At 66.2% G+C, this 55,774-nt stretch carries 53 protein-coding genes and 2 pseudogenes (2 of these 55 only partly in view); 32 read left to right on the forward strand and 23 right to left on the reverse strand.

Features of this window, described 5'->3' with window-relative positions; translation table 11 throughout:
- Together E3O25_RS13890 and E3O25_RS13895 are read left to right on the forward strand one after the other, a co-directional pair.
- Window positions 1-939: the end of a fumarate reductase/succinate dehydrogenase flavoprotein subunit gene (locus E3O25_RS13890; RefSeq protein ID WP_134361422.1), read on the forward strand. It extends 1,101 nt beyond the left edge of the window; the window shows 939 of its 2,040 coding nt (coding positions 1,102-2,040); the start codon falls outside the window, past its left edge; the stop codon is at window positions 937-939.
- Entirely contained in the window at window positions 936-1,685 is a 750-nt protein-coding gene (locus tag E3O25_RS13895) for a succinate dehydrogenase/fumarate reductase iron-sulfur subunit (protein WP_092111319.1), read from the forward strand. The genes E3O25_RS13890 and E3O25_RS13895 overlap by 4 nt, the downstream gene beginning before the upstream one ends.
- Window positions 1,686-1,690: 5 nt before the next feature.
- On the opposite strand, the gene E3O25_RS13900 is transcribed toward E3O25_RS13895, so the two are convergent.
- Window positions 1,691-3,148, reverse strand: a complete 1,458-nt coding sequence (locus tag E3O25_RS13900) for a DASS family sodium-coupled anion symporter (RefSeq protein WP_134361423.1) — start codon at window positions 3,146-3,148, stop codon at window positions 1,691-1,693.
- A gap of 145 nt (window positions 3,149-3,293) precedes the next feature.
- Between E3O25_RS13900 and E3O25_RS13905 the strand changes: the two genes are divergently transcribed.
- On the forward strand, window positions 3,294-3,770 hold the full coding sequence (locus E3O25_RS13905) for a DoxX family membrane protein (protein ID WP_092111328.1): 477 nt from the start codon (window positions 3,294-3,296) through the stop codon (window positions 3,768-3,770).
- Here the strand turns inward: E3O25_RS13905 and E3O25_RS13910 are convergent.
- From E3O25_RS13910 to E3O25_RS13930, 5 genes are all read right to left on the reverse strand, one after another.
- Window positions 3,757-4,374, reverse strand: coding sequence for a hypothetical protein (locus E3O25_RS13910; RefSeq protein WP_092111330.1), 618 nt, complete (start codon window positions 4,372-4,374; stop codon window positions 3,757-3,759). The two genes, E3O25_RS13905 and E3O25_RS13910, sit on opposite strands and share 14 nt — an antisense overlap.
- A gap of 155 nt (window positions 4,375-4,529) precedes the next feature.
- Window positions 4,530-5,006: a DUF2231 domain-containing protein gene (locus E3O25_RS13915; protein ID WP_198410991.1), complete on the reverse strand. Its 477-nt coding sequence runs from the start codon at window positions 5,004-5,006 to the stop codon at window positions 4,530-4,532.
- A gap of 174 nt (window positions 5,007-5,180) precedes the next feature.
- The gene (locus tag E3O25_RS13920) at window positions 5,181-8,591 is read right to left on the reverse strand and encodes an ATP-binding protein (RefSeq protein ID WP_134361424.1); all 3,411 of its coding nucleotides are present in this window, start codon (window positions 8,589-8,591) and stop codon (window positions 5,181-5,183) included.
- Window positions 8,588-9,298: a DUF4194 domain-containing protein gene (locus E3O25_RS13925; RefSeq protein WP_092111336.1), complete on the reverse strand. Its 711-nt coding sequence runs from the start codon at window positions 9,296-9,298 to the stop codon at window positions 8,588-8,590. Before E3O25_RS13925 ends, E3O25_RS13920 begins: the two co-directional genes overlap by 4 nt.
- Entirely contained in the window at window positions 9,291-10,826 is a 1,536-nt protein-coding gene (locus E3O25_RS13930; protein WP_166787687.1) for a DUF3375 family protein, read from the reverse strand. Before E3O25_RS13930 ends, E3O25_RS13925 begins: the two co-directional genes overlap by 8 nt.
- Before the next feature lie 176 nt (window positions 10,827-11,002).
- Between E3O25_RS13930 and E3O25_RS13935 the strand changes: the two genes are divergently transcribed.
- From E3O25_RS13935 to E3O25_RS13975, 9 genes and pseudogenes are all read left to right on the forward strand, one after another.
- Entirely contained in the window at window positions 11,003-12,394 is a 1,392-nt protein-coding gene (locus E3O25_RS13935) for an LLM class flavin-dependent oxidoreductase (protein ID WP_134361425.1), read from the forward strand.
- 21 nt (window positions 12,395-12,415) lie between these two features.
- Window positions 12,416-13,441: an ABC transporter substrate-binding protein gene (locus E3O25_RS13940; RefSeq protein WP_134361426.1), complete on the forward strand. Its 1,026-nt coding sequence runs from the start codon at window positions 12,416-12,418 to the stop codon at window positions 13,439-13,441.
- 3 nt (window positions 13,442-13,444) lie between these two features.
- A complete protein-coding gene (locus tag E3O25_RS13945) occupies window positions 13,445-14,332 on the forward strand; it encodes an ABC transporter ATP-binding protein (RefSeq protein WP_092111343.1) in 888 nt (295 codons plus the stop codon).
- Window positions 14,329-15,210: an ABC transporter permease gene (locus E3O25_RS13950; protein ID WP_134361427.1), complete on the forward strand. Its 882-nt coding sequence runs from the start codon at window positions 14,329-14,331 to the stop codon at window positions 15,208-15,210. The genes E3O25_RS13945 and E3O25_RS13950 overlap by 4 nt, the downstream gene beginning before the upstream one ends.
- 54 nt (window positions 15,211-15,264) lie before the next feature.
- Window positions 15,265-15,507, forward strand: a pseudogene (locus E3O25_RS13955) (TauD/TfdA dioxygenase family protein); the annotation flags it as partial.
- A gap of 187 nt (window positions 15,508-15,694) precedes the next feature.
- A complete protein-coding gene (locus E3O25_RS13960; RefSeq protein WP_134361428.1) occupies window positions 15,695-17,128 on the forward strand; it encodes an NtaA/DmoA family FMN-dependent monooxygenase in 1,434 nt (477 codons plus the stop codon).
- 8 nt (window positions 17,129-17,136) lie between these two features.
- Entirely contained in the window at window positions 17,137-17,667 is a 531-nt protein-coding gene (locus E3O25_RS13965) for a flavin reductase family protein (protein WP_092111349.1), read from the forward strand.
- An 88-nt stretch (window positions 17,668-17,755) separates the two neighbouring features.
- A complete protein-coding gene (locus E3O25_RS13970; protein WP_166787686.1) occupies window positions 17,756-18,454 on the forward strand; it encodes a TetR/AcrR family transcriptional regulator in 699 nt (232 codons plus the stop codon).
- A 59-nt stretch (window positions 18,455-18,513) separates the two neighbouring features.
- On the forward strand, window positions 18,514-19,371 hold the full coding sequence (locus tag E3O25_RS13975; protein WP_134361429.1) for a 3-hydroxyacyl-CoA dehydrogenase: 858 nt from the start codon (window positions 18,514-18,516) through the stop codon (window positions 19,369-19,371).
- A 130-nt stretch (window positions 19,372-19,501) separates the two neighbouring features.
- Here E3O25_RS13975 and E3O25_RS13980 read toward each other — a convergent pair whose 3' ends face one another.
- The 3 genes from E3O25_RS13980 to E3O25_RS13990 all read right to left on the reverse strand — a co-directional run bounded on the left by E3O25_RS13980 (window position 19,502) and on the right by E3O25_RS13990 (window position 23,908).
- On the reverse strand, window positions 19,502-21,730 hold the full coding sequence (locus tag E3O25_RS13980; protein ID WP_134361430.1) for a UvrD-helicase domain-containing protein: 2,229 nt from the start codon (window positions 21,728-21,730) through the stop codon (window positions 19,502-19,504).
- 388 nt (window positions 21,731-22,118) lie between these two features.
- Window positions 22,119-23,111 (reverse strand): DMT family transporter, encoded by a 993-nt coding sequence (locus E3O25_RS13985; protein WP_134361431.1) that lies wholly within the window; start codon window positions 23,109-23,111, stop codon window positions 22,119-22,121.
- Window positions 23,112-23,311: 200 nt separating this feature from the next.
- On the reverse strand, window positions 23,312-23,908 hold the full coding sequence (locus E3O25_RS13990; RefSeq protein ID WP_134361432.1) for a hypothetical protein: 597 nt from the start codon (window positions 23,906-23,908) through the stop codon (window positions 23,312-23,314).
- A 177-nt stretch (window positions 23,909-24,085) separates the two neighbouring features.
- Here E3O25_RS13990 and E3O25_RS13995 point away from each other — a divergent pair, with 177 nt between their 5' ends.
- From E3O25_RS13995 to E3O25_RS14015, 5 genes are all read left to right on the forward strand, one after another.
- Window positions 24,086-25,264 (forward strand): MalY/PatB family protein, encoded by a 1,179-nt coding sequence (locus tag E3O25_RS13995; protein ID WP_092111362.1) that lies wholly within the window; start codon window positions 24,086-24,088, stop codon window positions 25,262-25,264.
- A 62-nt stretch (window positions 25,265-25,326) separates the two neighbouring features.
- On the forward strand, window positions 25,327-26,694 hold the full coding sequence (locus E3O25_RS14000; protein WP_134361433.1) for an O-acetylhomoserine aminocarboxypropyltransferase/cysteine synthase family protein: 1,368 nt from the start codon (window positions 25,327-25,329) through the stop codon (window positions 26,692-26,694).
- Between the two features lie 20 nt (window positions 26,695-26,714).
- A complete protein-coding gene (locus E3O25_RS14005) occupies window positions 26,715-27,272 on the forward strand; it encodes a hypothetical protein (protein WP_092111367.1) in 558 nt (185 codons plus the stop codon).
- Complete coding sequence (locus tag E3O25_RS14010) at window positions 27,272-29,215, forward strand: ATP-binding cassette domain-containing protein (protein WP_134361434.1); 1,944 nt, start codon at window positions 27,272-27,274, stop codon at window positions 29,213-29,215. The genes E3O25_RS14005 and E3O25_RS14010 overlap by 1 nt, the downstream gene beginning before the upstream one ends.
- Window positions 29,212-30,009 (forward strand): ECF transporter S component, encoded by a 798-nt coding sequence (locus tag E3O25_RS14015; RefSeq protein WP_134361435.1) that lies wholly within the window; start codon window positions 29,212-29,214, stop codon window positions 30,007-30,009. The genes E3O25_RS14010 and E3O25_RS14015 overlap by 4 nt, the downstream gene beginning before the upstream one ends.
- Window positions 30,010-30,163: 154 nt before the next feature.
- On the opposite strand, the gene metH is transcribed toward E3O25_RS14015, so the two are convergent.
- On the reverse strand, window positions 30,164-33,793 hold the full coding sequence (gene metH, locus E3O25_RS14020; protein ID WP_134361436.1) for a methionine synthase: 3,630 nt from the start codon (window positions 33,791-33,793) through the stop codon (window positions 30,164-30,166).
- Window positions 33,794-34,157: 364 nt separating this feature from the next.
- Between metH and E3O25_RS14025 the strand changes: the two genes are divergently transcribed.
- Genes E3O25_RS14025 through E3O25_RS14035 form a run of 3 tightly spaced genes read left to right on the forward strand, consistent with a single transcriptional unit; the run spans window position 34,158 to window position 36,111 of the window.
- Entirely contained in the window at window positions 34,158-34,652 is a 495-nt protein-coding gene (locus E3O25_RS14025; RefSeq protein WP_134361437.1) for a hypothetical protein, read from the forward strand.
- On the forward strand, window positions 34,652-35,656 hold the full coding sequence (locus E3O25_RS14030; RefSeq protein WP_134361438.1) for an MAB_1171c family putative transporter: 1,005 nt from the start codon (window positions 34,652-34,654) through the stop codon (window positions 35,654-35,656). The genes E3O25_RS14025 and E3O25_RS14030 overlap by 1 nt, the downstream gene beginning before the upstream one ends.
- Complete coding sequence (locus tag E3O25_RS14035; RefSeq protein ID WP_092111379.1) at window positions 35,653-36,111, forward strand: hypothetical protein; 459 nt, start codon at window positions 35,653-35,655, stop codon at window positions 36,109-36,111. The genes E3O25_RS14030 and E3O25_RS14035 overlap by 4 nt, the downstream gene beginning before the upstream one ends.
- A 53-nt stretch (window positions 36,112-36,164) precedes the next feature.
- Here the strand turns inward: E3O25_RS14035 and E3O25_RS14040 are convergent, their stop codons facing one another.
- Window positions 36,165-36,491: an antibiotic biosynthesis monooxygenase gene (locus E3O25_RS14040; protein WP_092111381.1), complete on the reverse strand. Its 327-nt coding sequence runs from the start codon at window positions 36,489-36,491 to the stop codon at window positions 36,165-36,167.
- Between the two features lie 143 nt (window positions 36,492-36,634).
- On the opposite strand from E3O25_RS14040, the gene E3O25_RS14045 reads away from it, so the two are divergent.
- On the forward strand, window positions 36,635-37,297 hold the full coding sequence (locus tag E3O25_RS14045; RefSeq protein WP_134361439.1) for a histidine phosphatase family protein: 663 nt from the start codon (window positions 36,635-36,637) through the stop codon (window positions 37,295-37,297).
- 62 nt (window positions 37,298-37,359) lie between these two features.
- On the opposite strand, the gene E3O25_RS14050 is transcribed toward E3O25_RS14045, so the two are convergent.
- From E3O25_RS14050 to E3O25_RS14060, 3 genes are all read right to left on the reverse strand, one after another.
- Entirely contained in the window at window positions 37,360-37,710 is a 351-nt protein-coding gene (locus E3O25_RS14050; RefSeq protein WP_092111385.1) for an MmcQ/YjbR family DNA-binding protein, read from the reverse strand.
- 9 nt (window positions 37,711-37,719) lie between these two features.
- Window positions 37,720-38,718 (reverse strand): LLM class flavin-dependent oxidoreductase, encoded by a 999-nt coding sequence (locus E3O25_RS14055; RefSeq protein WP_134361440.1) that lies wholly within the window; start codon window positions 38,716-38,718, stop codon window positions 37,720-37,722.
- Between the two features lie 67 nt (window positions 38,719-38,785).
- The gene (locus E3O25_RS14060; RefSeq protein ID WP_166806029.1) at window positions 38,786-39,256 is read right to left on the reverse strand and encodes an isoprenylcysteine carboxylmethyltransferase family protein; all 471 of its coding nucleotides are present in this window, start codon (window positions 39,254-39,256) and stop codon (window positions 38,786-38,788) included.
- A gap of 288 nt (window positions 39,257-39,544) precedes the next feature.
- Here E3O25_RS14060 and E3O25_RS14065 point away from each other — a divergent pair, with 288 nt between their 5' ends.
- The 5 genes from E3O25_RS14065 to E3O25_RS14085 all read left to right on the forward strand — a co-directional run bounded on the left by E3O25_RS14065 (window position 39,545) and on the right by E3O25_RS14085 (window position 42,605).
- On the forward strand, window positions 39,545-39,739 hold the full coding sequence (locus tag E3O25_RS14065) for a hypothetical protein (RefSeq protein WP_092111391.1): 195 nt from the start codon (window positions 39,545-39,547) through the stop codon (window positions 39,737-39,739).
- Window positions 39,740-39,931: 192 nt separating this feature from the next.
- Window positions 39,932-40,618 carry a hypothetical protein gene (locus E3O25_RS14070; RefSeq protein ID WP_134361442.1) on the forward strand — a complete coding sequence of 229 codons (687 nt, stop codon included), beginning with the start codon at window positions 39,932-39,934 and terminating at the stop codon, window positions 40,616-40,618.
- A gap of 57 nt (window positions 40,619-40,675) precedes the next feature.
- A complete protein-coding gene (locus E3O25_RS14075) occupies window positions 40,676-40,924 on the forward strand; it encodes a hypothetical protein (protein WP_134361443.1) in 249 nt (82 codons plus the stop codon).
- Between the two features lie 36 nt (window positions 40,925-40,960).
- Window positions 40,961-41,821, forward strand: a complete 861-nt coding sequence (locus E3O25_RS14080; RefSeq protein WP_370448769.1) for a 3-methyladenine DNA glycosylase — start codon at window positions 40,961-40,963, stop codon at window positions 41,819-41,821.
- Between the two features lie 244 nt (window positions 41,822-42,065).
- Window positions 42,066-42,605, forward strand: coding sequence for a hypothetical protein (locus tag E3O25_RS14085; protein WP_134361444.1), 540 nt, complete (start codon window positions 42,066-42,068; stop codon window positions 42,603-42,605).
- A gap of 110 nt (window positions 42,606-42,715) precedes the next feature.
- Here the strand turns inward: E3O25_RS14085 and E3O25_RS14095 are convergent, their stop codons facing one another.
- A complete protein-coding gene (locus tag E3O25_RS14095) occupies window positions 42,716-43,117 on the reverse strand; it encodes an ankyrin repeat domain-containing protein (protein WP_198410992.1) in 402 nt (133 codons plus the stop codon).
- An 86-nt stretch (window positions 43,118-43,203) separates the two neighbouring features.
- Here E3O25_RS14095 and E3O25_RS14100 point away from each other — a divergent pair, with 86 nt between their 5' ends.
- Window positions 43,204-43,407 carry a hypothetical protein gene (locus tag E3O25_RS14100; RefSeq protein ID WP_134361446.1) on the forward strand — a complete coding sequence of 68 codons (204 nt, stop codon included), beginning with the start codon at window positions 43,204-43,206 and terminating at the stop codon, window positions 43,405-43,407.
- Here the strand turns inward: E3O25_RS14100 and E3O25_RS14105 are convergent.
- Window positions 43,373-44,029, reverse strand: coding sequence for a phosphoribosyltransferase (locus tag E3O25_RS14105; RefSeq protein ID WP_241988605.1), 657 nt, complete (start codon window positions 44,027-44,029; stop codon window positions 43,373-43,375). The two genes, E3O25_RS14100 and E3O25_RS14105, sit on opposite strands and share 35 nt — an antisense overlap.
- Before the next feature lie 286 nt (window positions 44,030-44,315).
- On the opposite strand from E3O25_RS14105, the gene E3O25_RS14110 reads away from it, so the two are divergent.
- Complete coding sequence (locus E3O25_RS14110) at window positions 44,316-45,092, forward strand: alpha/beta fold hydrolase (protein WP_134361448.1); 777 nt, start codon at window positions 44,316-44,318, stop codon at window positions 45,090-45,092.
- Here the strand turns inward: E3O25_RS14110 and E3O25_RS14115 are convergent.
- Together E3O25_RS14115 and E3O25_RS14120 are read right to left on the reverse strand one after the other, a co-directional pair.
- Window positions 45,089-45,331 carry a toxin-antitoxin system YwqK family antitoxin gene (locus E3O25_RS14115; protein WP_241983829.1) on the reverse strand — a complete coding sequence of 81 codons (243 nt, stop codon included), beginning with the start codon at window positions 45,329-45,331 and terminating at the stop codon, window positions 45,089-45,091. The genes E3O25_RS14110 and E3O25_RS14115 overlap by 4 nt on opposite strands.
- Window positions 45,332-45,430: 99 nt before the next feature.
- On the reverse strand, window positions 45,431-46,657 hold the full coding sequence (locus E3O25_RS14120) for a fibronectin type III domain-containing protein (protein WP_241988606.1): 1,227 nt from the start codon (window positions 46,655-46,657) through the stop codon (window positions 45,431-45,433).
- Window positions 46,658-46,923: 266 nt separating this feature from the next.
- Here E3O25_RS14120 and E3O25_RS14125 point away from each other — a divergent pair, with 266 nt between their 5' ends.
- On the forward strand, window positions 46,924-48,801 hold the full coding sequence (locus E3O25_RS14125) for a DEAD/DEAH box helicase (RefSeq protein WP_134361450.1): 1,878 nt from the start codon (window positions 46,924-46,926) through the stop codon (window positions 48,799-48,801).
- 187 nt (window positions 48,802-48,988) lie between these two features.
- Here E3O25_RS14125 and E3O25_RS14130 read toward each other — a convergent pair whose 3' ends face one another.
- Window positions 48,989-50,020, reverse strand: coding sequence for an NADPH:quinone reductase (locus E3O25_RS14130; RefSeq protein WP_134361451.1), 1,032 nt, complete (start codon window positions 50,018-50,020; stop codon window positions 48,989-48,991).
- A 102-nt stretch (window positions 50,021-50,122) separates the two neighbouring features.
- Complete coding sequence (locus E3O25_RS14135; protein WP_241988607.1) at window positions 50,123-50,737, reverse strand: DUF1992 domain-containing protein; 615 nt, start codon at window positions 50,735-50,737, stop codon at window positions 50,123-50,125.
- 118 nt (window positions 50,738-50,855) lie between these two features.
- On the opposite strand from E3O25_RS14135, the pseudogene E3O25_RS14140 reads away from it, so the two are divergent.
- Window positions 50,856-51,632: pseudogene (locus E3O25_RS14140) on the forward strand (manganese catalase family protein); the annotation flags it as partial.
- Window positions 51,633-51,734: 102 nt separating this feature from the next.
- On the opposite strand, the gene E3O25_RS14145 reads toward E3O25_RS14140, so the two are convergent.
- The gene (locus E3O25_RS14145; RefSeq protein WP_134361452.1) at window positions 51,735-53,039 is read right to left on the reverse strand and encodes a HAMP domain-containing sensor histidine kinase; all 1,305 of its coding nucleotides are present in this window, start codon (window positions 53,037-53,039) and stop codon (window positions 51,735-51,737) included.
- A complete protein-coding gene (locus tag E3O25_RS14150) occupies window positions 53,036-53,722 on the reverse strand; it encodes a response regulator transcription factor (RefSeq protein WP_092111409.1) in 687 nt (228 codons plus the stop codon). The genes E3O25_RS14145 and E3O25_RS14150 overlap by 4 nt, the downstream gene beginning before the upstream one ends.
- A 132-nt stretch (window positions 53,723-53,854) precedes the next feature.
- Between E3O25_RS14150 and E3O25_RS14155 the strand changes: the two genes are divergently transcribed.
- Window positions 53,855-54,568, forward strand: coding sequence for a DUF2202 domain-containing protein (locus E3O25_RS14155; protein ID WP_166787684.1), 714 nt, complete (start codon window positions 53,855-53,857; stop codon window positions 54,566-54,568).
- Between the two features lie 4 nt (window positions 54,569-54,572).
- Here the strand turns inward: E3O25_RS14155 and E3O25_RS14160 are convergent, their stop codons facing one another.
- Window positions 54,573-55,574: a DMT family transporter gene (locus E3O25_RS14160; RefSeq protein WP_092111413.1), complete on the reverse strand. Its 1,002-nt coding sequence runs from the start codon at window positions 55,572-55,574 to the stop codon at window positions 54,573-54,575.
- Window positions 55,575-55,645: 71 nt separating this feature from the next.
- Between E3O25_RS14160 and E3O25_RS14165 the strand changes: the two genes are divergently transcribed.
- A protein-coding gene (locus tag E3O25_RS14165) for a CGNR zinc finger domain-containing protein (RefSeq protein WP_134361453.1) crosses the window boundary here: on the forward strand, window positions 55,646-55,774 show its 5' portion. Its footprint extends 450 nt past the window's final position; 129 of the gene's 579 nt are visible here — the first part of the coding sequence; the start codon lies at window positions 55,646-55,648; the stop codon falls past the right edge of the window.

Below are 55,774 nucleotides of genomic sequence, written 5' to 3' on the forward strand. Positions count from 1 at the left end.
GCCCCGCGCGATGTAGCCAGTCGCGCCGCCCGCGATGAGATCGAAGCCGGTCGCGGCGTGGGGCCCCTGCGAAACAGCGTCTACCTCGACTTTCGCGACCCGCTGGCCCGCCTCGGCCGCCCAGTGCTCGCCGAACGCTACGGCAACCTGTTCGAGATGTACGCCGACGCCACTGGCGACAGCCCCTATGACGTACCGATGCGCATCGCGCCGGGCGCGCACTTCGCGATGGGCGGGCTGTGGTCGGACTACGACCTCATGACCAGCATCCCCGGCCTGTTCGTGGGCGGCGAAGCCGGCTGGGCTTACCACGGCGCCAACCGGCTCGGAGCGAACTCGCTGCTCTCCGCCAACGTCGACGGCTGGTTCACCCTGCCGTACTCCATTCCCAACTATCTGGCGCCACTGCTCGGCACCCCGGTTCTCGCCGACGACGATCCGATGGTTCTGCGTGCGGTCTCCGAAACGCGGGCCGGCGTCGAGACGCTGGCCGCGTCGCCGGGCACGCAGGGACCCGACCGATTCCATCGGCGGCTGGGTGAGATTTTGTACGCGCACTGCGGGGTCAGCCGGTCGGCGGCGGGGCTGGCGGAGGGCATCCGCTTGATTCGGGAGCTGCGCAGCGATTTTCGCAACGACCTCCGCGTCGCGGGCAGTGCCGACGGCTTCAACCAGGAGCTCGAACGCGCCGGACGGGTGGCCGACTTCATCGACCTGGCCGAGTTGATGTGCATCGACGCGCTCGACCGCGACGAATCCTGCGGCGCACACTTTCGCATCGAGCACCAGCTCGGCGACGGCGAGGCCGCCCGGGACGACGAGAACTGGTCGTTCGTCTCGGCCTGGGAACGTGGGGCGACCGGCTCGTACCGACGCCATCAGGAACCCCTGCACTTCGAATCGGTTCAGCCGGAGACAAGGAACTACAAGACCTCGTGAAGCTCACCCTGAAAATTTGGCGCCAGGATTCGGCGCAGGCGGCCGGCCGGTTCGAAAGCTACTCGCTCGACGGTGCGGGCGAGGAGTTCACCCTGCTCGAAGCCCTCGACAAACTCAACGACACGCTCGTCGAGACCGGCCAGGTGCCGGTCTCGTTCGACTCCGACTGCCGCGAGGGAATCTGCGGCTCCTGCGGCGTGACCGTCGACGGCGTTCCGCACGGACCGATCGCGAACACCCCGTCGTGCCGGCAGCACCTGCGCAGCTTCACCGACGGCAGCACCGTCACGCTCGAGCCCTTTCGCTCCGGCGCTTTTCCCGTGGTGCGGGACCTCGCCGTCGACCGATCCGGACTCGACCGCATCATCGAGGGCGGCGGGTACGTCTCGATCGACGCCGGCACGGCAACGGATGCCGACGCCCACCAGGTCAGCCACGAAACGGCAGAAGCCGCCCTCGATTTCGCGGCCTGCATCGGCTGCGGGGCCTGCGTCGCCGCCTGCCCGAACGGCTCGGCGAGCCTGTTCACGGGCGCCAAGCTCATGCACCTCACCCTGCTGCCGACGACCCGTCAGGAGCGAGGCCAGCGCGCCGTCGGCATGACCGAGGCGATGGATGAAGAGTTCGGACCCTGCTCGGTCATCGGGGAATGCGTGGAGGTCTGCCCGGCCGGCATCCCGTTGACGGCGATCGCCGGCCTCAACCGCGAAAAGCTACGCTCGGTGCTGCGCGGCAAGGCGTCGTAAACGTTTCACCAGAGCCCGAGCACCTTCATCCACAGGCTTGCCGAGACCGTCCAGATGGCGATCAGCACGACGCTCATGATGAACCCCACCCGGAACCACTCCGAGGTCTTGACGTAGCCGGAACCGTAGATGACTCCGGCCGGGCCCGAGGCGTAGTGCGTGATCGCTCCGAACAGGTTGCCGATGAAGCCGAGCGTCAGCGCGGCGAACATCGGCGGGGCGCCGGACGCGATGGCTGCGCCGAGGAAGATCGCGTACATCGCCACAATCTGCGCCGTGTTCGACGCGAAGAAGTAGTGCGCGTAGAAGTAGGCGAGGGTGAGAATAGCGAAGGCGAGCATCCACGGCATGCCTCCCACGGCGACGGCTACGGCGTCGCCGATCCAGCCGATGACGCCAAGCGCGTTGAGTTGGTCGGCCATGCCGACGAGCACGGAGAAGAAGATCAGCGTGCTCCAGGCTGAGACGTTCTCGGCCATGTCCTTCCAGGTCAGCACGCGGGTGACCAAGAGGATGCCGATGCCCACGAAAGCCGCGGCCGTCGCGCTGATGCCGAGCATACTCCCGAGCACCCAGAGCACGAGCAGCAGTACGAAGGTGCCGGTCATGACCAGCTCGCCGCGCGACATCCGTCCCATTTCGGCCAGTTCTTTACGAGCATAGGCGGGCGCTTCGGGCGTTTTGGTGATCGTCGGGCCGTAGACCTTGGACATCACCCAGGGCACGGCAACGAGGCTGAGCAGCCCGGGAACGAGGGCGGCAAGCGCCCAGTTGCCCCAGGTCACGTCGATGCCGAGATCGATCGCGGCCTGCTGGGCGATGGGGTTGCCGGCCATGGCGGTGATGAACATCGCCGAGGTGACGGCGTTGACCTGCACCGAGGTGAAGGCCAGATAGGAGCCGAGCTTGCGCCTCGAAGCGTCGGTGTCGGGCGTCGACCCCTGCTCGCGACTGAGCGAGGCGATGATCGGGTAGAGCACTCCCCCATTGCGGGCCGTGTTCGACGGCGTCGCCGGAGCGAGGACGAGGTCGGTCAGGGCCAGGCCGTAGCTCAGTCCGAGGCTGGAAGCGCCGAGCTTGGAAATGAACCACAGGGCGATGCGGCGGCCGAGGCCGGTGAGCAGAAATCCCTCAGCGATGAAGAAGGCGGCCACGATCAGCCAGATCGTGGGGTTGGAGAAACCCTTGAGCGCCTCGGTGGCCGGGTCCATGGTGCCTGTGATCATGGCCAGCGCCAGCCCGAGCAGCGCAACGGATGGCGTGGGCAGCGGCTGCAGGATCAGCCCCAAAATTGTGCCGACGAAGATCGCCAGCATGTGCATGCCGCGAGCGTCGACGCCGTCGGGCGGCGGCACCAGATAGATCGCGAGCGTGACGAGAAGGATCGCTGCGACCTTGACGATCACAGTGCGTCGGCCGGGCGCCTCCGTGGCGACCGATGTGACGGTTGATTCGGTAGTCATGATGTCTCCACGGTTGCTCGGCGCCTCCGACCAGTCGACCCGGCCGAAGCGGAACTCGTGGACGCGCGGGATCGTTCCCGCGTGACGTCACGCTTGCAATTTTAGCGTCATCGCCGCAAACCCGTCGACGACTACACTCGTTGCAATGACTCCTGATCAACTTTCCGAGGCAGCGACGAACGCACGTCGTTCTGTGCCGCGACTGCTGGGGCGGCTGGCCCTCGGGGGCTTCCTGCTGCTGGCCGGAATCAGCCATCTCACCTTCAATCGGGAGGCATTTCAGGCGCAGGTTCCCTCCTGGGTGCCCCTCGACTCGGACCTCGTCGTCGTACTCTCCGGAATCGCCGAAATCACCCTTGGACTCGCACTCGTCGCGCTGCAGCGGTGGCGGGTGGCTGTCGGCTGGACCGTGGCCGCATTCTTCGTGGCCATCTTTCCCGGCAACATCTCGCAATTCGTCTCGGCGACCGACTCGTTCGGGTTGAACTCGGATCTGTCTCGGGGCATCCGCCTCGCCTTTCAACCACTGCTCGTACTGTGGGCACTGTGGTCCACTGGTGCCTGGCGAGCCTGGCGCGGCAGCCGGCACCGTGAATCGGGTGCGACGCCTAGAGCGAAGTAGTGACGGGGCTTGAGCGCAACCACATGCCCGACGTGGGGTGAAACGGTAGCAGGACGTGCAGGAGGAGCCCGGACAGGGCGGTGAAGGCCATTGCTCCGATCGCGCCGAAATTCGTGGACTGTGCGTCGACGTCGCCCCCGGCCAGCGTCGTCAGCGTCCAGCCGAGCGCCCACAGCGCGGCCACGCCGATGGACCACAACCACCGTCGCCGGGCGCGGTGCGGTAGCGCGACAGCCTGAGCCGCACCGAGCACGAGTCCGGTGATCGCTCCCATCAGGGCCAGCTCGACCAACGTCGTGCGATAGTTGACGACGGTCGAGCCGAACAGCAGCCCGAGGCCCATGCCGATCCCGGTCAGGGGAATCCAGATCAGCGGATCGAGACGACGCCGACTGACCAGCACCTGTCCGACGCCGATGACGACCCCGCAGACCGCGCCGCCGATCAGCGCCGACACGGGATTGCTGACCCGCCCACCGACCGCCGTGCCCGCCAGGCCCGCTATCGGAAAAGCAAGGAACCCGATCAGCCAGAGCAGCCAGGTGGAGAGAAAGGTGGGGTTACGAAAGCTGGGATTACGGTGGAGGCGCCGCGTGCTGGTCACGATTCTGCTCCAGTCCCAAACGCCGGTCGGTGGGGTGCTCCGGTCGGCCAGAAGATCTGAAGTCCGACACACAGACATGGTACGCCCAGGCCAGTGCACCGCGACAGCTGGTAGGCACACCCGGCAACGACCCCGCAGCAGGGCCGGCGCCACCACTATTGGGCTGGAGTGCCCATGTCTTCGGACCACACTGCAGTCGCCCCGCTGTGACCGATCAGGATGGCCTGCACCATTGTGCCCGACGAAGCCCCAAGCGCCGCAACGGCGATGGCGATGGCAACCCACTGCGGCGCACGGGTCGTTGGTGCCTTCTTGAGGTTCCACCAGAACAGCACCGCGGCGATGAGGACCATTCCGATCACCCAGGGCAGCATTCCTTCGGCCAGGTCAGCGTGAGTTTCAATGAGGGCGCTCTCGGAAACCCGTTCTTCCAGGGCCTCCCCCGATTCGGTCGACAACGGCACGAGCACGAGCGCAGCCAGGGTCAGCCCGAGCGGCAGGAGCTTGGCCCAACGGCGAAAGCGCGGCCAGAATGCTGCCAAAAGCAGGATCAGCGCCGCGGTCGGAACCACGACCTCGGTCGCGTGCACGATAAGCGGATGCATGGGCAGACCGAAAAATGTGTCAAGCATGGTTATCTCCACAGGTAAGTCGTCTCGGCGCAGGTTCTTCAGATCAAACGTGCGTCTCTACGTCGATGCTAGAGACGGGGGTCTGCCATCGCTATGTAGGACAGCCTGCGCTAAGCGGAGGCGGCGTCCCCGCCAGGTGCGGATGTCGCGACCATCTACTCCTGCTAAGTACCGCTAAGCCGCGGCTTGCGGCGACGCCAACGGCGTGATGTAGGAGTAGCCGCTGGCGGTGTTCTTGGTGATCGACAGCACGAGCTGCATGTGTGGCTCGAGCGCGGTGACCTTGTCGAGGGGCGCGCCGACGATGAGCTGAAAGCCGAGCCCCTTCCACGCGGCGACGGCCCGGCCGGCGAACTCGGCGTCGGATTTCACGAAGCCCTCGTCGAGGAACACTGGGGCGAAGCGCGGCCGAGTGCGGCTTTCATCGCCGAGCTGAAAGCGCAGGGCTGCACCGACGACGAACGCCACGAGTTCCTGCGACTCGCCACCGCTCTTACCGCCGAGCGAGGAGTAGGTGCTGACTTCCACGCCCTCCGGCGTCACCCGCACCGCGGTGATCTCCACGTGAGCGCGCACGTCGAGCAGCAGCTCGCGCTGCGCGGTACTGGAACCGGTCAGGCCGTCGGGTCGACGGATCAGAATCATGAACTGCTGCAGCCGGGTGAACCGGTCTTCCGTTTCATCGTCGGTGAGCTGTTTCGTCGACCCCGAGGAGAGCGCCCTGAGCTCCTTGCGAAACGCGGTCGCGTCATCGCGGTGCAGGCGGCGCAGCGAAATTTGCAAGCGGTCGCGGGTCGCACCGAACGGAAGTGTTGCGAGGATTTCATTGATTGGCCGCAGGCGGTCTTCGATCTCCTCGATCGCCGTGTTGAACGCGCCGGTGAGCGGCACGAGGTCCTGCCCGCTCCACGTTTCCAGATGACGTTTCCATTCCTGACGCCGCTCCGACAAGCCGAGGGTGCGGATGGCATCGAGGATGTCGGTATAGCTCGTGACCGATTCAAGCGCGACGCCGATGTTCGGGTCGGGCCAGCGGGCCTGGTAGCTCTCGAAGATGCCGATCATGGTGGCTCGGTCGCGTGCGGCGAGGCCCCGATCCTGCGCCGATTGGGCGATGAGTCTTTCACGCAGGCGCTTCAGGCCGCCGGGAAAGCCGGCGAGATCGTTCTGGTCGGTGACGAGTGCGAACTGCTCACTGAGGTGTGCGGAATGCTCCTCGGACAGGGTCAGAGTCGCACCCCGTTCAATCTGCTCGAGCCGGTCGGTCACCGTGTCCTGCGCGTCGACAAGGGCGCCCTGCTCGTCACCCAGCGCCGCGCCGGTCTGCTCGGTCAGGTGCTTGAGCTTCTGGGCGGCGTCGAGTTCCAGCAGGAACCGGCCCTCTTCGTCACTGAGGGCTCGCAGGATGTCGCTGCCGGCCAGCATCCGCTCTTGTTCGGACTGCTTCGCGAGAATGCGTGCCGCGGCGGCTGCAACGTCGATTGATGACCAGTCGGTGTCGAGAATGTGCTGGTGAGCGGCTTGACGCCCCCGCAGCTCACCGAGTTGCTCGGCAATAGCGGATGCCCGCCCCGCGGCAGCGTCGGCCACCAGCGCCTGCGCACTCAACTCCGCCGCAATGTCGTCGAGTCGGGCGCGGCTGGAAAACCCAATGATCGATTTCTGGCCCGCGTTCGCACCGTGCGCGCCGCGGGAACCGTTGCGGGTCTGCCCGCTCGGGGTCACCCGTGCGCCGGACCAACCGGATTCAGCCGGGCCCCCCAGGTCGGACGGGCCGGGCACACACAGGGCGTCGAGGTTCGATGACCTGAGGCGCGCCTGCACCCAGCTGCTGAACGGCGAGTTTTTCACGTCGAGCTTGCCCGACACGTAGCGGGAGTCTCCGGCGCGGTGCTGGTGCGGCTGCAGCGCCACGCCCTCGAAGTGGATGCGCAGCGGCAGCTGCAGCGGATCGATCGCCGCGCTCAGCTGCGCGAGCCGGGTTTCATCGACGAGCAGCACCCGTACGACCGACGCCAGGGTCACCTCTGCGGCCTGCCGCCACTGCTCCTCGCCGGCGGCGAGGTCGATCAATTCGGCCAGGAACGGCAGTTCCTCGGGCGGAATTGCCGCGGCCTCGGCGATCATCAGCCGGGCGTTGTGCAGGGCGAACGGCACCAGGCTCTCCCGCCCGGTCAAAAACACCCGTTCCTGCTTGAGTGAGCGGATGCCCTCCTCCACCGGGTATAACTCACGTTGCAGCGCCGAGCGAGTCGCTTCCAGTGCCGTCTCGGCGGCCGTGAACCCGGTAGCAAACAGGTCAGCGCCCTGCTGGGCGGCTGCAAACGCCGCGGCGGAATCGATCGGCGCGGAATCGATCGACGCCGCCAGCGAACGCACCCGGGCATCGAAAGCAGTGCGCTCACGAGCCACCTGGTCGTGCTGCTCGCCCAGCTGCACGAGTTCGGCCTGCAGCCGTTCGAGCACGTCGCCGCCATTATCGCGCTGCTGCTGTTGCAGCTGGGCGACCCGGGTCTTCAGCGCCGTTTCGGTGTCGCGGGCCTTGGCCCTGGCGGTCTCGTTCTCACGGCGGGCGGCCCGGTTGGTGTCGGCGGCGTTCTCCAGCAGGGTGTGCTCGGCCATCAGCTGCCAGAGCACGAAGGGGGTGTTCCCTGGCCGGTGCACCCCGAACGTGTCGACCAGGTCGGCCTGGGCGGTCGCGGCCTCGTAGGACTGGTGGAGCTGGGGCAGGCGTTCGAGCACCTGGGCCTTCTGCGCCTCGGTGACCATGGCGCCGTAGGAACGTTCGAGATCTTCGAAGTGGTCGACCGCCTTGTCGGCGGCGGCGAAGGTCGCGGGCTCTTCGAGCACCATCGACTTGTACAGGCCGTCGACCGTTTTGACCTGCTGGCCGGCCTGGATGCGGGCGAGCAGGCGCAGGGCCTTACCGCCCTCGCCGTTCGCGCCGATGCCGAGCCGGGTGTACAGGGTCTGGGCGAACGCCGCGTAGGTGTCGAACACGTCGAGGCCGTCGAACCGGGACTTGAGTGCACGTTTATCGAACCGACTCTCGGCGCAGGAGGCGAGGTCGCGCAGGTCCAGGCTCCCGTCGGTCGTGGCCATTTTCATGGTGACGTCGGCGAATTTGTGGGTGCCGCGCGGCACGAAGTAGGCCCGCAGCACGGTGAATCGGCGTTCGTTGTCATCAATAAAGGTGAGAGCGACGGCTCCCCAGGTGGCTTCGTGCGCACCCCGCAGCACCTGGTCGGTCAGTTCACCCGTGCCGGCTTCCCGGTTGGTGTCGGTCTTTCCGCGCAGGTAGGTCATCAGGTTGCGCTGGTCGACGCTTCGGGCGCGCCCCGAGCCGGCATCGTTGGAGGCCCCGTTGAACGGAGTGTCGGAGGGCATCATGAGAGCGAGATAGGCGTCGAGCAGGCTGCTCTTGCCCGTGCCGGACGCACCGGAGACGAGGGTGGCCTGCCGGGCAAAGTCGATCTCATGGTGGCCGTGAAAACCGCCCCAGTTGACCAACTGCATCGATTCGGCCCGCCACTGGGTGGTGCCCTCGGTAGCGCCGTCGATGTAGAACAGCGGGGAATCGTTCATACCAGGGGCTCCAAAAGGGTTTCTTCGCGGTTTTCAGCGCTGTTTTCTTCGCGCAGCCAGTCGAGCAGCTCACCGAGGCGTTCCACCGACAAGAGCACCTCAATCACCGCCGAGATGCGAAACCGGTCCGGATCACTGGTTTTCAGCAGCACCCGCGCCTTGGCCAGGCTGTCGACCGCGGCCGCTGCCTTGCGGGCGTCTCCGGAAAGGTCGGTGGCGTACTCGGGGCGAAAGTGCGCGACGTTCTCGACCAGGTTGTCGCGGTCGACCAGCACGATCTCCTGGCCGTTGGCTCGTTCGCTGCGAAAACGCTGTCGCAGCAGCACGAGCAGAATGGTCTCTTCGCGGGTGTAGGCCACGTCGTGCAACAGTGTGGGAAACCGTTCGCCGCCCTCAGCGATGGCTTGTCGCTTGAACGCGACCTCGTAGTGCCGGTCGACGTGCAGGTCGAGAAAGACGTCGTTGAGGCGCGATTTGAGCAGGCTCTGCGACTTGAGCAGGGTCTGCCATTCGGCCGGCTGCAGGGCCGCCGAGATGTAGCGGTGCTTCAGCAGCAGCACGAGGGTGCGGCGTTGCTCCGCGCTGAGCCCGCCCTCGTCTCCCTCGAACAGGGACAGGCTCGCCGGTTCGCTGTCGATACCGGTGTACTCGACCACATCGCCGTCGGTCATGTCGTCAGTCATATTGCCGGTCAGGTCGTCATTCATGCTCGGAACCCAAATTCTGGGCGGCCAGGGCCGCCATGTCGTCGTTGGTCAGGGTGCGGCGCGGCAGGTCGAAAACCCGCACCGAGCCATCCGGTCGCACCGTTTCGAAGCTCTCAAGGCCGGGCTGAACGGCGGGCACGCCCAGCTGGGCGGCCAGTTGCAGCAGGCCGAGAATCTCGACCGGCCGGCGCAGGCTGGCGTCGAGCGCGTTGAACGCGCTGCCAACGGACGCGGCCTCCCCCGCCCCGGAAGCCGCCCCGGATCCCGCCGCGAACGCCGCCACCAGCGCGTCGCGCAGTTCTTCGAGCAGCGGCCCGCCCTGCTGACGCAGGTCGCCGAGGCTCGGCCCGGCCGGTGCAGCAGAGGACACATCGACCAGCGCCGGCGGACCCCGGTGAGCGACCGGGTCGTAGAAGCGCTCACGCAGATGCTCGACCTCGAGTCGGCCGGGCATGAGTTCGGCGGTGACCGTGGAGCGCGGGCCGGCGGTCAGCATCCAGGTGGCCAGTTCGCGGTTGATATCGCGCAGCACGTGTTCGAGCTCGCGGTCTTTCACCACGTCATGGTTGACGATGTGCTCGCGCAGGGTGGTGGTGAGCCCCTTGCGCTGGGTCAGCACGTCGTCGATGCCCTTGCGCAGCAGGGTCACGGTACTCATGAAGCTGCGGCGCTCGTTCAGGCTCAGTTCGAGGGCGAACGGGTGCAGCAGAATCGTCTCGAGGTCGGCTTTGAGCCCCTGTATGAGGGTGTCGTTGCGCAGCAGCGTGAACGCGCCCTCGAAGGCGCGACCCTCAGCGGTCGACGACATGAGGGCATCCGTTTTGGCGAGGTAGTCGTCGAGGACCTCGCTGATCGGGCGTTGCTCACCGCGAAAGTCGTTGATGATTTGTCGGTGCATGGCCGCGACCGACTCTTCGACGCGTTTGAAGTCGCTCGGCAGCTGCGCGATGAGGTCGATGAGGTTGGCGTAGCCCTCGTGCATCTGTTCGTTCGAGGCGGCCGCAATCAAGCCTCCGTCGGCGAGGCGGTCACGTTCGCTGGTCAGTTCATCGATCTGCTGGTCGAGGCGGCGCACCCGCTCCTCGCGATCGGGGTTGGCCTCGGTGGCGCGGTGCCGCACCGTGTCGACGATCGTGGCGAGGCGGGATTCGCTGATCAGCGCCCGATCGCCGGCGAGACCGTCGACCAGCAGCAGGGCTTCGAGGGCGTGGCTGGTGAGTGAGTAGTGCTCGTCACTTCCCTCATCGCCGTCGCGGAGCTCGCGGTACAGCCAGAGGTCGTTCATCCACTGCACGCAGAGGGCCCGGCCGGTTTTCTCGGGGGCGTCGATGCCGGTGCTGCGGAGGTCGGCGAGGTAGGCATCCACCTGGGTGTGCAGCAACTCGCAGGGAACGCTGCGGCGATCACGGCTGAACGAACTCTTGAACACCGCGAGCACGAACGGCGCCCATTTGCGGTCGAGCAGGCGCAGGGTGGGTTTGTCGAAGGCTTCGCGCACCCGCGCCAATTCGCCCGCAATATCACTCAATAGCTGGTTCCTCTCCAGCTCTCCACTTTAACCGACTGGCCGGGTGCCCCCGTACGGTGGCCAACCCAAATACGTCGGGCCGCCAATGTGCAACTTTGTGTCGCAGAATTTCTTTGGGTGAACAAGAAAGCGGCGAGCGGGCGACCCGAGCGAGACGCCTGCGGCAGAGTTTCGCCATGACTACTCCAGCAGAGGCCAACCAGAACCCGACCCGCCAGCACGCCACTCGTCAACTGCATCTAAACGCGTTCCTCATGAGCACAGGCCACCACGAGGCATCCTGGCGGCTGCCGGAAAGCAACGGCCTGGCCGGCACTGACGTCGCGCACTTTCAACGTCTCGCACGAATCGCCGAAGCTGGCCGGTTCGATTCGATCTTCTTCGCCGACTCCCCGGTGTTGGGGGGCGACGTGGGGCGCCGTCCCTCCGCCACGCTCGAACCCACCGTGCTGCTGACCGCGATCGCCGCAGTCACCGAGCACATCGGCCTGATCGCCACGGCGAGCACCACGTACAACGACCCGTACAATCTGGCCCGCCGGTTCGCCTCGATCGACCATGTGAGCGGTGGCAGAGCCGGATGGAACGTGGTGACCACAGCCGGTGACGAGGCGGCGAAGAACTTCTCGCAGCCCGGCCAACTCGCCCATTTCAGCCGGTACGAGCGGGCGTCGGAGTTTCTCGACGTGGCGCAGAAACTTTGGGACAGCTGGGACGACGACGCCACCGTCGTCGACAAGGCTTCGGGCGTTTGGGCCGACCACGAAAGGGTGCACGCCATCAACCACGAGGGTGAACATTTCCAGGTGCAGGGCGCGCTCACCGTGCCACGGTCGCCGCAGGGCCATCCGCTCATCGTGCAGGCGGGTTCCTCGGAAGACGGTAAGAATTTCGCCGCCGAGCATGCCGAAGCCGTGTTCGTCGCCCACCAAACGCTCCAAGAGGCGCAGGCGTTCTACGCCGACCTCAAACAGCGCACGAGAGACCTCGGCCGCGACCCGGAGAGCATCAAGATTCTGCCCGGCATCGTGCCGATCATTGCAGCCACCGAAGCGGAGGCTCGCCTGCTCGAGCAGCAGCTTGAAGATCTGATCCAGCCGGAATTCGCCCGCCAGCGGCTGGCGAGCCTGCTCGGTCGTTCGCCCGCGTCGCTCCCGCTCGATGAGCAGCTGCCGGCTGATCTGCCCCACGAAGACGCCATCGAGGGGGCGAAGAGTCGCTACATCCTCGTCGTTGAACTGGCGCGCCGGGAACACCTCACCGTGCGCCAGCTAATCGGCCGGCTCGGCGGCGGCCGCGGACACCTCGTGGCGGTCGGAACGGCAACGCAGATCGCCGACACGATCCAGACCTGGTTTGAATCGAAAGCGGCCGACGGCTTCAACATCATGCCCGCCGTGCTGCCGTCCGGGTTGCAAACCTTCGTCGAACAGGTCCTACCGATTCTGCGTGCGCGCGGCCTGTTCCGCACCGAGTACGCCGGCAGCACCCTGCGTGAACACTATGGACTCCCCCGCCCGCAGAGCCGCTTCGCCGTCGAGCGCTCGCTGCTCGGCGCATCCGCCTGACCCGCCAGAAAAGGACTGATCATGAATCGAAAACCCCTTACCACCCTCGGCACCGCCATCCTCGTCGCCCTGGCTGCGCCGCTTTTCACCAGCGGATGCTCCGGCTCCGCCGCCGCCGACACCGAGATCACCACCATCCGCTACCAGGGCGCGCCCAACACCGTGAGCCTGATCGAGTTGGCCGGGGAACTCGGCTACCTCGGCGACCTCGATCTCGACTGGGTGAGCAACACCACGAGCGGGCCGCAGAGCATCCAGTCGGTCGCCACCGACGAGACCGACATCGGCGGTGCCTTCTCCGGCGCCGTCGTGAACCTGATCGAAGCCGGCGCCCTGGTCACGGCGGTCATCAACTATTACGGCGAAGACGAGAAGACCTTTACCGGCTACTACGTGCTCGAGGACAGCCCGATCCACACGGCACGCGACCTGATCGGCAAGAAAATCGGCGTGAACACGCTCGGAGCCCACCACGAAGCCGTGATCAGGACCTACCTGCAGGCCAGCGGCCTCAGCCCGAACGAGATCGCCCAGGTGGAACTCGTCGTCGTCCCGCCCAACGACACCGAACTGGCCGTGCGCCGAGGTCAGCTCGACGTCGGAACCCTCGGCGGGGTCTTGCAGGACAACGCACTCGCCGTCGGCGGCGTGCGTGCGCTGTTCACCGACATCGGAGTGGTGGGCGGTGCCTTCGACGCCGGCCAGTACGTGCTGCGCAACGATTTCATCGACGCGAACCCCGCTACCTCGAAGAAGCTCGTCACCGGCATCGCCCAGGCGATCGAGTGGCAACGCAAAACTCCCGTCGACGAGGTGATCGCCACCTTCACGAAGATCATCGACGAACGCGGCCGCAACGAGAACACATCGACACTCAAGTATTGGAAGAGCGTAGGGATCGCCCGCACCGGCGGCGAAATCACCAACCAAGACTTCACCCGGTGGGCCGGCTGGCTCAAGGAATCGGGTGCCGTCACCACCAGGCTCACCCCGAGCGACTATTACACCAACGAGTTAAACGGTCTGCTCGATGCTGGACAGGAGTAGACCATGAGTCCCAAAATCAGCCTGCGGGGTGTGAGCAAGGAGTTTCGCATCCGCCCGTCGAAGGACCAGCCGCAGGGCGCCGTGCTTACCGCCCTCGACAATGTCAGCCTCGACGTTTCCGCAGGGGAGTTCCTCACGCTGGTGGGACCGAGCGGCTCCGGCAAGACCACCCTTCTCGACATTCTCGCCGGCCTGTCCCGACCGTCGTCCGGCAGCGTGTTCGTCGACGGCGCCCCGATCACCGGCTCTGGCCGCGACCGTGCCGTCGTGTTCCAGCAGTACGCTCTGTTCCCCTGGCGCACCGCAGCGGCCAACGTGACTTTCGGGCTCGAGGGGCATCGGCCGGGCGTACCTCGGCTCTCGAAGCGGCAACGCGTCGACAAGGCAAGCGAGTACCTCGACCTCGTGGGACTCACCGGTTTCGAAGACCGCTACCCGCACGAGCTCTCCGGCGGCATGAAGCAGCGCGTCGCCATTGCCCGCAGCCTCGCCTACGAACCCGACATCCTGCTCATGGATGAACCTTTCGCCGCGCTCGACGCCCAGACCCGGGAGCAGCTGCAGGGCGAGCTGCTGCGCATCTGGAAGGCCACCGGCAAGACAATCGTCTTCATCACGCACGGCATCGAAGAGGCCGTGTACCTGGGCCAGCGGGTCGCGGTGCTCAGCGCACGCCCCGGTCGGCTCAAACAGATCGTCGACATCGACCTCGGCGAGCGCAGCACCACCGAGGATGTGCGATCGAGCCCGGCCTTCGTCGCCCATCGCCATGAGATCTGGTCGCTGCTGCACGATGAAACTCGCGCAGCCCAGGATGCCGGCCACCACAAGATCCTGCCCGACGGTACGGCACCCGACGAGCAGAGCCAGCAGAAGGTAGCAGCCCGATGACCGCGACACTGGTTCGCGAGCGCCCTACCAACGTGACGGATGCTGCGGGCACACGCCCGCTGCCCCCGGGCGACGTACGTCCGACCAGTGCGGCCCTGCTCACGTTTACGCGGCGTGCCCTGTGGAAGTCGGGGGCGATCGGGCTCTTCCTGCTGTTGTGGGAATTCGGGCCGATCTACCTCGCCGACGAGACCACCCGGGTGTTCATGCCGCCGCTGCACGAGGTACTGGCCGCCGGGGCCAGCCTTCTCGCCAACGGGCAGCTGCAGGAACACTTGGCTGCGAGCCTCACCCGGTCCATCACCGGGTTTACTGTGGCCGTGGCGTCGGCGATTTCGCTCGGCCTGCTCGTGGCCTGGTACCGCGCTCTCGACAGTTTTCTCACCCCGCTGCTCGAGCTGTTTCGCAACACGGCCGCGCTTGCGCTGCTGCCGGTGTTCATTCTGCTGCTCGGCATTGGCGAACTGTCGAAGATCAGCATCGTGGCCTTCGCAGCGTTCTTCCCGGTGCTTCTCAACACCATCGCCGGGGTGCGCACGGTCGACCCGCTGCTCATTCGCGCGGCGCGGTCGCTCGGGCTTTCGAACTTTCGGCTGTTCCAGAAGGTGATCCTCCCCTCGGCAGTGCCCACAATCTTTACGGGCATTCGCATGGCCGGAACCTCCTCCATTCTCGTGCTGATCGCCGCCGAGATGGTGGGAGCGAAGGCTGGGCTCGGGTATCTGATCGTGAATGCGCAGAGCAGCTTTCTCATTCCCGACATGTATGCCGGCATCCTCACGGTGTCGCTGCTCGGCCTCACGGTGAACTTTCTGCTGGTCGGCCTTGAACAGCACTTCTCCCGCTGGCGCACCGCCGTCGGCGCCCAGTCCCTCTGAACCAACCTGCCCCCGGTACTACCAATGTAAGGAGATCCCATGCCCGTCATCACCGAAACCCTCTGGGCGGTGCACTCCAACGACTATGACTACTCGGTGCCGAAGAACCTCGAGCACGACAATACCGAGGTGCGCCGTGCGGAGTTCACCCGGGTGAAGTACGAGTCGGCACACCCCGTGGTGCGCGTGCACCCGCTGACCGGCGAACGCGGTCTGTTCATCGGCGGTTTCGCGCAGCGACTGCAGATCGTTGGGCTCTCCACTACGGAGTCCCGCAACTTTCTGCGACTGCTGCAGGGTGATTCGTCACAGTACTCGGAGACCGTGGCGCTCGCTGCCTGACGTTCAGGACCGGTCGGTGGCGCGTAGGGTAATTCACCCCCTGCGCGCCACTTTTTTCGGCACCTTTACGCTGTGCGTCGGTGAGCGTCGCGGTAAGTCTCCCGACCCGGCCGCATTCGGGCGCTCGGCCTAGCTTTCAGTCATGACGAATCACACCCTGCCCCACCGGTTTGAGCACGATGGCACTATCGTTCTCGGAGCGATGGTGCGCACCCTGGGTGCCTTCCCCTCCGGCTGGCGATATCCCGGCGCGCATCGCGACCCGGCGGCCGATCCGAAGGCGCTCAAACGCGTCGGCCGAGCCGCCGAGAAGGCGGGCCTCGACTACATCTTTCTCGGCGACTGGCTGTCGACCGACACGGACCTTGAATTCTCCGATCCGCACCTTCTGTCGCGGGTCGACCCGATGAGTACCGCCGCGTTTCTGGCGGCCTTCACCCACCACATCGGCATTATCGGCACCGTCAGTACCGTGCACTCCGAGCCCTACGCCGTGGCCAGGGCGGCCGCCTCGATCGATCGCCTGAGTGGGGGCAGGTTTGCGCTGAACCTCACCCTGACGACCGATCCGCGCGGCGAGGCCAATTTCGGCCGGGCCGGAGTCACTCCGGAGTTCGACCGCTTCGATGTGGCCAAGGAGTTCGTGGCGGTGCTGCGTGGCCTGTGGGACACCTGGGACACCTGGGACGACGATGCCTTCACCCGGGACGCGTCGGGCGGATCACTCATCAACCGTGAGCTTATTTCCAGCCTCAACCACATTGGGCAGTCCTATGCGGTCGCCGGCCCGCTCAATGTGCAGCGGCCCGTTCAGGGGCACGTGCCGATCATGCATTCGGGAACCTCACATCGAGCCCAGGAATTTGCCGCCGAGTTCGCCGATATCTACCTCGTGGCACCGGCCGACCAGGCAGAAGCCGTTCGCCTCTATGACACGACGAAGCGTCGGGCCGTGTCTTTCGGGCGACGCGCAGCCGATCTCACGATTATCGCGCCGATCCTGCCGATCATCGGGGTCACCCGCACCGCCGCGCACGCGGTCTATGACCGTCTGGTTGAGCTCTTCCAGGTGCACGACGGCAGCGCCACGGCCGAGAAACTCGACCTTCCGGCCAATCGCAACGTTCAGACGCTGCTGCGCATCGTCGGTCTGCCGCTCACGATGCGCAGCTTCGACGAGAGTGTCAGCGCGAGCACGGCTGCACGTTTCAATAGGCTCGGCGACAGGCTGATCAACCTTGTGACCGAGCGCTCCGGCCGCACTGTTGGGGGCACTCGACCGGTGACCTACCGACATTTGCTCGTGGCCCACCTCATTCGCTCGCCGATCATTGTGGGCGACGCCGTCGACATCGCCGACTACATCGAATGCTGGTATCGCGCCGGAGCCGTCGACGGGTTCAGCGTGCTCAGCGCCTTTCTGCACGAGCAGTTCGAGTTGTTCGCGAGTCTCGTGGTGCCAGAGTTGCGCCGCCGCGGCCTCGTGCGGGAGGCGTACACGACAACGACGCTCCGCGGCCATCTCGGCTCGAGCGTTCCGGCCCGGCGCGTGCCCTCCGACCACCTCATCGCCTAAGGAAGCCCATGGTTACCCAGACCCTCATGCCCGCTGACGCGAACGAAACCGTTGAGCAGTCATTCATTCGCGCGTTTCGCAGCCACCCGGGAGGCGTCGTCGTCATCACCGCTGTCAGTCCCGACGGCGCTCCGGCGGGGTTTACCGCTACCTCGCTCGTGTCGCTCTCGGCCTATCCCCCGAGAGCGACTTTCAATATCGTGAAGTCGGCGTCGAGCTGGCCGGCGGTCACCGACGGCGCACTGCTCGCCGTTCATTTTCTGGCCGAGTCCTCGTCGGAACTGGCCCAGCGCTTCGCCGGACCGGCCGCCAACCGGTTCACCGGTGATCACTGGTACAGCAACGATCTCGGACTGCCAATTCTGCGCGATGCCATCGGGGTGCTGGTCACCCGGGTGAGCACGGTCGTGCCAATCGACCTGAATGCGGTCGTGGTGCTCGACATTCAGCAGGGTCGGTTCAGCGACAACTACCCGCCCCTGCTCTACCACAACCGGCACTTCGGCACCGTCGCGGTGCAGCCGGAAGACGTCATCTGACGCCTCGTTAACGGAGTACACTCAGAAATGCCTTGACTCCGTTATCGAGTCGGGCGCCAGATCGACAGCGAAATCGGGTGAGCAGCGGATGCGATCGGATCGACATATAGACGCCTCACCCAGCGCAGGCACGCCGGGCACGACGGGCCGCCGCGAACGCAACAAGGAAGCCAAACAGGCCCGCATCTTTGCGGCCGCCGCCGAACTGTTCGCCGAACACGGCTTCGCCGCCGTGACGACACAGCAGATCGCCGAACGGGCCGATGTGGCCAACGGCACCCTGTTTCGCTACGCGTCGACCAAGTCCGAGCTGCTCCTGATGGTCTGCAACGACGATTTTCGCCGCAACCTCGATCGCGGTCTGGTGAACGTTTCTGCTGATGAATCGGGCGCCACCGAACCGGCGCGGCGCATCCTGACGCTGCTCACCCCCCTGATCGTGGCCGGGCGGCGCAGCGACGCCAACACCGCCGCCTATCAACGCGAGATTCTGTTCGGAGAACCGAGCGAGCGCTATCGCACCGAGGCCCTCGTTCTTGTGGCTGAGTTGCAGAGCGCGATCGCCGGCATCCTCGCGGATGCCCCTGCCCAAACCCCGCTCGCAGCCAGCGCGCCTCCAACCGTGAACGACCCCACGTTCGCCGCCCGCGCCGTGTCCAACGTGCTGCACCTCGAGCTCGCTCGGGCCGCCCTGTCGGGAACGCCTCTCCCCGCCTTTCTCGCCGCTCTGACCAGCCAGATTGACCTCATCACTCGGGGATACCTCGCACCGCGCCCGCCGGGATAGCTCTCGATGCGCCCCCACCGGCTCCGCACGATAATCAGCACCACGATAAGGGACGAACCATGACCAAATTGACCAACATCACCGTTCTCGGAACCGGCGTTCTCGGCTCCCAGATCGCCTACCAGACCGCGTTCCACGGCTTCAAAGTGGTCGCCTACGACATCACCGACGCCGTGCTCGAAACAGCGAGGGCGCGTTTTCGCACCCTCGCCGACACCTATACGTCCGACGTTGCCGGTGGCGCTGACGGGCGCGCCGAGCAGGCCCTCGACAACATCACCTATTCCAGCGACCTCGCCGCAGCCGTACACGACGCCGATCTGGTCATCGAGGCCATTCCCGAGAACCTCGCAATCAAGGAAGACACCTACACCCGTCTCGGCGCCCTCGCCCCGGCGAAAACGATCTTCGCGACGAACTCGTCGACGCTGCTGCCGAGCGACCTCATGGGGTTCACCGGCCGCCCCGACCGCTTTCTCGCACTGCACTTCGCCAACCACGTCTGGGTGCATAACACCGCCGAGGTCATGGGCACGGCGCTGACCGATCCGGATGTCTACGCCACCGTCGCCGAGTTCGCCGGAGATATCGGAATGGTTCCGATCGAGATTAAGAAGGAGAAGGCCGGATACCTGCTGAACAGCCTGCTCATTCCACTGCTCGACGCGGCCGCCGACCTGCTCGTGGACGGCATCGCCGAACCCGAGATGATCGACAAGACCTGGCGCATCGGCACCGGCGCCCCGGCCGGACCGTTCCAAATCTTCGATATCGTCGGGCTCACCACCGCTTACAACATCTCGTCAACGGCCGGTCCCAAGCAGCAGCTATTCGCCGCGTACCTCAAGAAGAACTACATCGACCAGGGCAAGCTGGGCATCAGCACCGGCGAAGGTTTCTACCGCTACGCGAATTAGCCCGGGTGCGCCGGTGACCGTTTGAACGTGCGGAGCTTTCGCCCTGCACGGGGGCGAGCTTCCGGCGGTGACCGGCGCTGTCCGATGGTGCGGGTGAGCGGTGGCCTATTCTCCGCGGTTTCGTACCTGGTCAGTTCGATGCGTGGCCGAGCGGGGCGTCGCCGACCAGGTACAACCGCTGCGTGGCCCGGGTCATCGCAACGTAGAGGGCTCCGGCCCCGCGCTCAGAGGCCGCGAGGATGGCCGCTGGGTCGACGACGACCGCGTCGAACTCGAGTCCCTTGGCGTCCTGCGGAGTGAGCAGCGCAATCTCCCGGCTCAGGCCGAGCGCCCCGACACCGAGCAGGTCGCCGAACTCAGCCCGCAGCGTCGTTTCAAGGGCGTCGAGCGCGGCGTCGACGACGATCACGGCGAGGGTGCCACCGACACCCAAGGCGCGGTCGCGGCGCACCGCGGTTGCGGCATCCGCTACCGTGTCGACCGGCCACTCACTCGAGCGCACCGTTCGCGACCGGGTGATTTGCAGGCGATGCGACAGTGCCACCGTCTCGGCCGCCGTGGCGATCTGGCTCGGAGTTCGATAGTTCACGGTGAGTTCTTCGAGCCGCCAGCGGTCGGCCTCCGGCGAACCGTCGAGCACGGGCTGTAACGCTTCCTTCCAGCTGGCGGATGCCGCAGCGCTCGCCGCCTGCGCAATGTCACCGACGATCGTGAACGACCGACGTGGTCCGCGCCGCAGCACCAGCCGCCACTGCATGGGCGAGAGTTCCTGGGCTTCGTCGATGACGACGTGGCCGTAGGTCCAGCTGCGATCCCGCGCGGCACGCTCACTGGTCGTGGCCCGCTCATCGAGTTCGGCGAAGCTGGCGGCGAGCTCCTTCGCGTTGACGAGGCCCTTCACCTGCATGTTCTCGATGGCCGTCTCGGCGTTCTCCACATCGCGCCCCCGCTGTTCTTTGAGCGCGCGCTTCTTGGCCTGATCGACCGCGTTGTACTCACCGAGCAGCTCGGCCGCTTCGTCAAGCAGCGGAATGTCAGCGATCGTGAACTCCGCGTCGCGCGGGCGGGCCAGCAGCTTGCGTTGGGCATACCGCCAGCGCGGAGTCAGCTCGGCCAGCCAGTGCGGCCGGGCGTAAAGGTCTTGCACCAGTTTCTGCGGGGTCAGCGGCAGCCAGGCGGTGTTGAGCGCCACCCGCACATCATCGGCCAGGCGCAGATCCTCGCGCAGCATGGGTAGGTCGGTGTCGTCCATCGACCGGCCCTGCTTCTGCAGCTGTTCGAGCCAGACCCGGGACAGCGCGTTGATGGCGGTCTTCACGAATGTGACCCTGGCCTCGTTATGGGTCTTGCCGGTGCCGCGAGCGCGCGCGATCGCGTGCGCCACGAGTTCCGGCTGCAGCACGATGCGGTCGCCGTTCACCACGAGTACCTGCGGGGCCGAGGGGGTGCGCTGCCGGGAATGCACCGCTCGGGCGATGAGGTCGGCCATGAAGGCCTGGCCTTTGAGGGCCGCAACGGCCGGGGCGTCCTCTCTGGTCGCTTCAACGCCGGGAAAGAGCTGCCCGACCGAGGCGAGAACCACGCCGGTCTCACCGAGCGAGGGCAGCACGGCCTCTATGTACTGCAGAAACGAACGCGACGGGCCGATGATGAGCACGCCACTGTCCCGCAGGCGATCCCGGTGCGTGTAGAGCAGGTAGGCAGCGCGGTGCAGTGCCACTGCGGTTTTTCCCGTGCCCGGACCGCCCTGCACGACCAGAACACCGGCCAGCTCCGAGCGGATGATGCGGTCCTGCTCGGCCTGGATGGTCGAGACGATATCGGACATGTGCCCGGTGCGCTGCGCGGTGAGCGCTGCGAGCAGGGCGCCCTCGCCCTGGTGAGTCGTGGCCGACGGATCGGCGAGCAGGGCCGCGTCGAGAATTTCGTCTTCGATGCGGATGATGCTTCGCCCCTTGGACAGCAGGTGCCGGCGGGCTCTGGCGCCGAGCGGCGTGGCGGCGGTGGCCTGGTAGAAGGCACTCGCTTGCGGCACCCGCCAGTCCAGCAACAGCGGCTTGTGGTCTTCGTCGCGCAGGCCGACCCGGCCGATATAGCGGTAGACCGAATCCCCCGAACCGTCGGGCACAGTCTCCAGCCGGCCGAAGGCCAACCGGTCGTCCACCTCGCGCAGCTGCACGATGCGGTCCTCATAGAGCCGGGCGAAGGTGTCGCGTTCGCTGCGAGACTGGTGGTTGCCGCCGACGTCGAGGCGGCGCACCTCTTTCAGCTGTCCCTCGGCCTCTTTCTGCAGCGCGTCCAGCCGCGCATACAGCGCCCGGACATAGTCCTGTTCCCGCACAAGCTCCTGGTCGATCACGCACGCACCCCTTAAACCGAAGCCCCTAGTTTACTCGCCGACGGCATCGGCCTTGCTGTGTATTAAGCCGCTCGGGTATGCCAGCCGGCACGCGTCGTTCCGGCGGTCGCCGTGGCAACGCGGGCAAGCATTCCTTATCCAAGAACTCGATGCGAGCTGGACGCCTCAGGTCACGGCCCTGGAAGCTCTGAACTACGCCGACTACCCCTACACGCCAGCGACAGAAGTGCCGCACCACGACGAGTCTGACGTGCGCGAACTCTGGCAGTCCGGCTGCCGTTTCCGCCAATTCTGCGCTCGAGCGCAATCTGGACTGTGGGAGTGATTTCTCGTGGCGACGTTGGTGACTACGCTGTGTCGCAGTGCGCTCCTGTCGAGTGCTCTGCTCTTATTGGTCGCGTTCAGAAGGGCTGGCGGCCACGTCCGCGTGTGCGGGCAAGCCCGAACCGGCCGGACTCGACTCGGTTGAGGGAGCTGTGACCGCGGCGATGGCGACGCCGACGAGCGCGACTGCGCCGCCGAGTGCGGTGATCGCGTTGAATAATTCGCCAAGTAAAAGGGCGAAGAGGTAACCGAGTGCCGGAATTGCTGCGGTGAGCACGCCGGTGACCGCGGCGGGAAGGCGTTCGGCGCCGTAGTTAAAGAGAACGAGAGTCGGCGCGGTGATTACGACACCGAGGACCAGCAGCCCCCCGAGGCCTCCCCATCCGCTCGGGACGGCGGCCGCGCCGGCCGCCGTCTCTGCGACGAGCCAGGGGACCATAATCGCCGTACCCCACACGGCGGTCGCCGTCGCCAGCACGAGTGGATCAACGGCCCCGGCCGGCTGTCGACCCACGGCGGCCCGTTGTTGGGGCTCGGCGGGTGCACCCTTGCGGAGGAGCACTGTATAGAGTGCGTAGCTGGCCAGACCGGTGAGGCAGAGCAGCACACCGATGTCCAAAGTGAGGCCAGCACCCGCCACGATAACGACGCCGGCTGTCGCGAGCGCTAGTCCGACGATCGTGCGGGGAGCCACGCGCTCCTTCAGGATGAATAGACCGAGCAGGGCGGTCAGCGCGGGCAGCGCCGCGTTGCTGAGAGCGGCCGTGCCGGGCGTAGTGAACTCAAGACCGATGTTGGTCAGCGAGTAATATATCGAAACTCCGAGGAGCCCCAGCAGAATGGTGCGCGGGTCTCGGAGGGTACGCGCGAACAGTGGCCGGCGTGCGGCAAGGGGCACAAGGACGATCAGCCCGATCCCGAACCGGCCGACCGAGAGCACGGCTGGCGACGCCGTTTTCAATACCTCGCCGCTGATTCCGAAGCTCGTCGACCACAGCAACACGGCGATTCCGACGGCCACCAAAGGAAGGCGTCGATGAAGTGCGGTTTTGACCATGCTCGCAGTCTATTTCCGGACCAACGCCTACCCTGGTGCACGCTCGTCGCTGCGAACCTCAGTGGATCAAAGACGTCAACGGCAGTGACTCCGGTCGAGTGCCCAAGCTCGGAACGAGCATCACCCGAGACAGCCCCGTCCCGGTGCTCAGTTCTCGTAGCGATCCCGTTGCCATCCACGTTTTGACCTGACGCAACTGCCTACGGGTGCGCGAAGGGCTCGATCGATACCCCCGGCGTTGGAGCACGGAACCCGGGGGTGTCGCAAGACACTTCAACGAGGTAGATCCAGTTGTCGCCGTCGAACCCACCCGTCACTCGCAGTTGGTCGCTGTCAACCAGTCCAGCGAGCTGGGCCCCGTAGGTGAACGAGTCGTAATCCGGATCGAAACTGGTGGCAGGAAAGGTTGACGTCCAGACCCGCGCGTAGCGTTCAGCGGTAGTCAACCAGTCCTCGTCCATATCGAACCAGGAGCTTTTTGCGAAAAAGGCGACTTCGTAGCCGTCTGACCTCGTCTCCCAGTGCGGGGTACCGCTCAAGTCCTCGGACTCGGTCCAGCAGGCGGACTCTGGTGGCGCGGCGCGCTGCACGTCCCACGTTCCCTCGAAGGCATCGAAGGTGGGATGGATGGAGCCCGCGATGGTGTCGGTGATGCTCGACCACTCGGTGAGCCTGCCGCCGGACGCAGCGGTCGGCGACACCTGGGCATCCGTGGGCTGGGAACCGCAGCCGGTAGCGCCCAACAGGAAGATTGAGACCATTGGGAGAACGAGGGCGGTGCTTCGGATGCGGGCCATGCCTTCACCCTAAGACCAGCGTTGCTACGGCGAGTCGGGCGCAGCTCTGACTGAACTCGTTCGGACGAGTGATCCGCTGCGACCGGCCACCGGCAGCATCCGTTTCGGTGTCAAAGTTTGTGTCGAATGTTTACGTGCGTGTTCGCTTATTCGCGCCGGCGGGAACAAGCTGTGGTCATGTCAGTCATCACGGTCGCACCGCTGGAGCATATCCGGCGCGAGCGCAGCAGCATCAAGTGGACTCGGTTTCCCGCCGACGTACTTCCCTTGTTCGTTGCCGAGATGGATTACCCCCTGGCCCCGGAGATCATTGCAACTCTGGTCGAGCGTGTGCAGGCGTCGGATACCGGCTACCTGGACGGACCCGGCCCGCTCGCCCCGGCCTTCGCCGCATTCGCCCTGAAACGCTGGGGCTGGACCGTCGACCCGAGCCACGTGCACCTCGCAACCGACGTGAGCGTCGGCATCGTCGAGGCGCTCCGCCTCGCCGTACCGCCCGGCGGTCGGGTTGCGATCACACCGCCGGTCTATCCGCCCTTCTACGAACTCGTCGAGGAGGCCCTGGCTACCGTCATCGCGACCCCGCTGATCGAGCACGGTGACACCTGGTTGTTTGACTTCGCCGCGCTGGAGAGCAGCTTCGCTGCCGGCATCGATGCCTTTCTCCTGTGCAACCCGCACAACCCGCACGGGATCGTCTGGGCCCCCGACACACTCGAAACGCTCGCCCGGCTCGCTGCTCGCTATGACGTCTTCGTGATCTCCGACGAGATCCATGCCCCACTCACCTACCCGGGCGCCACCTTCACTCCGTTCGCCCCGCTCGCCCTCGCCGCTGGTGCCCGGGCGGTCACCGTGACCAGCGCAAGCAAGGGCTGGAACGTGGCCGGACTCAAGTGCGCCATCGTGATCGCGGCCGATGACGCCACCAACGATCTGCTGGGCCTTCTGCCCGAGGAAGTCGCCTGTCGCACCAGCATCCTCGGCCTGCACGCGAACATCGCCGCGTTCGGTTGTACCGACTGGCTTGACAATGCCATCGATCAAATTGTCGCCAACGATCTACTGCTCTCTGAACTTCTCCGCGAACACCTGCCCGCCGTGATCTATCACCGGCCGCGCGCCAGCTATCTTGCCTGGATGGATCTTCGCCACGTCGGACTGGGGGACAACCCCTATCAGCGCATTCTCGACGACGCCCGCGTCGCCCTCAACAGCGGCGAGTCGTTCGGGCTCGGCGGAGCGGGTTTTGCCCGCCTCAACCTGGCCTGCTCCCCCGACACCCTGCGCGAGGCCGTCGTGCGCATCGCGGCGCTCGTCGCGCGGGAAACCGCCGATACACCGACGGCCGTTTGATGACCACCCGCGCACCAGCGGATGCCCCGCTCCAGCCGCATATTGACGCAACAGGAAGTTCCATGGCCACGCCCGCACCAGCATCCGCTTCGATTCTGAATTCCGACGCTTCCGATGTTGTCGACCCGATCACCGACTGGGACGGCTTCAGCTTCGACACCCGCCAGGTGCACGTCGGCGAATACGCCGACGAGAACCGCGGTGCGCGCATTCCGCCGCTCACCCTGAGCGCCGGCTACGTCTTCGACTCCTTCGACGACGGGGCCGCACGTTTCAACGGCGCCTCGCGCGAACCCATCTACTCTCGGCAGGGCAACCCCACGAACGCGGTCGCCGAGCAGCGTCTGGCATCGCTCGAGGGCGGCACCGCCTGCGTGGCCGTTTCGAGCGGGCAGGCCGCGATCAGCGCCGCCCTGTTCGCCCTGGCCGAGTCGGGCGAGCACATCGTCTCGACCGCGAGCATCTACGGCGGCACCCGCATCCTGCTCGGCCGCAGCTTTCGCCGCATGGGCATCGAGGTCGACTACGTCTGGGACACCGACTCCGACGAAGCCTGGGACGCCGTGATTCGGCCCGAGACCAAAGCCATCTTCACCGAAACCATCCCGAACCCGCGCAACGACGTCGTCGACATTGCCCGCATCGCCGCCGTCGCCCGCCGCCACGGCATCCCGCTCGTCGTCGACAACACCGTCGCCACACCGTACCTGATTCGCCCGTTCGAGCACGGCGCCGACATCGTCGTGCACTCCACCACGAAGTTTCTCAGCGGCCACGGCGCCGGAGTGTCCGGCGCCATCGTCGACGGCGGAACCTTCGACTGGGCGGCGAGTTCACGCCGCTACCCGCTGTTGACTGAGTCGCTGCGCACCGGCCTGCCCTCACTTCTCGACCGCTTCGGGCCGGCCGCCTACGCCCAATACGTGCGGGAGGCCGTCGTCAACGATGTCGGCCCCTCGCTCTCACCGTTCAACGGTTTTCTGCTGCACCAGGGCATCGAAACCCTGTCGCTGCGCATGGAACGCCACGTCGACAACTCCATTGCCATCGCGCACTGGCTCGAAGAACAGCCCGAGGTCGAGGTCGTCGACTACGCCGGCCTGCCGAGCAGCCCGCTGCACGAGATCGCGCAGCGCTACTACAACGGACGAACCGGATCGGTCTTCGCCGTCACCGTCAAGGGCGGCACCCAGGGTGCCCGCGCCTTCACCAACGGACTGCGCGTGTTCAGCCGCATGACCGGAATCGGCGACACCCGCTCAATGGTGCTGCATCCGCTCTCCACGACGCATGCTTCGTTCGCCCCCGACCTGAACGCCCGCCTCGGCATCACCGCCGGGATGCTGCGCCTGTCAGTCGGCATCGAAGCGCTCGATGATCTGTTGCTCGACCTCCGCGGCGGGCTCGACCGAGTCGCCGGCATCCTCTAAACGCTAGGTACCCTGAAGTAATGAAGCTCACCGCGCCAACTTTCACCCCGCCCAGACGCACCTTCGCCACGCTGGGCGCGCTCGTGCTGCTCGCCGCCCTGAGCGGATGCGCCACCACTGCCACCGGCGCTGGCGCCGGTTCGTCAGCATCCGCTACTACCGCGGCGTCCCCGGCCGATTGCACCGGCGTCACCGTTGTCGTCGACTTCGGCACGCTCGACGCCGATACCGTCACCGACTGTGTCGCCGCGACCGAGGCGATTGCCGCGAGCGAATCCCTCGCCACGATCGGCGTCACGACGGAGGGCAGCGTGGAATACGGCGACCAGATCGTCTGCCGCGTCAATGACCGCCCGGCCGCCGACGAAACCGTCGTGGTCGAGGGCCAGGAGTCGTTCACCGAAACCTGTTCCTCGATGCCGCCGGCCTACGCCTACTGGGCTCTCTGGGTGAAGGCCAGCCCCGACGCTGACTGGGACTACGCCATGGAAGGGCTCGGCACGCTCGAGGTCGAACCCGGCCAGTCCGTCGGCCTCGTCTACACCACCGGCACCGAAACTCCCACGCCCGGCAGCTAGTGTTTCGCCTGCGCCTGGCCCCGCTGCGCGCGGCAGTCATGCTCGCCGTCGGCTTCGTGCTGCTGCGGGTCGTCTACCGGGTGGTGTTCGGCGGCGCCGGAGCCGGCCTCGGGCCGGTGCTGCTCGACCTTCCCCGGCTGCAGCTCGACGCACCATTCAGCCACATCACCCTGCTGGGCCCGATCACCCTGCTCGGTCTTGGCAACGCGGCGCTCAGCGCCCTGCCGATCTCCGCCGTCATCGTGTTCTTCGGGCTGCTCAACGCCATCATCAACGTGCAGGCTCTGTTCGCCCGCGGTGCCGGCCGCGGGCCGCTGCGGGCGATTTCCCGTTCGCTCGTGATCGCCTGGGCCACCTTTCCGGCCCTCCTGGAGTCGGTGCGGCGCGTGCGGGTGGCCCGCGCCCTGCGCGGTGAGCGCTCGATCGCGTCCCTGCTCGTGCCGGTTTTTGAGCAGACCATCGAGCGCGCGCTCGCGTTGGCAGCGTCGATGGAGACCCGAGGATTCGCGGCCGCCCGCGTCGTTCCCGGCGTGTGCGAGGCACCGGTAGTCTTAGCCGATGCCGGTTTAAATTTCAGAGGCGACTGGCATCTCGACGATCTCAACGTTACGCTGGCGCCGGGTTCCCTAACGGTGATCGTCGGCGCGACCGGATCGGGAAAGACCAGCCTGCTGCACAGCATGAGCGGCCTGTTCCAGCACTTCTATGACGGCGTGCAGCACGGCAGCATTGACATTGCCGGGGCCGACCGGGCCGCGACTCCCCCGCGCGACACCGCCGGTTGTGTCGGGCTTGTCGCGCAGAACGTGCGCCTCGGCTTTGCCGCCGAAACAGTGCACGACGAGATCGGTTTCGCTTTGGCCGTGCGCAATGTGGCACCATCGATCGTGCACGCCCGGGTGCTCGAGCTTGCCGCGCGACTGCAGCTTGAACATCTGGTCGACCGCCCGATCGAGCAGCTCTCGGCCGGTGAAGCCAGCCTCGTCGCGATCGCCGCCGCCCTCGTCAACCATCCCATCCTGCTGCTCGTCGACGAGCCCCTCGCCGACCTCGACACGAATGCCCGTGAGCGGGTCTGCACCGTGCTCGGCCAACTGGCCCACGAGGCCGGCGTCTGCGTCGTCATCGCCGAACACAACACGAGCGAGTTCGCCCTGGTAGCGGATGCCTGGCTGCAGATTCGAGGCAGCCGCCTGCACGAGGTCCCCCTCGAACAGGTCCTCACGACGGATGATACCGAAGATACCGCACCGAAATCGAACGCGAGCGCGTCTGCGGTGCCGCTTGCGAGCATCCGTCGGCTGAGCGTGCGGCACAAAGACCACCTGGCCGTCGACGCCGTGTCCTTCAACGTGCCGGCCGGCGAGCTCATCGCGCTGCGCGGCAGCAACGGCGCCGGCAAAAGCAGCCTGCTGCGGGCGATCGCGCTGCCGACGGCGGCTGACACCGTGATCGTCGCCGGGCACGATGTCCATTCTTTGAAGCGGCGAACCCGCCGCCAGGCGGTGGCTCTCGTGCCCGAGAACTTTGATGACCTGCTGTTTGCCATCACCGTGGCCGAGGAGTGTCGCCGCGCCGATAGCGGGCTGACCGGCGCTGACACGGCACAGACCTTTGCGCGTCTGCTCGGCTTCGACACTGCAGCGGATGCCACGCCCCTGTTCGAGCGCCACCCGCGCGACCTTTCGGCCGGCGAACGGCTCTGCCTCGTGATGGCCATTCAGCTCGCGGCCCGGCCGGCCCTGTTGCTCGTCGACGAACCCACCCGCGGCCTCGACCACCGGGCGCGCTCCCTCGTAAGCGCTGCGCTTTTCACGGCGGCCGGTCACAGTGCCGCGGTCATCTTCGCCACCCACGACGACGACTTTGCGCGGAGCCTGGCCTCCCGCACCCTGCGCATGCACGCCGGGCGCCTCACCGCTCCCATCGGAGTGCTCTCGTGAGCGTTGTCGTATCGCCGCGCCGCAGCATCCGCTTTACGTCCTGGATTCTCACGGGCGGCAGCGTTCTCGCCGCGGCCGCATTCGCCTGGCCGTTCTTCGTCGGAGCGGTTCCGGCCGACGCGCAGGTCGCGGTTCCGATCGTGGCCTTTGCGCTGATTCCGGCGCTCATCGTGGGCCTCGTCCTCACCCTCGACCGGGAGATGTACACGGCCAAGACCGTGGCGCTGCTCGGTGTGCTCTCGGCCGTCGGCGCCGCGGTGCGCATCGCGGGTGCCGGTGTCGGCGGAGTCGAGGCGGTCTTTGTACTGCTGATTCTGGCCGGTCGGGTCTACGGCGCCCGGTTCGGTTTTCTGCTCGGACTGCTCACCATCGCGGTATCCTCGCTGCTCTGGGGCGGCTTCGGCCCGTGGACTCCGTTCCAGATGTTCGCCTGCGGCTGGGTCGGAGCCGGCGCTGGGCTCCTTCCCCGCTGGTCAATCACCACGGTGCAGCGGTGGCGCATCCGCTGTGAAATCGCCCTTCTGGCCGGCTACGGCGTGGTCGCCTCGTACCTGTTCGGGCTCGCGATGAACCTCTGGTTCTGGCCGTTCGCCGTCGGCAGCGGCAGCGGCATCTCCTACGAGGCCGCCGCCGACCCCGGTCAGAACCTGGCCTCGTTCGCGCTTTACTCGCTCGTCACCTCAACCCTCACCTGGGACACCGTGCGCGCCATCACCACGGTCGTCGGCATCGTCCTAATCGGCCCGGCCGTGCTCGCCGCCCTCCGCCGAGCCCGCCTGGGACCGCGCCGTTGACTCGGCATCCGTTTCACGCCGCGCGCGAGCTGCGCCGGTGCGCGCGAGGCAGAACTCGCGCGCACTGGCGGAAGTCCAGCTGCACGCGATGCGCTGGAGTTCCGGCCAAACCGGAACTCCAGCGCATCGGCGCAACTCCCCCGGGGCCTGCCCGCTACACCGAGAAGTACTTCGCTTCCGGGTGGTGGAACACGAACGCGTCGGTCGACTGCTCGGGGTGCAGCTGCAGCTCTTCCGACAGCACCACTCCCATGCGCTCCGGCTTCAGCAGCTCGACCACCTTGCGGCGATCCTCCATCTCGGGGCAGGCCGGATAGCCGAGCGAGAACCGCGCACCGCGATACTCGAGCTTGAACATGCCGGCGATATCGCTCGGGTCTTCGCCGCCCACACCGAATTCCAAGCGGATGCGCGAGTGCCAGTACTCGGCCAGCGCCTCGGTGAGCTGCATGGTCAGTCCGTTGAGTTCCATATAGTCGCGGTACTGGTTCGCGGCGAACATTTTGGCCGTCACTGAGTCCACGTTCGCGCCGGCGGTGACCAGCTGGAGGGCGACGACATCCGTTTGCCCGGTGTCCCTGGAACGCACAAAGTCGGCCAGGCACAGGTGCTTGTCACGCCGTTGTCGGGGGAAGTTGAACCGCAGGCGGTCGGTACCGAGCTCGCCGCCACTACCGCCATCGGGGGCGAGCAACCCGGCCTGACCGACCAGGCCGGCGGGGTCGTCGCCGTGGTGCAGCACGACCATGTCGTCGCCCTCGGCGACCACGGGAAAGTAGCCGTAGGCCACGGAGGCGTCGAGCATGCCCTCGCCCAGGATGCGGTCGAGCCAGTAGCGCAGGCGAGGCCGGCCGACAGTGTCGACCAGTTCCTGATAGCTGGCGCCGTCTTCGGCCCGGCTGGGCTTGAGCCCCCACTGCCCCATGAACGTGGCGCGTTCGTCGAGAAACGCCGAGAAATCGGCCAGCGCCACACCCTTGACGATGCGGGTGCCCCAGAACGGCGGTACCGGAATCGGGTTATTGCTCGCGACCTCGGAACGCCCGGGCATCTCTTCGGGTTCGGTGAGGGTGAGCAGGCTCTTCTTATGGATGCGCTTCTTCAGCGGCGGCAGCCCGACCGCACGGGGGTCGGCGCCACGGGCGATGGCCACGAGCGGTTCCATCAGGGCGAGACCCTCGAAGGCGTCCCGGGCGTAGCGCACCTGCCCGGCGAAGACGCTGTCCAGGTCGTCCTCGACATAGGAACGGGTGAGGGCGGCGCCACCGAGCAGGATGGGCCATTTGCCGGCGAGTCCGCGGGATTCGAGTTCGAGCAGGTTCTCCTTCATCACGACGGTGGATTTCACGAGCAGCCCGCTCATGCCGATGACGTCGGCGTTGTTCTCTTCGGCGACGCGAATGAACTCAGCGATCGGCTGTTTGATGCCGATGTTGATCACGTCGTAGCCGTTGTTGGTGAGGATGATGTCGACGAGGTTCTTGCCGATGTCGTGCACGTCGCCGCGCACGGTGCCGAGCACGATCGTGCCCTTGCCGGCCGCTTCGGATTTTTCCATGTGCGGCTCCAGCAGGGCGACGGCGGCCTTCATGACCTCCGCGGATTGCAGCACGAACGGCAGCTGCATCTCGCCGCTGCCGAAGCGGGCACCGACGACCTGCATGCCAACGAGCAGGTGCACGTTGACGATGTCGAGGGCGCTGAGCCCGCTGGCCCGGGCGAGGTCGAGGTCGGCTTCCAGGCCCTTGGCCTCGCCGTCGATGATGCGTCGCTCCAGCCGCTCACCCACCGGCAGGGCGGCCAGTTCGGCCGCGCGCTCATCTTTCAGGGCGGCCGAGTCGACGCCGGCGAACAGATCGAGCAGCGCCACGAGCGGGTCGTAGGTGAGGGTACCTTCGGCGTCGTATTCGCGGCGGTCCCAGACCAGGTCGAGCGCCACCTTGCGGCGGTCGTCTGGCACAGAGGCGAGCGGCACGATCTTGGCGGAGTTGACGATAGCGGAGTCGAGTCCCGCCTCGGTGGCTTCGTGCAGAAACACCGAGTTGAGCACCGAACGGGCGGCGGGATTGAGCCCGAACGACACGTTCGAGACGCCGAGGGTGGTGTGGATACCGGGGTACTTCGCCTTGATCTGCCGGATCGCCTCGATGGTCTCGATGCCGTCGCGACGGGTTTCCTCCTGCCCGGTCGCGATGGGAAAGGTCAGCGCGTCGACGATGATGTCCTCGACCCGCATGCCCCACACGTTGACGAGAGTGTCGACCAGCCGGGTGGCGATGCGCACCTTGTGTTCGGCGGTGCGGGCCTGTCCCTCTTCGTCGATGGTCAGCGCGATCACGGCGGCGCCGTGCTCCTTCACGAGCGGCATGATGCGGCCAAACCGCGACGTGGGGCCCTCACCGTCTTCAAAGTTCACCGAGTTGACGACCGGGCGCCCGCCGATGAGTTCCATGCCGGCCTGCAGCACGGCCGGCTCCGTGGAGTCGACGACGAGCGGGAGGGTCGAGGCGCTCGCGAGCCGGGAGACGACCTGTTTCATATCGGCGACACCGTCACGGCCGACGTAGTCGATGCAGACGTCGAGCAGGTGGGCGCCGTCGCGCACCTGGCTGCGGGCGATGTCGACGCAGTCGTCCCAGTTTTCAGCGAGCATGGCATCGCGAAAGGCGCGAGAGCCGTTGGCGTTGGTGCGCTCGCCGATGGCCAGAAAGGCACTGTCCTGGTCAAAGCTGACGTGCTGATAGAGGCTGGCGACGCCGGCATCCGCTTCGAGAACGCGGGGTTTCACGGTGACGCCCCGCAACCGTTCGACCACGGCGGTCATGTGCGCGGGAGTCGTGCCGCAGCATCCGCCGACCAGGCCCAACCCGAACTCCTTCACGAACTGTTCGTGCGCCGTAGCCAGCTGGTCGGGGGTCAGCGGATAGCTCGCGCCGGTCTTGGTCAGCTGCGGCAGGCCGGCGTTGGGCATACAGATCACAGGCACGCGCGAGAACTTACTGAGGTGGCGCAGGTGCTCGCTCATCTCGGTCGGTCCGGTGGCGCAGTTCAGGCCGATCGCGTCGATTCCGAGAGGCTCGAGCGCGGTCAGCGCGGCCCCGATCTCGCTGCCCATCAGCATGGTTCCGGTGGTCTCCACCGTCACCTCGACGAAAATGGGCAAGCGGATGCCGGTCTCGGCAATAGCCTGCTTGCATCCGTTCACCGCGCTCTTGGTCTGCAGCAGGTCCTGCGAGGTCTCGATGAGAAACGCGTCGGCGCCGCCGCGGATGAGGCCGAGCGCCTGCTCGGCGAAGGTGGCCTTGAGGTTGGCGTAGCTGGTGTGGCCGAGGCTCGGCAGTTTCGTGCCGGGGCCCATCGAGCCGAGCACCCAGCGCATCCGGCCGTCGCGGGCTTCGAACTTTTCGGCACTGGTGCGGGCGATCTCGGCGCCGAGCCAGGCGAGTTCCTCGATGCGGTCTTCGATGCCGTAGTCCGACAAGTTTGACCAGTTCGCTCCGAAGGTGTTGGTTTCGATGGCGTCGATGCCCGTCTCGAGGTAGACATCGTGGATGGCCGCGATGATGTCGGGGCGGCTCACGTTGAGGATCTCGTTGCAGCCCTCGAGCTGCTGGTAGTCGTCGAGAGAAGGATTGTGCTCCTGCAGCATGGTGCCCATGGCGCCGTCGGCGATCACCACGGAGTTCGTCACGGCATGCAGCAGGGCCTGGGATCGAGCCGGGAGAGCCGCTTCGACGGGTGATTCGGCGGCAGTTGTTCGCTCGGGCTCTTGGTCGGTGCTCATTGGCTCAGCTTAACGGCGGGTGCAAACGGTCGGTCGCGCCGAAGTAACGTTTCTTAGCCTTCAGCGGATGCGCGCGGCTTTCGGGCCGGAGTACCGCCGCAACTCGGCGCCCCGTGGGGCGCCGAGTGTCGTGCAGGCCGCGTGGCACGCGGCGACTGCCCGATGAGTGACGAAGGACCCCGTGCCAGGCACAGAGATCAGAGCCCCCGCATTATTCGTCACTCACGAGCGTCGCCGCAGCCGCTTCCCCCCGGAAGCCACGTTAGACATGTCTATCCTAACCCTATTTGTGAGGCCGGTACAGACACCCGCTCCGGCCGTACTCGCCGAGCGGTAGGATGAACGGGGCAAATAGGGGGTATCGATGGACTACGCGTCACGCCAGAAACAAGCACACACCATGGTGGCCGCGCTAAACCTGCCCCGACCCCTCACGGCCGACTTGCTGCACCAGCACATGGAAACGATGCGTGGCAAGAAGATCGTGGTGCAGACCGCGACCCCGCGCATGCTTGAGGCTGGGCTGTGTGGGCTCTGGATCGCCGTAGCCGGGGAAAGCTTTGAGCGCATCCACCATGCACCGACCAGCTCGGTGGTGCACCGCCAGCAATTCATCAATCACGAATTCGGCCACATGATCCTCGACCAGGAACAAGAATTGATCTCTGCGGAACGGGTGGCTCTGCTGGCCCCGCTGATTCCTCTGGATGCCATCGCCTACGCACTGTCTCGCAGCCAGTTCACCGACGAGCAGGAGGCTCTCGCCGAGGCCATCGGCGATCAACTGGCCCTCATGATGCTGCACGACGGGCCAGAAGCGGCCCACGGCACTCAAACCGGATTCGGACGCGTGCTCTAGTGCAAACGATTCTGTTCACACTCTCTGCCGTCTTTTGGATCGCCGCCGCGGTGTGTGTCCCGTCGGCGATTCGCGGACGACGCAGGCCACTCCTGCTGTTCCTGACGGTCTTCGCGTTGACCATGACTCTCATGCCCGAGCCGGTGTACCGGCCGGTGGACGCGTTGCTCGGCAACGGCAATGTGACCTACTTCATCTTTCACGCTTTGACCATCGTGGCCATCGCACTCCTCGATGTGATCGTGCAGGAGGCCATGTCGCCGCGCGGCCTCACCCGGGGGCGTCAGCGTGCCACAGTGATGGTCACCGCTGCGATCATCGTCGCGCAAGCTCTGCTTTTCTTCGGCAGCGATTGGCGGATGACCGACGATATCGCCGCGTCGTTCATGCCCCGCTGGGACTTCACCGCCTATGCGGCGACGACGTGGATTGCGATGGGAATCTTCGCGGTGTCCTTCGCCACGGCTTGCGTGGCCGACCTGCGTCGGCAACGCCGCCCGGTCACCCTGATATCCTTGAGCCTGGTGCTGCTCGCCTGCCTGGGTGTGCTCGGCTATGCCATCATCAGTTTGACCAGTGCCGTGCTGGCCGTTCTGTACCCGGACTTCCTGCTGGTCGGCTGGGCGCGCACCACGTATAACCTGGCGCTACTGTTGTCCCCCATCAGCCTCGTTGTCGGCCTGGGACTTTCAGCGACAGCGGACGGGCTGACCGCAGCCGGAAAGAATTTTCGCGACCGGGTGTTGCTCTGGCAGATCACTCCGCTGTGGCAGCGCCTCCTCGCCGACAATCCCGAGCTCAGCATCGAACGCAAGCTCTCCCCCCGACAACTGCTCACCGTGCGCAATCCCGGAGTGCACCTCTATCGGCGGCACGTCGAAATTCGCGACAGCCTGCTGTTGCGCTCCGGGCAGACCGTGACCGCCGACGAACTGGTCATAATCGATCGGGCCGAAGCGCGCACCCAGGCCCGAACCACTACTCTGGCGGGAGTCGCCAAATGAGCGCCGCGCGAGGCGCCGGCGAGGTGAGCCCGCAGCTGGAATTGGCACGCAAGCTCAATCTGCTGCTCGACGTCGTCGTGGCCGAGGGCAACACCCCATACACCTATCGCCAGATCGAAGCGGGCTTGAACGAACGCGGCCTGACCCTCTCGCGAGCACGCTGGGCCTACATGATCACCGGCGAAGGCCCCCTCGTCACCGATCAGGCACTGCTCACCGGCATCGCCGAGTTCTTCCGCATCCCCCCGGAATACATGCTCGGCGACGGCGACCTGCCGGAACGCGTCGACGCTCAACTTGAGTTCGTGAAGAGCCTGCGCGTTCAACGTGTGGTGAGCTTCGCGGCGAGGATGCTCGGGGATGTTTCCCCAGAAACCCTTCGGTCCATCACCGAGCTGCTCGAAACCGAGACCATGGAACCCGCCGATGGGTCGACCTCCGGCCCGCCCGCCTAACCGAACCGGATCGGGGAGCCGGCGCGCCGCGGTCACTGCCGACGAGCACCTGACTAACGGGCGGTACCGCCGGCGATCGTGTACGACCACAGCTCGCTGCTCACACCGACGGGACGCGCGGCCGGTTCGCCTTCCTTCGGCGTCTCACTGCGGTGGCCGTGAGCGAACGACGGCGAACTCACCCAGGCTTGGAACGACTCCTCGTCGGCCCAGCGGGTCACGACGAGCCAGGTCAGGCGGTCATCGGTGGGCTTGAGTAGTTCGAAGCCCTCGAAACCGGGGCGGTCGTCGACGGCGCCGGCGCGCGCGGCGAATCGCTGGGCAAGCTCGTCGCCGCCGTCGCTCGGCACGGTGATGGCGTTGATTTTGATGATCGTCATGGGGCTGCTTCCTGTTGACACGCTCGAAGGTAACTCCACCATGCTGCCACTTTCCGCTGCGCGGACGCGCCATTCCCCGTCACGACAGCTCTAACCGGCCGGGTTCCCTATGCTGCAGGGCCAATGCTTATGCTGGAGACACTATGCGACTTCTCCTGATCCGCCATGGCCAGACTCCCGGCAACGTTCTCGGGCGGCTCGACACCGAGCATCCCGGTCCGGGGTTGACCGATCTCGGTCTGCGTCAGGCCGCCGCCATTCCCGATGCCCTGCGCTCCGACCCCATCGACGCCATTTTTGTGTCGACGCTGCTGCGCACTCACCTGACGGCGCATCCGCTCACCGCCGATCGCGGACTCGACGTGCAGGTCGCGACCGGGCTGCACGAGATCGAAGCGGGGTCACTCGAAGGGCTGCGCGATCGGGCATCCGTTCGCACCTATCTGCAAACCGCGGTGGCCTGGGGTTCCGGTGATCTCGACCAGCGGATGCCCGGCGCTCAAGACGGTCATGACTTCTTTCGACGGTTCGACGCCGACATCGCTGTGGCAGCCGCGACCGCGGACGTCGCTGCTGTGTTCAGCCACGGCGCGGCCATCCGAGTGTGGACCGCAGCCCGCGCGCAGAACGTGCCGGCGACCTTTGCCGGCGAGAACGAACTCGACAACACCGGCGTGGTCGAGCTGACCGGCTCACCCGAGGAGGGCTGGACCCTGCTGTCCTGGGCCGGTCTGCCGGTGGGCGGGATGGCCCTGGCCGACCTGACGGCGGCCGACCCGCTCGGCGAGCCACTCGCCGAGCCGTGATTTTCAGCCCGATTTAAACGATTCAACGGCTCAAAACTCACGGCTCGACGCCGACCGGCGCGCTACTCCAGCTTGGCGCGGGGCACCCTGGGCCGCACGAGCGCGTGGCTGTCGCGCAGCAACTGCTCGACGAGCTCGGCGGGTACCTGGCCGCCGAGCTCGACCGTGATCCAGTGCTTCTTGTTCAGGTGATAGCCCGGCGTGATCCAAAGAGGGAACTCCTCGCGCAGGGCGCGACTCTCCTCCGGATCGCACTTGAGCGACACCGTCAGCGGCTCGCTCGCCAGCGCCGCGAGGGCAAAAATCTTGCCGTTTCCGCTGGTCTTGAACACGCTCGTCTCCTCACCGAACGGAAACGTTTCGATCGCTTGCGGCAGGCTCAGGCAGAGGTCGACGAGCGCGTCGGGGGTCATGTTGCCAGCTCAGGCAGCGACGAGGCTCATAGCATCGGCGGTCAGTTCCACCGAGCGCAGGCGGCCAGCGATGAACGGCGACTGGTGGGCGAGAATGAGTTCGTCGGCTCCGGTTCCCGCGGCGAATTCCTCGAGATAGGCGCGCACCTCTTCGGCCGTGCCGACCGCGGAATAACGCATCATATTGGCGATATTGCGGCCCTCCGGCGTGGTCAGAAAGACGTCGATCTGGTCGTCGCTGTACTCTGGGGTCGCCGGGCCGCGGGAGAGCATGCCGCGTACCCGGGTGCGGCGGGTGGTCTCGAACTGGTGCACGGCATCCGCTTTATCATCGGCCGCGATCACGTTGGCGGCCACGATGAGGTGCGGGGCGGCGAGCTGCTCCGACGGAGTGAAGTCGCGGCGGTAGAGCGCGATGGCGTCGTGCAGCGCATCGGGTGCGAAGTGCGACGCGAAGGCGTAGGGCAGTCCGAGGGCGGCGGCGAGTCCGGCACCGAACAGCGACGACCCCAGAATGTACAGCGGAACATTGGTGCCGGCGCCGGGAACGGCCTGCACGCCGGGCACGATCGATTGGCCGCGCAGGTAGGCCTGCAGCTCCATGACGTCCTGCGGAAACTGGTCGGAAGCGCGCGGGTCGCGGCGCATCGCTCGAGCGGTGTTCTGGTCGCTGCCGGGTGCCCGCCCGAGGCCCAGATCGATGCGGTCGGGGTAGAGCTCGGCGAGGGTGCCGTACTGCTCGGCGATCACGAGGGGAGAGTGGTTGGGCAGCATGACGCCACCGGATCCCAGTCGGATCGTGGCGGTCTGCCCGGCGACGTGGCCGATCAGAATGCTCGTTGCCGACGATCCGATGGTCGGCATGTTGTGGTGCTCGGCATACCAGACGCGCGCGTACCCGTGTTTTTCGGCCGTTTGCGCGAGCGCGACACTCGCCGCGAAGCTCTCCCGAGCGGTCTGCCCGGGGGCAATCGGAGCGAGGTCAAGGATGGAGAGCGGAATAGTCATACTGGGGGCAACACCGTCACGCCGAATTCGTTACCGCAAGCCGCCAACGAACGAGAAATTTCCCGGCTCAGCCGCGCTCGGCCAACCGGCCGACACCGGGGAGGAAACGACCGACGCGCGCACCGTAGGAGCGGTATTCGGGGTGCTCAGCCACGAGCATCCGCTCTTCCCACCGCGTCTTCACCGACAGCAGTGCGACCAGCGCGATCCACACCACCACATGCCAAGCGGATGCCCCCACCAGCACGAGCGCGACACCGCCGGTCATGAGTCCCGCATAAATGGGGCTGCGCATGAGCCCGTAGACGCCCGAAGTGATCAGCGGGGCGCGCTCGCGGGGAATCGGGCTCGCGGTCAATGCCGGCCCGAGTCCTACGACACCGAGCACCGCGAGTGCCGCGCCGACCAGCCCCAACGCGATCGCGGCCACGATGACGCCGATGCCGGTCGACCAGAGCGAGCCGTGCGGCAAAAATACCAATGCCCCGAGCAACAGAAATTGCCCGGCGACCAGGCTGAGCGCGAGTGCACGTTTCATAGTTTGAGGGTACGCCCGCACGGGTAGCGCGCGAATCGAAGTTAACGGTGCATCACCGCCGTGTAACGAAATGAAACAATTTCGCGTCAATGCAGACATTCCGTACGACGGCCACTTACCCTCGTACGAACAGACCAGCTCCGCCAGTATCGTCGGAGAGTGACATTGGGTTTCGATTCCGATCGCGTGCCAACAATTCGCGCACAATCGCGTCGAAGCAACCGCCTGCTGCGGCAGGTGCATTCGCCCGGCAGCTCAGACGAGACGCCCCGCCGAAGTGGATCCACCATGACCGACGATGAACTCCTGCTTGAAATCGACTACACCGGCTACGACAGCTCCTGCCGCGACCCGCACATCACACCGGCCGAAGACCTCGTCGAGTGCCGCCGTCTGCGCGGCCACGACGCTGAAACACACGGCACCCGAGCCGGGGTGCGCGCCATCCGCTGGCAGGCCGGCGCCTCTCCCCTGGCCGCGTAGACGCATCCTCGGGCCGAGCTTAGAAGCTGGGCCCGTGGTCGGAACATGTGCCCGGATACGAGCGCGGCGGAGTATGTGGGTTAGAACCTTCGCAGTCGGATCTCGTCTGCGAGTTTGATGACACAAATTCGCTCATAAATCCCACTTTTTCGATGCCGGCAACCACAACCCACCGTCGGATCGTTAGACAAAATGCTCACGAACGAAGGGGGACACAAGGCCGAAGCGCATGATTCCCGAGCCTCAACTCGCGCCATTTTGCTTGTTGAAAGCATTGAGATTCCCTCGCTTTTGTGTTCGACTTGGAGTAAAATTGGCGTCAAGGAGGCAATGGCGCCCATGTTCATGGAAAACCCGAACGAGACCAGCTCGAACCCAGTCATTGTGGCGGTGGAGCAGGCCCGGGACGCATTGCTTGAGGCTTTGGGCGGAGTGTCCTTCGGGTCCTTGGGCGATGAAGAATCGTTGACTCTTCTGCTCGCCCTCGAAAGCGTCGGCCGGGTGGTCGACGGAGCCCGGGTGCTGTCCACGACGGATGTGCTCCGCCGCTCCGAATACCTCGATGCTTCCGTGGCCACGAATGCCGCTGCGAAAACGGCGGAGCACACATGCGCGACGGCCGCCCCTGGGTTCGCGGCCCCCTACTCTTCGACGCCACCCAAACCTGGCGTCCCGGCGGCCAAAACCGTGCCGCCACCCCCGCCGAAAAACCCAACTGGGAAAAATAGGGCCGGCCGCACGGGAACGACGCTGAGACTGAGTCAGATCATGCCTATGCGAGCTCGACTAGCGAGACGTTTGGGTCCTGCAGGCGGCCAGCGCCGGTTTGCCTTGCTCTCGACGAGCTCGACCAGCGGGATGGCTGCGATACGACATTGATTCGCGTCGAACGCGCATCTTCTGCGCGCGGGATGGGCAGTACTCTGCACTCCCAACGTGCGGGAAGGTAGCGGGAGCGCCTCGTTTGCGCGCACCGACGAAGGGCACAACTACGTTCACCGGTCTCAGCGCGAACCTTTCTGGGCGATCTTCCGCCAGTTCGGCAGCCTTCGAGTCGTGTCCGCCGCGGCCGAGACGCTCGGCCTCGTCGGGTCGCCCAACCTGCCGTTGCCGCTGCTCGGACTTGATCGGGCCGCCCGGAGCGCACTTGAGACGGCCCTGAATACGCTCGGCCTGGGCGCGTAAGCCTACGCCCCGGGTTGCAGGCGTAGTGTCGTGGGAGTGCAACTGACTACCCCCACCCGGCTGCTCGGGACCGCCGAGTGGCGGGCCCTCGAGCAGGCCCACGAAGCGCGCGCCGACGCGCTTACCCGTGGTCGCCGCGAGCGGGCGGCGACCGGCCAGACGCATCCGGTCGACGATTTCCTGTTCACCTACTACCCATTTCGCCCTGGGCTGCTGCGCCGCTGGCATCCCGGCGCTGGCGCACTCCTGCAGGGCGCCGCGACCGAGCCTCGGGCGAACTGGAAGTGGTACCGCACCACGGGCAGCGACAGCCAGGTGGATTTCGCCGCCTTCTCCGAGAAGAATGAGCGCGTCATCGCCTTCATCCGAGCACTCCTCGCAGCGACCCGACAGCGGCCGGCCCAGTTCGGCTGTTTCGGACTGCACGAGTGGGCGATGGTCTACCGTCAGGGTGAGCACCGCCACATCGCGCCGCTGCGCCTTGGCCAGGGCGACACCGATGCCGTCGTCCTTGAAAACCGCATAGCGTGCAGCCATTTCGACGCGTTTCGGTTCTTCACACCCGAAGCCCTGCCCCTCAACCAGCTGCAGCCGACGCGGGAGAATCAGCCGGCGCTGGAGCAGCCCGGCTGCCTGCACGCCGGCATGGACATCTATAAGTGGGTGATCAAGCTCGGCCCGTTGGTTCCCGGCGAGGTGCTGCTCGACTCCTTCGAGCTCGCCCGCGACATTCGCCAGCTCGACATGGAGGCCTCCCCCTACGACCTGGTTGACTGGGGCTACACGCCGGTTCCGGTCGAGACTGCCGCCGGGAAGGCCGAGTATGTGCGCCGCCAGCGCGGTTTCACTGAGCGCAGCAACGCGTTGCGGGAGCGTGTCATTCGACTGCTCGACTGACGCAAGGTCCTCGCTTGCCATCCAGCGCGGGTTGCCAGACTGTTCTCAGGTTTCGCCGCAGCGACCAGCGGATGCCGCTCGTGACGGCGATCTGCGCGGGTCGCCACGAGCCTGATACGCGTTCAGATCCGCCCAGGACACCCATTTTGGGTAGGCCGACCAAACCCGATCCGTCGGGGCTCCGGACCATCTGTGCGGCCCGAGTAAACATCGGGCCGGAACAGAACAACGAATAGGAGCTCTCATGAACACGATCACGAAGCACACGAACATTCGCAAGATCACCGCGCTGGGCATCACCGGCGCCGCAGCATCCGCTCTCATCATCGGCGGTTTCGTCGCCCCGGCCCAGGCCCTCGACCGCGACCGCGACAACAGCAGCACGAGCACGAGCGCCGACAGCTCGTCCGAGCAGAACCGCCTCGACATCATCGGCGACCTGTTCGACCTCTCGGGAAACGACTCGACCGGCAACGGCGTGCTCGGCAACGACACCTCGCTCGGCGGAGTCGTCAACGGCGGAGTCGTCAACGGCCCGCTCGTGAACGATTCTCTCAACAGCGACATCGGTGATGTCGCCTCCGGCAACGAGGTCGGCAACGACGCGTCCGTCGGCAGCGGCAACGACGTGGTCACTCCGATCGAAGCGCCCGTCACCGCCCCGTTTGACGCCGGCAACGGCACGGATGTCGGCACGGATGTCGACGGCGGCGACATCGACGGCTCCGTCGACTCGATCGTCAACGACGTTCTTGGAGACCTCGGACTCGGGCTCGGCCGCTAACCAGATTGTCTAAATGAGGGCGTCTCCCATCCGGGAGGCGCCCTTTTTCTGGCTGCCCAGTCGTTTCTGGCTGCTCAGTCGTTTCTGGCTGCTCAGTCGTTTCTGGCTGCTCAGTCGCGCGGGTACGACTCGATGATCTCCCGCATCCTCGGCAGGCCGAACTGGTCGGCGATGGCCGCGCCACTGTGTGTGCCGAGGCGGGGGTCGGCATCCGCTTCGAGCAGCAACCGCAGAATCGCCTCATTGCCCCGAAAAACCGCGCAGGAGATGGCGGTCTGGCCCATGACGTTGACAGCGGATGCGTCCGCCCCGCGCCGCAGCAGCTCAGCGACGGTCTCGGCGTGCTGCTGGTACGCCGCGACGATCAGCAGTGTGTCCCCGCGGGTGTTGACGACGTCGAGTCCGACTCCGGCGTCGATCATTTCGCCGAGCGGGCCGGTGAGACCGTCGCGGGCGAGGTCGAAAACGCCCTCGATGACCTCCGGGCTGAGCCCTGCTGTGTTCTCGTTCACGACGGCTCCCACTCGCTCTGGTGTGTGCCCAGCGTAACCGGACCGCGCCTGAGCAGCCGAAACGTCACAATTCGGCGACCAACCCTGTGTGCGCTGGCGCGAGCGACGACGCCACGCTCCAGGCCATCCAGGACGGACTCAACCGGCCGCAGATGCTGACGTCGATGCCGATGAACGGTTACCTGTGGGTGTCTGTTCTCTACGACGACGGCACCATCCAGAAGTTCGTCGACGAGCAATACGGTCCCGACGTCGTCATCGTGCAGTCGGCCCTGCGCCCGGCGAGCTGACCGGTCCCGCCGCGAGCAACGCCACCACCTCGGTGTCAGTCGTCGGCGTGAAGTCTCGATAATGCGCACCGACCGCCCAAAACTGTGGCGGCTGGATGACCCAGACGATCTCGTCGGCACCCATCCGGAGATCGGCATCCGGCGGCATGACGGGCGCGGCCATCACGACCCGGGCGGCTCCGCGCTGGCGGGCCACCTGGCATGCGACGCGCGCTGTGGCACCGGTCGCTATGCCGTCATCGACGATGATCACGACCCGGCCGGTCAGGTCGAGCCGCCGTCGCCCGCCGCGGTACAGCGCCTCCCTGGCCTCGAGCTCTGCCCGCTCGCGGTATTCGACGGTGCGCAGCTTCCCCGCGCTCACCCCAACCTGCCGAACGATGTCGTCGTTCAGCACACGCACACCGTCTTCGCCGATGGCGCCCATGGCTACTTCGGGTGCAATGGGCAGGCCGAGCTTGCGCACCACGATCACATCCAGCGGCGCGTGCAACGCCCGCGCCACCTCGGACGCCACTGGAACGCCTCCGCGCGGAAGCCCCACGACCACCGGGTCGCTGGATCGCAGGGACGTCAGCCGGGCGGCCAGCTGGCGCCCGGCATCCGCTCGGTCGGCGAACACGGAGTCAGCCGGCCGGCACGCCGAACTGCCCGGCGCTCTCAAACTCGATGCCGGCGACGCGTTCATCCGGGGTGTCGAACGATTTGATTTGCAGCGCGTTTATAGCTATCGACATGACCGTCTCCTCAATTCTGGAGGCCGTTGGCAGGGCGTTTTGAGCACGCGACCCACCGGGCGTGGACGGCCTGTTTACGGCCCAGAATAGTCTCGGTGTGCGACCGCGGGTAGGGCCGTCGCGAGTGGATTTGGGGAACCGACGCCGCGGCATCCGTGGTGAAATAGGGGAATGTTGCACCGAAGCGCCCCCGAGCACCGTTTTGTCCCGTCCCTCGACGGGGTGCAACTGGCCACCTACGAGCTGGGCGACCCCGACCATCCGACCGTGCTCGTGGTACACGGCTTCGCGTCGAGCGCGATCGCGAACTGGCACGCCACCGGTTGGACGCGCGACCTGACCCGGGCCGGCTTTCACGTGATCGGTATCGACCAGCGCGGCCACGGCGCGAGCGACAAACCGCACTCGGCCGAGGCATACACAATGGAACTACTCGTCGGCGACGTCGAGGCCGTGCTCGACGCCTATCTGCTCACCGAGGTGCGCTACGTCGGCTATTCCCTGGGCGCCCGCGTCGGCTGGCAGGCCGCCCGCGAACTCGGCGGGCGCATCACCCAGGCGGTGCTCGGCGGCATCCCCGACGGCGATCCGCTCAAACGATTTCGGATAGCGGCTGCCCGCGCCCACCTCGAACACGGCGCGGAAGTCACCGACCGCCTCACCGGCACCTATCTCACCATGGCGAAGGCCCTGCCCGGCAACGATCTCGCCGCGCTCGTCGCGCTCGTCGAAGGCATGCGTGGCGGCTCGCAGCCTGGACCAGCCAATGCCCCCACGCAACCGCTGCTGTTCGCCACCGGCAGCGAAGATAGCATTCTCGCCGCCTCGCGGGCACTGGCCGAGGCCACGCCCAACGGGAGTTTCTTCGAGATTCCCGGTCGAAACCACTTTAATGCGCCCACGTCGAGGCCCTTCCGCGAAGCCGCGATCGCTTTTCTGAAAGCCTAGGGCTGCGGCTTTATCTGGGTCACCTTAACCGGTTCGGATGAACGGTCATAGGTGATCCACTCGCCAACCTGGTCACCGCGGGAAAAATGACCCGAGCGCATCTTGCTGCCGTCTTTTCTGAACCACTCCCAGTACCCGTCCAGCTCGCCGCCAGCTTTGGTTCCGCGCGCTTTCACGCTGCCGTCGGCGTAATACTCGCAGTGTTCGCCATCCGGCGCACTGTGCTGCATGGTGGGCATGGAATCTCCTTTCAAGCACCACTCCGGGATGCAGCGCACGCGTTGTCCATCAGGCCAGTCTTTCAGAGCGGCCCGGCTTCGCAGGGATGGAGCACCAAACTACCCCCGGGGCGTGACCGTCGTCGATCGTTTCCAGACCGGTCCGATGCCGATCCGGTTGGCCGCCGCCACATCAAAGGTGTACGCGGTGCCATTTCTCAGCCCGGTCACCACCGCCGATTGCACCCGGCCGACCACGAGTCGTGTGGTCACGAGCTTGCCACCCGCGTAGGCTCGCACCCGATAGCCGAGAATTGCGGCGCCGCCGTCGGTGGGGGCCGTCCAGCGCACGGTAGCGGATGCCTGTCCTGCGGTCGGCGTTCCCATCGTCGGTGCCCCCGGGGCCGTGCGAACGGGGACATACACGTCCACGGCGTCGGCGCCCCCCGGGCCGAACGGAATACCCGTCAGCATGGTGATGGCGATCAGGGGCGCTGCCCCCGGCTGCACATCGATATCTGAATCGGATGCTGAACGGTCGCGAACCGTGACGGTGATTCTGCTTCCGTCGGCGGAGACCGCCTGGGGCAGCAGAAGGTTCTCCAACGAATCTTCGTTGAGATCGGATCCGAGCGCGACCTGGCGTGAGACAAAGGGACGAGGGGTGCCGGTCCAGAAGCCGCGAGGCCCCGTGACGGTGACGCGATCACCCTTGCGCACGGACTGCGTGGGCGCGGAAAAATATTGCGTCCTGGTGTTCACGGAATCGACATCGTCACGGTGCAGGCTGAAGACCGGAGTGCGCTCACCCGTGTCGGTACCACGTTCCACGACCGCGGTGACCGATAAGAGGTCGCCCGAGCCGAGCCCAAGGCGCGGCGGCTGTGCCGTCGGTCCGGTGGCCGTGAATTCGAACCCGTAGTATCCGGCGGTATGAACCGGCACGCCGTTTTCGTCGGACGGCCCGATCAACGGGCGATGGCCGGGCGTCACGGAGAAGAATCCGGCCGGCAAAGGAATGGTCACGCTGCGCTTCTGGGCATCGAGCGACACGGCGCCACCCACGGTGAAGTTCTCGCCGTACAGGCTGTATTCCACGCGCGAGATATCGAGTGCGGAGACCTCGGACGGGAGCAGGAACCGTACGCTCGTGCTGGACGTCGGCAGACTCATGCGGTGGTCACGATTACCGGCGTCGTTGTTGATGAATATCGAGTGAGAGAACGGTGCCGGCAGGGCTACTGCCCGCGTTACGCTTGCGATCGCGGTGGCACTGGCACCGGTGGTCGCCAGGCCCAGCAGCACCGTGAGCGCGGCAGCGAGCGACGCACGCCAGCGCACTGACATTTTCGGGTTCTCACGAGAACTGTGCAGATACATTGGCGGTGCCCTTCACTCAGCAATGAGCCCCCTCCGAGCGACGTTGCCCGGAACCCAACGAGAATAGCGCGATCCCGCCACCACTACGGGTGTTCAGCCCAACCGGTTCCGGCGGTATCCACACCCTCCCTCCGACGCGACGGCAAGCGGATGCCGCGGCCGCGGGCATCCGCTTTGGGAGTCGCCGGACGAGCCTTTACGCCGACGGCGAACTCTTCGACTACCGTTGTACTATGACCGCACCAGACACCACTGCGCAGAACGAGGCAGAAACTGCCACTGCAACCAAGACCTTTGCCGATCTCGGACTCAACGACGCCATGCTCAAGGCGCTCAAAGTCGTCGGCTACGAAACCCCATCGGCCATTCAGGCCGCCACTATTCCCCCGCTTCTGGAGGGTCGCGACGTTGTCGGACTCGCCCAGACCGGTACCGGCAAGACGGCCGCATTCGCGCTGCCCATTCTCAACCGTCTCGACCTATCGCAGAAGAACCCGCAGGCCCTCGTGCTTGCGCCCACCCGCGAACTCGCGCTGCAGGTCTGTGAGGCCTTCGAGAAGTATGCCGCCCACATGCGCGGCGTGCACGTGCTTCCGGTCTACGGCGGACAGGGCTACGGCCAGCAGCTGTCGGCCCTGCGTCGCGGCGTGCACATCGTCGTGGGTACTCCCGGTCGCATCATGGACCACCTCGCCAAGGGCACCCTTGACCTGTCGGAGCTGAAGTTTTTGGTGCTCGATGAGGCCGACGAGATGCTCAACATGGGCTTCGTCGAGGACATCGAGACCATTCTCGCCGACACCCCCGACGACAAGCAGGTCGCGCTGTTCTCGGCCACGATGCCGGCCCAGATTCGCCGTATCTCCAAGAAGTACCTGCACGATCCCGAAGAGATCACGGTCAAGAGTAAGACCACGACCAGCGCGAACACCACCCAGCGCTACCTGATGGTGTCGTACCCGCAGAAGCTCGACGCGCTCACCCGCATTCTCGAGGTCGAGAACTTCGAGGGCATGATCATCTTCGCCCGCACCAAGAACGAGACCGAGTTGCTCGCCGAAAAGCTGCGTGCGCGCGGCTATTCCGCCATGGCGATCAACGGCGACGTGCAGCAGGTGCAGCGCGAACGCACGATCAACCAGCTCAAGAGCGGCAAGCTCGATATTCTCGTTGCAACGGATGTCGCCGCTCGCGGCCTTGACGTGGAGCGCATCAGCCACGTGGTCAACTACGACATTCCGATCGACACCGAGTCGTACGTGCACCGCATCGGTCGTACCGGCCGGGCCGGCCGCTCGGGCGCGGCGATCAGCTTCGTCACCCCGCGCGAACGCCGCCTGCTCTCCGCGATCGAGAAGGCCACCCGCCAGCCGCTCACCCAGATGCAGCTGCCAAGCGTTGAGGACGTCAACGTGACGCGCCTCACCCGCTTCGACGATGCCATCACATCGGCACTCGACGAGTCTGACCGCATCAGCAAATTCCGGGACATCATTGCGCACTACGTCTCCCACCACGACGTGCCCGAGGTCGACGTGGCCGCTGCCCTCGCCGTGGTGTCCCAGGGCGAGACTCCCCTGCTGCTCTCCGCCGAGGATGTTCGGGCGCAGCAGCGCATCGAGCGCGACGAGCGGGTTGAACGCTCTGAGCAGCGCGGTGATCGCCCGGAGCGTGGCGGCCGCAACGACCGTTTTGGTCGCGACGACCGTGGCAGCAGCCGCGACGACCGTGGCAGCTACGCTCCGCGCAGCAACTTCGGCGACCGCGACGACCGCCCCGTGCGCAGCGAACGCCCGGTGCGGTCCAGCGGCAAGCCGATGGCGCAGTACCGCATCGAGGTCGGCAAGCGGCACAAGGTGGAACCGCGTCAGATCGTTGGCGCCCTCGCCAACGAGGGTGGCCTGAGCCGCGACGACTTTGGACACATCAAGATTCTGCCCGAGTTCTCGCTGGTCGAGCTTCCCGTTGACCTGTCGGGCGACGTGTTCTCCAAGCTCGAGAACACCCGCATCAGCGGCAAGCTCATCGAGCTGCGTGCTGACAAAGGCGGCGCCTCACGCTCCGCCGAGCAGGGCGATCGCCCGCCGCGCGCCCCGCGCCGCGAGTACTAGGCCGCAGGTCGATGAGCCCCCTCACCGTTCGCGGTGAGGGGGCTCTCTGCACAACTCCCGGCGCACAACTCCTGCAATTCTCACCGGGGCGCCGCCACACCCGCAGAAGCACGGGGAAGTTCAATTTGCGCCCCTCAAATTGCAGGAGTTGTGCGCCGGCCCGGCTTACGAACCAGGCCATCCCGGATCAGCCCGCGGCGACATCGATGAGCACCTTTCCGGTGACCCCGCTTTCGACGAGGGCGTGGGCATCCGCCGTGTGCGCGAGGTCGAAGCGGTGCAGCGGCAGTCCCGCATCCGTTCCGACGGCCAGCGCGCCGTCCACGAGAGCCTCGTTGATGCTCGCGGCGGCCTGCTGCACGACCTCGATGCCCACGGTGTAGAGCAGTACGAACTGGTAGCGCACGTTGAGGCTGAAGTGCTTGCGCACGTCTAGGGTCATCCGGTCGCCGCCGTTGTTGGCGTAGACCGCGATCGATCCGCGGTTGCGAATGACTGCGAGGTCGAGTTCGGAGTTCTGGGCGGGAGACACCTCGACGATGAGGTCGACGCCGTCGGGTGCGATGGCCCGAATATCGGCGGCAGCGTCGGAGTCGGTGTAGATGAGCACGTGGTGTGCGCCGGCGGCGGAAGCCAGTGCGGCCTTGGCTGGCCCGCTGACCGTCGTGATCACGGTCGCACCGGCCCAGCAAGCGAGCTGGATGGCGGCATGACCGACGGCGCCGGCACCGCCTGCGACGAGCACGATCTTGCCGTCGAGCGCTCCCGGATGCAGGCGCCGGGGCCCGTCCTCGGCCACGGTGAGGGCCCGGTATGCGGTGATGGCCGGCACCCCGAGGCTGGCTCCCTGGTCGAAACTGGCGGGGGATGGCAGCAGAAAGACGCGTTCCGCCGGAAGCACCGCAAGTTCCTGGGCAGTTCCACTGTCGGCCCGCTGGTAGGCGGCGAGCGCGAGCCACACGCGATCGCCGACGGCCACGTTAGAGACACCGGCTCCGACCGCATCGACGAATCCCGCGCCGTCCTGGTTCGGCACCACGTCAGCGAACGTGAGGGCCTCCCCCGCACCCGCGCCGCGGCGCGACTTCCAGTCAGTCGGGTTCACTCCACTAACCACGATTCGCACCCGAACTTCGCCGGCTCCGGGCTCGGTCACCGGACGCTCGACGAGGTGGAGCACGGACGGGTCACCGGTTTCGCTGTACACAATGGTCTTCATATGAGGGATAACACCCGAGGCACGGGAATGTTTCCCGACGATGCCTTGCGTTAGGGCGACAAACGTTTGATGGTCGCTTGAAGGTTCTCGCGAATCATGAGGTCATTGAGAGCGAGCGCGCCGGCGCTCGCGCCACGTCATCGCGGCGAGCGCAGCCGCCTCTTGCTCCCGTGCGAGCCTGGCCGCATCGCTTCGCTCGGCCCGGCGCTCCTGCCAGAGTGCGAGCTGTTCCGCCACATCACGGGTAGGGGTGACCACGGGCGGCCCGCCCTGCAATTGCCGGCGTGCGGCCACGACGCGACTGTTGAAATCGTTGAGAATCTCCGTCACCGCAGCCTCGGAGTGCGCGCGGTCGAGGCGGGCGTCGAGCTCGGCGTTCTCGGTACGCAGGGTGAGAGCGGGGGGTCCGAGCCCGGTGATCTTCTCGCTCTCAATCTTCTGGCGAATCCACCAGTCCGGGTCATACCCGCGGTCGAGGTTAGCGAGCGGCTTGCCAGCGCCGGGCAGGTTGTCGAACTCGCCGCGCCGAATTGCCTGCTGGATGGCCATTTCCACATACTGGGCGCGGGCCTCCATCATGGACTGCCCGGCCGCGTTCGTCTCCCGCTCGGTCGCTTCTGTCGCGGCGGTGTCTGCCTGCTCGGGCGGCAACATCCGCTCTACCCGGTAGCGAGCCACATTCACACGTGCGTCGCTGCGATCTTTCTTGCCGGTCATGGCTGCCAGCCTAGATCGCGAGGGGCTCGGAGTCGACCGGTGCGCCGTCGGTTGCCGGGCGGACCGCGTGTGACAACACCAGCCGAAGCAAATGCCATACGCGAAGCCCTCCGATCTGGCGGGCACCGAAGAGATCAGCCACGTCGAGCTCATCGGAACCACGATCTCGCGGCTGCTCGACGGCTCGCCGCGCTATCAGGGCAAGCCGACCGATCCGCTGGACACCCCTGGCGCGGGCGGCAAAATCCCACTCGAACTGGCCCTCACCCAGGGCAACATCCATCATTATCTGGTGGGTGCGCAGGGCGCCCTGCCCGTTGATTCGGTGGGCAACCCGTGGAGCGGCAGCTACGTCTACAACTCGGGTAATCTCGTTCTCGACCTGCTGTACAACCTCATGCTGGAATCCACCGGGCGCCTGCAGAAGTGCCGAATCTACGAGATGACCGACAACAAGACGGCCCGGTCGACGATTTCATATCTGATCGTGCGGGACCAGGCACACGAGAACGGCTTTGCGAAGGCGCTCGAAACCCTCGGCGTGAACTGGAAGACTCTGCTTCCGATTCCGAAAACCAACGCCGAAAAATTTCCGGAGGTCAAACGGCTCGTCGACCTGGGCCTGCACAGTAAGCAGTACACCTTCGACCTCGCCGGGCAGTCGGAGGCTGGCAAGATCTATCGGGGCATGTCGCCGTCGAAGGACGGCACGAAGCTCGATGCGACCGAGCAGGCTCCCGCCGGCGTTCCGTCGATGATCTCGGCGGAACGCCTCGAGGAGTTCGCGCCCGGCCTGGACCCGGAACTGCTCGCCCTCATTCAGGCGACCGCCGACCTGGAGCTCGCCGACGTCGACGCCATGTTCGGCCCGGTCGGCGCACGCGCAAACGACTAGATCGCCTGCGAAGCAGAGTGCCCCGCCACACGGTGCGGCGGGGCACTCTGCTTCAAGCTTCGACGTCGACCCACTCACGACTGATCGGCTTGAGCTCGGCGATCAGGGCCTGGCCGGCAAGCGGATCGTGATCGTCGTTCCCTCACCCCCAGCGGATGCCGCGGCGATGGTTCCACCGTGCCGCGTGACGATCTCGCGCACCAGAGCCAGGCCGATGCCCGAACCGGCAACCTGCCGGGCAGCGCGACCGCGCCACAGCCGGTCGAAGATATGCGGAAGTTCGTCGGCGGGAATGCCGGGACCACTATCGGCGACCTCGAGCGCGGCCACTCCGTCCGCCTCCCAAACAGTCAGCCGCACGCTGTCGCCGGGGCGGCAATACCGCGCGGCATTGGCGAGCAGGTTGGCGATGGCCTGGTGCAGCCGGTCAGCATCCGCTCGAACGAAGACTGGGTCCAGGGCCTCGACGCTGACGCGCACCGCCGCCACTCGCAACCGTGCTTCGTGTTGGGCCACTTCCTCCCTGGCGACCTGGGCCAGGTCAACCGATGCCAGTTGCAGCGATAAGCCGGCCGTCTCGACCGCCGAGAGCTCGGCCAGATCCGCTACGACCCGTCCGAGACGCAGGGACTGATCGTGCAGGCCCGCGAGCCCTGCGGGTGTGGGCGCAACGAGCCCGTCCCGCAGTTCTTCGAGCCCGGCCTGCAGGGCGGCCAGCGGTGTGCGGAGTTCGTGCGCAACATCGGCGGTGAGGGTTCGGCGGTCCCGCTCCGAGCCCATGACCGAATCCGCCATGCCGTTGAAGGCGACGGCGAGTTCGCCGAGTTCCCCCGGCGCCCCCGATGGGGCACGGGACTGCCGGTTGCCGGCCGTGAACGAGTGGGCGGCATCCGTCATTGCGCGGATCGGGCGCACCAGGCGACGGGTCACCAGCCAGCTCGCGGCGAGCGCGACAGCGAGCGCGACAACCGCGGCGACACCAATCCAGGTCCAGGCGACGTTCCGCACACCGTTTCCCGCGTTGCCACCGAAGCTCAGACGAACCGTACCGACCTCCACGTCGTCGGCGACAATCGGCAGGATGACGGTGTTCTCCCCCCTCCCCTGGCCCGGGCCACCGGTGCGGGCCTGCAACGTGACTCCGCTCGCATCCGCTACCGCAACACGAGCCGATGCCGCAGCACCGATCGCGAAAACCCGGCTGAGGTCTGCCGTTTGCCAGCCGCCGGCCTGAACGTACGCGTCGGCTCCGGCAGACGCCGCCGTAGCCGCAATGTGCGCGCGGTCAGCTTGAACGCCCCGATCAACCCCGACGAGCGCGGCGCCGCTCAGCACGAGCACTGACGAGATAGAGACCATGACAAACGCCAGCAGCAGGCGTCGACCCAGCGAGCCAAGGCGGGTCATGACCGGTCCTGGGTCAGTCCGAGCCGGTAGCCGACTCCGAGAACCGTCTGCACGACATCCGCTCCGGTCACACCCAGCTTGCGGCGCAAGTTCTTGATATGGGAGTCGATGGTGCGCTCATAGCCGACATATTCGTACCCGCGCACCCGGTTCACCAGTTCGTAGCGAGAATAAACGCGCCCGGGTGCCGTCGCCACCGCTGCGAGCAGGCCCCATTCGGTGGGGGTGAGGTCGAGCATGATCCCGTCGAGCCAGGCCTGGTGCGAGCTCTCGTCGATGCGCAGCCGCTGGTCGCCGTAAGTGACCGGGCCAACGTCGGCCGGCGGCCCGCTGTACCGGTGCAGCACGGCCTGCACCCGCAGCACCACCTCAGCGGGACTGAACGGCTTGGTCACATAGTCGTCGGCGCCGAGCTCGAGGCCGTGAATGCGGTCTTCGGTGGTGCTGCGCGCGGTCAGCACGATGACCGGCAGGGTGCCGAGGGCATGGATCTCCCGCAGAATATCGGTGCCGTCGATGTCGGGCAGGCCGAGGTCGAGTATCACCAGGTCGGCCGCCGTCAGCAGTGTGAGCGCCTCGGCACCCGATGGGGTCGTGAAAACAAAGAACCCAGCACGTTCCAGATAGCGCCGCAGCAGTTCACGAATATCGCGTTCGTCTTCAACTACCAGCACCGTGGGCATACTTCACCCTAGCTTTGGCTCGGCAAGCGGATGCCGCAGCGCTCGCGTTCTCCACACCAACTCCATACGGTCGCCAGATCGTCTGCACCCCCGAGCGACATCGTGGAGTCACCAACGAAAAGGGAGCACACCATGCGCAGGAAGATCATCATCACCTCGGCGATCGCTACAGGCGTCGTCATCACCGCCCTCATCGCGACTCCGAGCCTGGCCGCCGCCCTGCGAAACGGCGATGCGGCAGCGAACGGAGCGGGCGCGCGTTCGACAAGGAGTGAAGCCGTCACCGGAATGTCGGGGCACCAGAGCAACGCAAAGAACGACAGCTCCAATCACGCAACGGGCTCCGATCACGCCGGCTCAGGCATGCCCGGCTCCGGCGCGGGGCTCACCGATGTGCCCAGCGGCACCGTCACCGGCGAACAGGCCACCGCGCTCGCGGCGATGGCTGCCGAGGAGAAGCTCGCGCACGATCTTTACCTCGCGTTCTCCCAACAGTACGACGCCGCTGTCTTCACTCGCATCCTGAGTTCTGAAACGAAGCACAGCGATGCCGTCGGCACGCTGCTCGAACGCTACGACATCGCCGATCCAACGGTCGGGCTGGCCGCCGGTGTGTTCTCTACCGACGTCACCCAGAATCTCTACGACACCCTGCTTGCCGAGGGTTCCGTGAGTCTGGACGCTGCGATGAACGCTGCCCGCACCGTGGAAGAACTCGACATCGCCGACCTTACCGCTGCGACCGAGGGTGTCACCGCTCCCGACGTGCTCGCGGTCTACGAACACCTGCTGGCCGCTTCCGAACACCACCTCGTCGCGTTTGGCGGCAAGACGTTCAGCGACTGAAGTCTCAGTGAGTGGATGCCGCGGCCGTCGCCTCTCCGGAGTCCACGACCGCGGCCTCGTGCCGCAGCGGCTCCTCTGGCGGCAGCGACTCTGCCGCCAGCTCGACCCGCTCCTCGCCCACGGCCGCAATGCCACCAAGAATGAGCAGCCCGCCGAGCAGCTGCACCGGGGTGAGTTGCTCCCCGAGCAACAGCCAGGCGAACAGCGACGCGAAGATCACCTCGAGCAGCCCGACAAACGATGCCAGCCGCGACCCGAGTCGTCCGGCCGCGGTAATGCCGGCCGCGTAGGCGACCGCCGTACTGATGACGGCGAGAACGAGCAGCGGCACCCACCAGGGCAGCACCGTGTCCAGCACGTTCAGGTCGGCAAAAGAGGCCGTGAACGGCAGCAGACCGCAAACGCCGAGCACACCGAGCACCACGCCGCCCACCAGCAGACCAAACGCGGCAAGCGCGATCGGCGGCAGCCCTTCGGCCGGGCGCGCGGCGACGACAAAGAACACCGCACAGGCAATCGCCGCTCCGAACGCGAACACCACTCCCACCGGGTCGACGGCCCGAATCGCGCCGGGTCCGATGACGAGCACCAACCCGGCCACGGCGAGGGCCGAGCCGAGAAGAACCGTGCGCCGCGGCATCCGTTTCGTCGAGACCCACACAAAACCGACCAGAATCAGCGGCGCGAGAAATTCAATCAGTAGTGCGGTGGAGACTGGAATAGTTTGCAGGGCAGCGAAATAGGCGAGCTGGGTGGCCGCGACACCCACGATCCCCATGCCCAACACCCGCCAGCGGCCCAGCCACAGCACCGACCAGCGACCGCGCAATGAGTAGAGCGCGAATGGCAGCAACACCACCCCCGCCGTTAGTGCGCGAGCGGTGACAGCCGCGGTCGGCGACCAGCCGGCCTCGAGCATCGGCTTGACCAGGGCGCCCGAGGTTCCGAAAGAGAGAGCGGCGACGGCAGCGATGATCAGGCTCCCGGGTAGTGAGGACAGCTTCATGAAGAATCCTTTAGTCATGGGCTAAACTATGTTCACCACTTACGGTAGGACCGAATTGTTAAGGAGTCAACTTGCATTTTGCCCCTGACACCGAAGAGGCCCTCGAATTCGTGGTCCTGCTCGGCGACACCGATCCCGGGGCCTCCCGCAGCGGCCGGGACGAGCTCGAGACTCTTGAGGACCTTGCGGCGCTCCTCGCG

It is taken from the genome of Cryobacterium sp. TMT1-3, from assembly GCF_004402315.1.
Classification (GTDB): Bacteria; Actinomycetota; Actinomycetes; order Actinomycetales; family Microbacteriaceae; genus Cryobacterium; species Cryobacterium luteum.

What these genes read in the sequence shown, in the direction of transcription:
- E3O25_RS13900 (WP_134361423.1), bottom strand. Translation starts at nt 3,148, where the DNA reads ATGACTACCGAATCAACCGTCACATCGGTCGCCACGGAGGCGCCCGGC.
- E3O25_RS13905 (WP_092111328.1), top strand. Translation starts at nt 3,294, where the DNA reads ATGACTCCTGATCAACTTTCCGAGGCAGCGACGAACGCACGTCGTTCT.
- E3O25_RS13915 (WP_198410991.1), bottom strand. Translation starts at nt 5,006, where the DNA reads ATGCTTGACACATTTTTCGGTCTGCCCATGCATCCGCTTATCGTGCAC.
- E3O25_RS13920 (WP_134361424.1), bottom strand. Translation starts at nt 8,591, where the DNA reads ATGAACGATTCCCCGCTGTTCTACATCGACGGCGCTACCGAGGGCACC.
- E3O25_RS13925 (WP_092111336.1), bottom strand. Translation starts at nt 9,298, where the DNA reads ATGAATGACGACCTGACCGGCAATATGACTGACGACATGACCGACGGC.
- E3O25_RS13935 (WP_134361425.1), top strand. Translation starts at nt 11,003, where the DNA reads ATGACTACTCCAGCAGAGGCCAACCAGAACCCGACCCGCCAGCACGCC.
- E3O25_RS13940 (WP_134361426.1), top strand. Translation starts at nt 12,416, where the DNA reads ATGAATCGAAAACCCCTTACCACCCTCGGCACCGCCATCCTCGTCGCC.
- E3O25_RS13945 (WP_092111343.1), top strand. Translation starts at nt 13,445, where the DNA reads ATGAGTCCCAAAATCAGCCTGCGGGGTGTGAGCAAGGAGTTTCGCATC.
- E3O25_RS13950 (WP_134361427.1), top strand. Translation starts at nt 14,329, where the DNA reads ATGACCGCGACACTGGTTCGCGAGCGCCCTACCAACGTGACGGATGCT.
- E3O25_RS13960 (WP_134361428.1), top strand. Translation starts at nt 15,695, where the DNA reads ATGACGAATCACACCCTGCCCCACCGGTTTGAGCACGATGGCACTATC.
- E3O25_RS13965 (WP_092111349.1), top strand. Translation starts at nt 17,137, where the DNA reads ATGGTTACCCAGACCCTCATGCCCGCTGACGCGAACGAAACCGTTGAG.
- E3O25_RS13970 (WP_166787686.1), top strand. Translation starts at nt 17,756, where the DNA reads ATGCGATCGGATCGACATATAGACGCCTCACCCAGCGCAGGCACGCCG.
- E3O25_RS13975 (WP_134361429.1), top strand. Translation starts at nt 18,514, where the DNA reads ATGACCAAATTGACCAACATCACCGTTCTCGGAACCGGCGTTCTCGGC.
- E3O25_RS13985 (WP_134361431.1), bottom strand. Translation starts at nt 23,111, where the DNA reads ATGGTCAAAACCGCACTTCATCGACGCCTTCCTTTGGTGGCCGTCGGA.
- E3O25_RS13990 (WP_134361432.1), bottom strand. Translation starts at nt 23,908, where the DNA reads ATGGCCCGCATCCGAAGCACCGCCCTCGTTCTCCCAATGGTCTCAATC.
- E3O25_RS13995 (WP_092111362.1), top strand. Translation starts at nt 24,086, where the DNA reads ATGTCAGTCATCACGGTCGCACCGCTGGAGCATATCCGGCGCGAGCGC.
- E3O25_RS14000 (WP_134361433.1), top strand. Translation starts at nt 25,327, where the DNA reads ATGGCCACGCCCGCACCAGCATCCGCTTCGATTCTGAATTCCGACGCT.
- E3O25_RS14005 (WP_092111367.1), top strand. Translation starts at nt 26,715, where the DNA reads ATGAAGCTCACCGCGCCAACTTTCACCCCGCCCAGACGCACCTTCGCC.
- metH (WP_134361436.1), bottom strand. Translation starts at nt 33,793, where the DNA reads ATGAGCACCGACCAAGAGCCCGAGCGAACAACTGCCGCCGAATCACCC.
- E3O25_RS14025 (WP_134361437.1), top strand. Translation starts at nt 34,158, where the DNA reads ATGGACTACGCGTCACGCCAGAAACAAGCACACACCATGGTGGCCGCG.
- E3O25_RS14035 (WP_092111379.1), top strand. Translation starts at nt 35,653, where the DNA reads ATGAGCGCCGCGCGAGGCGCCGGCGAGGTGAGCCCGCAGCTGGAATTG.
- E3O25_RS14040 (WP_092111381.1), bottom strand. Translation starts at nt 36,491, where the DNA reads ATGACGATCATCAAAATCAACGCCATCACCGTGCCGAGCGACGGCGGC.
- E3O25_RS14045 (WP_134361439.1), top strand. Translation starts at nt 36,635, where the DNA reads ATGCGACTTCTCCTGATCCGCCATGGCCAGACTCCCGGCAACGTTCTC.
- E3O25_RS14050 (WP_092111385.1), bottom strand. Translation starts at nt 37,710, where the DNA reads ATGACCCCCGACGCGCTCGTCGACCTCTGCCTGAGCCTGCCGCAAGCG.
- E3O25_RS14055 (WP_134361440.1), bottom strand. Translation starts at nt 38,718, where the DNA reads ATGACTATTCCGCTCTCCATCCTTGACCTCGCTCCGATTGCCCCCGGG.
- E3O25_RS14060 (WP_166806029.1), bottom strand. Translation starts at nt 39,256, where the DNA reads ATGAAACGTGCACTCGCGCTCAGCCTGGTCGCCGGGCAATTTCTGTTG.
- E3O25_RS14065 (WP_092111391.1), top strand. Translation starts at nt 39,545, where the DNA reads ATGACCGACGATGAACTCCTGCTTGAAATCGACTACACCGGCTACGAC.
- E3O25_RS14070 (WP_134361442.1), top strand. Translation starts at nt 39,932, where the DNA reads ATGCTCACGAACGAAGGGGGACACAAGGCCGAAGCGCATGATTCCCGA.
- E3O25_RS14085 (WP_134361444.1), top strand. Translation starts at nt 42,066, where the DNA reads ATGAACACGATCACGAAGCACACGAACATTCGCAAGATCACCGCGCTG.
- E3O25_RS14110 (WP_134361448.1), top strand. Translation starts at nt 44,316, where the DNA reads ATGTTGCACCGAAGCGCCCCCGAGCACCGTTTTGTCCCGTCCCTCGAC.
- E3O25_RS14115 (WP_241983829.1), bottom strand. Translation starts at nt 45,331, where the DNA reads ATGCCCACCATGCAGCACAGTGCGCCGGATGGCGAACACTGCGAGTAT.
- E3O25_RS14120 (WP_241988606.1), bottom strand. Translation starts at nt 46,657, where the DNA reads ATGTCAGTGCGCTGGCGTGCGTCGCTCGCTGCCGCGCTCACGGTGCTG.
- E3O25_RS14125 (WP_134361450.1), top strand. Translation starts at nt 46,924, where the DNA reads ATGACCGCACCAGACACCACTGCGCAGAACGAGGCAGAAACTGCCACT.
- E3O25_RS14130 (WP_134361451.1), bottom strand. Translation starts at nt 50,020, where the DNA reads ATGAAGACCATTGTGTACAGCGAAACCGGTGACCCGTCCGTGCTCCAC.
- E3O25_RS14135 (WP_241988607.1), bottom strand. Translation starts at nt 50,737, where the DNA reads ATGACCGGCAAGAAAGATCGCAGCGACGCACGTGTGAATGTGGCTCGC.
- E3O25_RS14145 (WP_134361452.1), bottom strand. Translation starts at nt 53,039, where the DNA reads ATGACCCGCCTTGGCTCGCTGGGTCGACGCCTGCTGCTGGCGTTTGTC.
- E3O25_RS14150 (WP_092111409.1), bottom strand. Translation starts at nt 53,722, where the DNA reads ATGCCCACGGTGCTGGTAGTTGAAGACGAACGCGATATTCGTGAACTG.
- E3O25_RS14155 (WP_166787684.1), top strand. Translation starts at nt 53,855, where the DNA reads ATGCGCAGGAAGATCATCATCACCTCGGCGATCGCTACAGGCGTCGTC.
- E3O25_RS14160 (WP_092111413.1), bottom strand. Translation starts at nt 55,574, where the DNA reads ATGAAGCTGTCCTCACTACCCGGGAGCCTGATCATCGCTGCCGTCGCC.